This is a genomic window from Janthinobacterium algoris (assembly GCF_051380935.1).
Taxonomy (GTDB): Bacteria; Pseudomonadota; Gammaproteobacteria; order Burkholderiales; family Burkholderiaceae_D; genus Janthinobacterium.
In genome coordinates this window covers 112,174-167,628 of record NZ_JBNYXZ010000007.1, presented here as the reverse complement: position 1 = coordinate 167,628, position 55,455 = coordinate 112,174, and the positions used below count along the sequence as shown (strand labels likewise).

General features: G+C 63.5%; 55 protein-coding genes (2 of these 55 cut by a window edge). 21 read left to right on the top strand and 34 right to left on the bottom strand.

All coding sequences use genetic code 11. The annotated features are described in order from the left end of the window. Positions 1 to 1,009: the 3' portion of an HAF repeat-containing protein gene (locus ACQ4W7_RS12705; protein WP_436530862.1), read on the top strand. The gene continues 131 nt to the left of window position 1, outside the view; the window shows 1,009 of its 1,140 coding nt (coding positions 132–1,140); its start codon lies off the left edge, out of view; the stop codon is at positions 1,007 to 1,009. A gap of 71 nt (positions 1,010 to 1,080) precedes the next feature. Here ACQ4W7_RS12705 and rpoD read toward each other — a convergent pair whose 3' ends face one another. Continuing rightward, positions 1,081 to 3,636, bottom strand: a complete 2,556-nt coding sequence (rpoD, locus tag ACQ4W7_RS12700) for an RNA polymerase sigma factor RpoD (protein WP_436530860.1) — start codon at positions 3,634 to 3,636, stop codon at positions 1,081 to 1,083. Positions 3,637 to 4,197: 561 nt separating this feature from the next. Between rpoD and ACQ4W7_RS12695 the strand changes: the two genes are divergently transcribed. Beyond that, complete coding sequence (locus ACQ4W7_RS12695; protein WP_426072396.1) at positions 4,198 to 4,698, top strand: ProQ/FINO family protein; 501 nt, start codon at positions 4,198 to 4,200, stop codon at positions 4,696 to 4,698. A 9-nt stretch (positions 4,699 to 4,707) separates the two neighbouring features. Continuing rightward, on the top strand, positions 4,708 to 5,349 hold the full coding sequence (locus ACQ4W7_RS12690; protein WP_426072397.1) for a 3'-5' exonuclease: 642 nt from the start codon (positions 4,708 to 4,710) through the stop codon (positions 5,347 to 5,349). A gap of 167 nt (positions 5,350 to 5,516) precedes the next feature. Here the strand turns inward: ACQ4W7_RS12690 and ACQ4W7_RS12685 are convergent, their stop codons facing one another. Next, complete coding sequence (locus tag ACQ4W7_RS12685; RefSeq protein ID WP_426072398.1) at positions 5,517 to 5,864, bottom strand: DUF4870 domain-containing protein; 348 nt, start codon at positions 5,862 to 5,864, stop codon at positions 5,517 to 5,519. Between the two features lie 251 nt (positions 5,865 to 6,115). Then, on the bottom strand, positions 6,116 to 7,537 hold the full coding sequence (locus ACQ4W7_RS12680; protein WP_426072399.1) for an aminotransferase-like domain-containing protein: 1,422 nt from the start codon (positions 7,535 to 7,537) through the stop codon (positions 6,116 to 6,118). 140 nt (positions 7,538 to 7,677) lie between these two features. On the opposite strand from ACQ4W7_RS12680, the gene ACQ4W7_RS12675 reads away from it, so the two are divergent. Both ACQ4W7_RS12675 and ACQ4W7_RS12670 read left to right on the top strand, forming a co-directional pair. Continuing rightward, a complete protein-coding gene (locus tag ACQ4W7_RS12675; RefSeq protein WP_426072400.1) occupies positions 7,678 to 8,418 on the top strand; it encodes a c-type cytochrome in 741 nt (246 codons plus the stop codon). After that, the gene (locus tag ACQ4W7_RS12670) at positions 8,415 to 9,689 is read left to right on the top strand and encodes a c-type cytochrome (protein ID WP_436530857.1); all 1,275 of its coding nucleotides are present in this window, start codon (positions 8,415 to 8,417) and stop codon (positions 9,687 to 9,689) included. The genes ACQ4W7_RS12675 and ACQ4W7_RS12670 overlap by 4 nt, the downstream gene beginning before the upstream one ends. Positions 9,690 to 9,748: 59 nt before the next feature. On the opposite strand, the gene ACQ4W7_RS12665 is transcribed toward ACQ4W7_RS12670, so the two are convergent. Next, positions 9,749 to 10,384: a class I SAM-dependent rRNA methyltransferase gene (locus ACQ4W7_RS12665; RefSeq protein ID WP_102122529.1), complete on the bottom strand. Its 636-nt coding sequence runs from the start codon at positions 10,382 to 10,384 to the stop codon at positions 9,749 to 9,751. Positions 10,385 to 10,570: 186 nt separating this feature from the next. On the opposite strand from ACQ4W7_RS12665, the gene ACQ4W7_RS12660 reads away from it, so the two are divergent. Then, positions 10,571 to 11,365: a head GIN domain-containing protein gene (locus tag ACQ4W7_RS12660; protein WP_436530855.1), complete on the top strand. Its 795-nt coding sequence runs from the start codon at positions 10,571 to 10,573 to the stop codon at positions 11,363 to 11,365. A gap of 60 nt (positions 11,366 to 11,425) precedes the next feature. On the opposite strand, the gene ACQ4W7_RS12655 is transcribed toward ACQ4W7_RS12660, so the two are convergent. Next, complete coding sequence (locus ACQ4W7_RS12655) at positions 11,426 to 11,968, bottom strand: YaeQ family protein (protein WP_034786185.1); 543 nt, start codon at positions 11,966 to 11,968, stop codon at positions 11,426 to 11,428. 50 nt (positions 11,969 to 12,018) lie between these two features. Next, the gene (purU, locus tag ACQ4W7_RS12650; protein ID WP_436530853.1) at positions 12,019 to 12,900 is read right to left on the bottom strand and encodes a formyltetrahydrofolate deformylase; all 882 of its coding nucleotides are present in this window, start codon (positions 12,898 to 12,900) and stop codon (positions 12,019 to 12,021) included. 346 nt (positions 12,901 to 13,246) lie between these two features. On the opposite strand from purU, the gene ACQ4W7_RS12645 reads away from it, so the two are divergent. The 3 genes from ACQ4W7_RS12645 (at position 13,247) to ACQ4W7_RS12635 (ending at position 14,871) form a co-directional block, all read left to right on the top strand. Then, positions 13,247 to 13,759 (top strand): phasin family protein, encoded by a 513-nt coding sequence (locus ACQ4W7_RS12645; RefSeq protein WP_426072403.1) that lies wholly within the window; start codon positions 13,247 to 13,249, stop codon positions 13,757 to 13,759. 35 nt (positions 13,760 to 13,794) lie between these two features. Continuing rightward, positions 13,795 to 14,196 (top strand): KGG domain-containing protein, encoded by a 402-nt coding sequence (locus ACQ4W7_RS12640; RefSeq protein ID WP_436530851.1) that lies wholly within the window; start codon positions 13,795 to 13,797, stop codon positions 14,194 to 14,196. Positions 14,197 to 14,358: 162 nt separating this feature from the next. Beyond that, the gene (locus tag ACQ4W7_RS12635) at positions 14,359 to 14,871 is read left to right on the top strand and encodes a YgjP-like metallopeptidase domain-containing protein (protein WP_426072405.1); all 513 of its coding nucleotides are present in this window, start codon (positions 14,359 to 14,361) and stop codon (positions 14,869 to 14,871) included. Between the two features lie 162 nt (positions 14,872 to 15,033). Here the strand turns inward: ACQ4W7_RS12635 and ACQ4W7_RS12630 are convergent, their stop codons facing one another. The 12 genes from ACQ4W7_RS12630 to ACQ4W7_RS12575 form a co-directional block, all read right to left on the bottom strand. Beyond that, positions 15,034 to 15,627 (bottom strand): PEP-CTERM sorting domain-containing protein, encoded by a 594-nt coding sequence (locus tag ACQ4W7_RS12630; RefSeq protein ID WP_426072554.1) that lies wholly within the window; start codon positions 15,625 to 15,627, stop codon positions 15,034 to 15,036. Between the two features lie 325 nt (positions 15,628 to 15,952). After that, positions 15,953 to 16,498, bottom strand: a complete 546-nt coding sequence (locus ACQ4W7_RS12625; RefSeq protein ID WP_426072555.1) for an LOG family protein — start codon at positions 16,496 to 16,498, stop codon at positions 15,953 to 15,955. Positions 16,499 to 16,509: 11 nt separating this feature from the next. Beyond that, positions 16,510 to 17,283: a tetratricopeptide repeat protein gene (locus ACQ4W7_RS12620; RefSeq protein ID WP_426072406.1), complete on the bottom strand. Its 774-nt coding sequence runs from the start codon at positions 17,281 to 17,283 to the stop codon at positions 16,510 to 16,512. Positions 17,284 to 17,324: 41 nt separating this feature from the next. Beyond that, entirely contained in the window at positions 17,325 to 17,996 is a 672-nt protein-coding gene (locus ACQ4W7_RS12615) for a TetR/AcrR family transcriptional regulator (RefSeq protein WP_034758777.1), read from the bottom strand. Positions 17,997 to 18,135: 139 nt separating this feature from the next. After that, the gene (locus tag ACQ4W7_RS12610) at positions 18,136 to 18,741 is read right to left on the bottom strand and encodes a phasin family protein (protein WP_436530848.1); all 606 of its coding nucleotides are present in this window, start codon (positions 18,739 to 18,741) and stop codon (positions 18,136 to 18,138) included. Between the two features lie 135 nt (positions 18,742 to 18,876). Beyond that, positions 18,877 to 22,515, bottom strand: a complete 3,639-nt coding sequence (locus tag ACQ4W7_RS12605) for an EAL domain-containing protein (protein ID WP_436530846.1) — start codon at positions 22,513 to 22,515, stop codon at positions 18,877 to 18,879. Between the two features lie 301 nt (positions 22,516 to 22,816). Next, positions 22,817 to 23,773 carry an esterase/lipase family protein gene (locus ACQ4W7_RS12600; RefSeq protein WP_436530844.1) on the bottom strand — a complete coding sequence of 319 codons (957 nt, stop codon included), beginning with the start codon at positions 23,771 to 23,773 and terminating at the stop codon, positions 22,817 to 22,819. Next, entirely contained in the window at positions 23,770 to 25,416 is a 1,647-nt protein-coding gene (locus tag ACQ4W7_RS12595; protein ID WP_436530842.1) for a GMC family oxidoreductase N-terminal domain-containing protein, read from the bottom strand. The genes ACQ4W7_RS12600 and ACQ4W7_RS12595 overlap by 4 nt, the downstream gene beginning before the upstream one ends. A gap of 7 nt (positions 25,417 to 25,423) precedes the next feature. Continuing rightward, complete coding sequence (locus ACQ4W7_RS12590; protein ID WP_436530840.1) at positions 25,424 to 25,951, bottom strand: hypothetical protein; 528 nt, start codon at positions 25,949 to 25,951, stop codon at positions 25,424 to 25,426. Positions 25,952 to 26,037: 86 nt separating this feature from the next. Beyond that, the gene (locus ACQ4W7_RS12585) at positions 26,038 to 27,246 is read right to left on the bottom strand and encodes an MFS transporter (protein WP_436530838.1); all 1,209 of its coding nucleotides are present in this window, start codon (positions 27,244 to 27,246) and stop codon (positions 26,038 to 26,040) included. 104 nt (positions 27,247 to 27,350) lie between these two features. After that, positions 27,351 to 28,253, bottom strand: a complete 903-nt coding sequence (locus ACQ4W7_RS12580) for a LysR substrate-binding domain-containing protein (RefSeq protein WP_436530836.1) — start codon at positions 28,251 to 28,253, stop codon at positions 27,351 to 27,353. Further along, positions 28,250 to 29,014: an RNA methyltransferase gene (locus ACQ4W7_RS12575; protein WP_436530834.1), complete on the bottom strand. Its 765-nt coding sequence runs from the start codon at positions 29,012 to 29,014 to the stop codon at positions 28,250 to 28,252. Before ACQ4W7_RS12575 ends, ACQ4W7_RS12580 begins: the two co-directional genes overlap by 4 nt. Positions 29,015 to 29,209: 195 nt before the next feature. Here ACQ4W7_RS12575 and ACQ4W7_RS12570 point away from each other — a divergent pair, with 195 nt between their 5' ends. Continuing rightward, positions 29,210 to 29,992: an inositol monophosphatase family protein gene (locus ACQ4W7_RS12570; RefSeq protein ID WP_102122498.1), complete on the top strand. Its 783-nt coding sequence runs from the start codon at positions 29,210 to 29,212 to the stop codon at positions 29,990 to 29,992. Positions 29,993 to 30,059: 67 nt separating this feature from the next. Here ACQ4W7_RS12570 and ACQ4W7_RS12565 read toward each other — a convergent pair whose 3' ends face one another. The 10 genes from ACQ4W7_RS12565 to ACQ4W7_RS12520 all read right to left on the bottom strand — a co-directional run bounded on the left by ACQ4W7_RS12565 (position 30,060) and on the right by ACQ4W7_RS12520 (position 39,078). Further along, positions 30,060 to 30,992: a type II secretion system F family protein gene (locus ACQ4W7_RS12565; RefSeq protein ID WP_436531017.1), complete on the bottom strand. Its 933-nt coding sequence runs from the start codon at positions 30,990 to 30,992 to the stop codon at positions 30,060 to 30,062. Between the two features lie 27 nt (positions 30,993 to 31,019). Beyond that, complete coding sequence (locus ACQ4W7_RS12560) at positions 31,020 to 31,988, bottom strand: type II secretion system F family protein (protein WP_436530832.1); 969 nt, start codon at positions 31,986 to 31,988, stop codon at positions 31,020 to 31,022. Between the two features lie 6 nt (positions 31,989 to 31,994). Then, entirely contained in the window at positions 31,995 to 33,341 is a 1,347-nt protein-coding gene (locus tag ACQ4W7_RS12555) for a TadA family conjugal transfer-associated ATPase (protein WP_436531015.1), read from the bottom strand. Between the two features lie 63 nt (positions 33,342 to 33,404). Next, positions 33,405 to 34,565 (bottom strand): CpaE/TadZ family protein, encoded by a 1,161-nt coding sequence (locus tag ACQ4W7_RS12550; protein ID WP_436530830.1) that lies wholly within the window; start codon positions 34,563 to 34,565, stop codon positions 33,405 to 33,407. A 37-nt stretch (positions 34,566 to 34,602) separates the two neighbouring features. Beyond that, on the bottom strand, positions 34,603 to 34,875 hold the full coding sequence (locus ACQ4W7_RS12545) for a hypothetical protein (RefSeq protein ID WP_436530828.1): 273 nt from the start codon (positions 34,873 to 34,875) through the stop codon (positions 34,603 to 34,605). Positions 34,876 to 34,884: 9 nt separating this feature from the next. Beyond that, the gene (locus tag ACQ4W7_RS12540) at positions 34,885 to 36,396 is read right to left on the bottom strand and encodes a type II and III secretion system protein family protein (RefSeq protein WP_436530826.1); all 1,512 of its coding nucleotides are present in this window, start codon (positions 36,394 to 36,396) and stop codon (positions 34,885 to 34,887) included. 31 nt (positions 36,397 to 36,427) lie between these two features. Next, positions 36,428 to 37,255, bottom strand: coding sequence for a Flp pilus assembly protein CpaB (gene cpaB, locus ACQ4W7_RS12535; protein WP_426072420.1), 828 nt, complete (start codon positions 37,253 to 37,255; stop codon positions 36,428 to 36,430). A 78-nt stretch (positions 37,256 to 37,333) separates the two neighbouring features. Further along, positions 37,334 to 37,894: an A24 family peptidase gene (locus tag ACQ4W7_RS12530; RefSeq protein WP_436530824.1), complete on the bottom strand. Its 561-nt coding sequence runs from the start codon at positions 37,892 to 37,894 to the stop codon at positions 37,334 to 37,336. A 116-nt stretch (positions 37,895 to 38,010) separates the two neighbouring features. Then, complete coding sequence (locus ACQ4W7_RS12525) at positions 38,011 to 38,184, bottom strand: Flp family type IVb pilin (protein WP_071650303.1); 174 nt, start codon at positions 38,182 to 38,184, stop codon at positions 38,011 to 38,013. A 204-nt stretch (positions 38,185 to 38,388) separates the two neighbouring features. Continuing rightward, positions 38,389 to 39,078: a LuxR C-terminal-related transcriptional regulator gene (locus tag ACQ4W7_RS12520; protein ID WP_436530822.1), complete on the bottom strand. Its 690-nt coding sequence runs from the start codon at positions 39,076 to 39,078 to the stop codon at positions 38,389 to 38,391. Positions 39,079 to 39,637: 559 nt separating this feature from the next. Here ACQ4W7_RS12520 and ACQ4W7_RS12515 point away from each other — a divergent pair. Genes ACQ4W7_RS12515 through ACQ4W7_RS12505 form a run of 3 tightly spaced genes read left to right on the top strand, consistent with a single transcriptional unit; the run spans position 39,638 to position 42,107 of the window. Beyond that, the gene (locus ACQ4W7_RS12515; protein ID WP_436530820.1) at positions 39,638 to 40,126 is read left to right on the top strand and encodes a TadE/TadG family type IV pilus assembly protein; all 489 of its coding nucleotides are present in this window, start codon (positions 39,638 to 39,640) and stop codon (positions 40,124 to 40,126) included. Beyond that, complete coding sequence (locus ACQ4W7_RS12510; RefSeq protein ID WP_436530818.1) at positions 40,126 to 40,740, top strand: TadE/TadG family type IV pilus assembly protein; 615 nt, start codon at positions 40,126 to 40,128, stop codon at positions 40,738 to 40,740. Before ACQ4W7_RS12515 ends, ACQ4W7_RS12510 begins: the two co-directional genes overlap by 1 nt. Beyond that, positions 40,740 to 42,107 carry a vWA domain-containing protein gene (locus ACQ4W7_RS12505; RefSeq protein WP_436530816.1) on the top strand — a complete coding sequence of 456 codons (1,368 nt, stop codon included), beginning with the start codon at positions 40,740 to 40,742 and terminating at the stop codon, positions 42,105 to 42,107. The genes ACQ4W7_RS12510 and ACQ4W7_RS12505 overlap by 1 nt, the downstream gene beginning before the upstream one ends. Positions 42,108 to 42,121: 14 nt before the next feature. On the opposite strand, the gene ACQ4W7_RS12500 is transcribed toward ACQ4W7_RS12505, so the two are convergent. After that, positions 42,122 to 43,972, bottom strand: coding sequence for an amidohydrolase (locus tag ACQ4W7_RS12500; protein WP_436530814.1), 1,851 nt, complete (start codon positions 43,970 to 43,972; stop codon positions 42,122 to 42,124). A gap of 69 nt (positions 43,973 to 44,041) precedes the next feature. Further along, entirely contained in the window at positions 44,042 to 44,695 is a 654-nt protein-coding gene (locus ACQ4W7_RS12495; protein ID WP_436530812.1) for a hydrolase, read from the bottom strand. Positions 44,696 to 44,913: 218 nt separating this feature from the next. Here ACQ4W7_RS12495 and ACQ4W7_RS12490 point away from each other — a divergent pair, with 218 nt between their 5' ends. Then, a complete protein-coding gene (locus ACQ4W7_RS12490) occupies positions 44,914 to 45,168 on the top strand; it encodes a hypothetical protein (RefSeq protein WP_436530810.1) in 255 nt (84 codons plus the stop codon). A gap of 9 nt (positions 45,169 to 45,177) precedes the next feature. Here the strand turns inward: ACQ4W7_RS12490 and ACQ4W7_RS12485 are convergent, their stop codons facing one another. The 3 genes from ACQ4W7_RS12485 to ACQ4W7_RS12475 form a co-directional block, all read right to left on the bottom strand. Further along, positions 45,178 to 47,322 (bottom strand): TonB-dependent receptor plug domain-containing protein, encoded by a 2,145-nt coding sequence (locus ACQ4W7_RS12485; protein WP_436530808.1) that lies wholly within the window; start codon positions 47,320 to 47,322, stop codon positions 45,178 to 45,180. A 76-nt stretch (positions 47,323 to 47,398) separates the two neighbouring features. Continuing rightward, on the bottom strand, positions 47,399 to 48,898 hold the full coding sequence (locus ACQ4W7_RS12480; protein WP_436530806.1) for a M56 family metallopeptidase: 1,500 nt from the start codon (positions 48,896 to 48,898) through the stop codon (positions 47,399 to 47,401). Between the two features lie 3 nt (positions 48,899 to 48,901). Continuing rightward, the gene (locus tag ACQ4W7_RS12475) at positions 48,902 to 49,279 is read right to left on the bottom strand and encodes a BlaI/MecI/CopY family transcriptional regulator (RefSeq protein WP_426072433.1); all 378 of its coding nucleotides are present in this window, start codon (positions 49,277 to 49,279) and stop codon (positions 48,902 to 48,904) included. A gap of 269 nt (positions 49,280 to 49,548) precedes the next feature. Here ACQ4W7_RS12475 and ACQ4W7_RS12470 point away from each other — a divergent pair, with 269 nt between their 5' ends. From ACQ4W7_RS12470 to ACQ4W7_RS12445, 6 genes are all read left to right on the top strand, one after another. Further along, positions 49,549 to 50,919, top strand: a complete 1,371-nt coding sequence (locus ACQ4W7_RS12470; RefSeq protein WP_426072434.1) for a DEAD/DEAH box helicase — start codon at positions 49,549 to 49,551, stop codon at positions 50,917 to 50,919. A gap of 242 nt (positions 50,920 to 51,161) precedes the next feature. After that, complete coding sequence (gene otnI / locus ACQ4W7_RS12465) at positions 51,162 to 51,980, top strand: 2-oxo-tetronate isomerase (protein WP_436530804.1); 819 nt, start codon at positions 51,162 to 51,164, stop codon at positions 51,978 to 51,980. Positions 51,981 to 52,068: 88 nt separating this feature from the next. Beyond that, entirely contained in the window at positions 52,069 to 52,875 is an 807-nt protein-coding gene (locus ACQ4W7_RS12460) for a hypothetical protein (RefSeq protein ID WP_436530802.1), read from the top strand. Continuing rightward, on the top strand, positions 52,860 to 53,330 hold the full coding sequence (locus tag ACQ4W7_RS12455; protein ID WP_426072437.1) for a hypothetical protein: 471 nt from the start codon (positions 52,860 to 52,862) through the stop codon (positions 53,328 to 53,330). The genes ACQ4W7_RS12460 and ACQ4W7_RS12455 overlap by 16 nt, the downstream gene beginning before the upstream one ends. A gap of 83 nt (positions 53,331 to 53,413) precedes the next feature. Then, on the top strand, positions 53,414 to 53,833 hold the full coding sequence (locus ACQ4W7_RS12450) for a VOC family protein (RefSeq protein ID WP_426072438.1): 420 nt from the start codon (positions 53,414 to 53,416) through the stop codon (positions 53,831 to 53,833). Positions 53,834 to 53,941: 108 nt separating this feature from the next. Continuing rightward, a complete protein-coding gene (locus ACQ4W7_RS12445; protein WP_426072439.1) occupies positions 53,942 to 54,313 on the top strand; it encodes a TraR/DksA family transcriptional regulator in 372 nt (123 codons plus the stop codon). Between the two features lie 158 nt (positions 54,314 to 54,471). Here the strand turns inward: ACQ4W7_RS12445 and phbB are convergent, their stop codons facing one another. Next, entirely contained in the window at positions 54,472 to 55,218 is a 747-nt protein-coding gene (gene phbB, locus ACQ4W7_RS12440; RefSeq protein ID WP_426072440.1) for an acetoacetyl-CoA reductase, read from the bottom strand. Positions 55,219 to 55,387: 169 nt separating this feature from the next. On the opposite strand from phbB, the gene ACQ4W7_RS12435 reads away from it, so the two are divergent. After that, positions 55,388 to 55,455, top strand: the beginning of a protein-coding gene (locus ACQ4W7_RS12435; RefSeq protein ID WP_436530799.1) for a universal stress protein. Its footprint extends 799 nt past the window's final position; only the first 68 of its 867 coding nucleotides appear in the window; its start codon is at positions 55,388 to 55,390; its stop codon lies off the right edge, out of view.

The window sequence follows — 55,455 nt, the reverse complement described above, 5'->3', positions numbered from 1 at the left end:
GTCCGACCTGAACCCGGCCGGCCTGGTGGCCGGCATCATCATGGAGGAAGAAGGACGGCGCCGCGCCGTGACCTATCAGCATGGCCGCATCCGCGAACTGGGCACCCTGGGTGGCAATGAAGGTTTCACCAAGGCCATCAATACCCATGGCGTGGTGGTGGGCTCGGCGCAGACGCCCAGTGGCGCCTGGCATGCATTCCGCTTTGAAGCAGCGGGCGGCATGCGCGACCTGGGCACCCTGGGCGGCACCAGCAGCTATGCCACGGCCATCACGCGCGGCGGCTCGATTGCCGGCTATGCCGATACCAGCGGCGGCGATTTCCACGCCTTTGTCACGAAAGCCGACCACAGCCTGCAGGACCTGGGCACCCTGGGCGGCGCCAGCAGCTATGCCAGCGGCCTGAACAACCATGGCGTGGTGGTGGGCACGGCGCAGCGCGGCGACGGCTACCGCCGCGCCTTCGTCTACCGCCCCGGCACGGGCATGCAGGAAATCGGCACTCTGCCCGGCGGACGCATCAGTTCAGCCACCGCCATCAATGACGCTGGCCTGATCGTGGGCGCTTCGGAAACGGCGAAGCGCCGCTGGCACGCCTTTGCCTGGGACGGCAAGCGCATGCTCGACCTGGGCGCCCTGATCGGTCAGGGCGACAGCTACGCCACGGCCGTCAACGCGGCCGGACATGTCGTCGGCAGCGTCAATATCAACGGCTTTGAACCGATGACCTTTGTCTACAAGGAAGGCGTGATGACGGTGCGCCGGCGCGACGACGGCCTGTACCTGACCAACAAGATCACCGATGCGGGCCTGGTGGTCGGCGCCATCTATACGGGACATAAATTCCAGGCCTTCGCCGTACCGTCGCAAGCGGCTCCCGCACCGCACCGCAGCAATCCATTGGACTGGCTGGTGATCACCATCCTCATCTCCGCCAGCGGCGTGGTGCTGTACAAATTGCAGCGCAACTATCGCATGGGCCTGCTGGGAGCGCGTACCCGTTCTATGTAGGCAAGGCACGCGACGGACGTAAAAAAAGAGGCTTGCGCCTCTTTTTTCTTGCCAAATGCTTAGTCGCGCACTTAGTTTTGCGTCAGGAACGTCTTCAACTTGTCCGAACGCGAAGGCTGGCGCAGCTTGCTCATGGCTTTCGCTTCGATCTGGCGGATACGCTCGCGCGTCACGTCGAACTGCTTGCCCACTTCTTCCAGCGTGTGGTCGTTCGACATTTCCACGCCGTAACGCATGCGCAGCACTTTCGCTTCGCGCGGCGTCAGCGAATCCAGCACTTCCTTGATCACGTTGCGCATCGACGCGTGCAATGCGGCGTCCAGCGGTGCCAGGGTGGTGTTGTCTTCGATGAAGTCGCCCAGTTGCGAATCGCCATCTTCGCCCATCGGCGTTTCCATGGAAATCGGCTCTTTGGCGATCTTCATGATCTCGCGCACCTTGTTTTCCGGCATTTCCATCTTGACGGCCAAGGTCGCCAAGTCCGGCTCGCTGCCCGTTTCCTGCATGATCTGGCGCGAGATGCGGTTCATCTTGTTGATCGTTTCGATCATGTGCACCGGCACGCGGATGGTGCGGGCCATGTCGGCGATCGAACGCGTGATGGCCTGACGGATCCACCAGGTGGCGTAGGTCGAGAATTTGTAGCCGCGGCGGTATTCGAATTTATCGACTGCCTTCAGCAAGCCGATGTTGCCTTCCTGGATCAAGTCGAGGAATTGCAAGCCGCGGTTGATGTATTTCTTGGCGATCGAGATGACCAGACGCAAGTTGGCGACCGTCATTTCGCGTTTCGCATGACGCGCACGCTTTTCGCCGGCCGCCATCTGCTTGTTGATCTTGCGCAAGTCAGCCAGCGGCAGTGCCACGCGCGCTTGCAGGTCGATCATCTTTTTTTGCAGTTCCTTGACGGCAGGCACGTTGCGGCTGAGGATGGCGCTGTACGGATACTTGCAATCGACTTCGCGGTCGACCCATTCCAGGTCGCATTCATTACCCGGGAACACCTTGATGAAGTGGGCGCGCGGCATGCCGCATTTGTTCACGCACAGCTCCAGCACGGCGCGCTCGATGTGGCGCACTTCTTCCATCTGGCCACGCAGCGTGTCGCACAACTTTTCCACGACCTTGGCCGTGAAGCGGATGCCCAGCAATTCCTGCGAGATGGCTTCCTGCGCCTTGATGTAGGCTTTCGAGTTGTAACCCTCGGGCGCCTTGCGCATCTTGTCGTACTGCGTCGAAATGACGTTGAATTTCTCCAACGCATTCTTTTTCAGTTGCGCCAATTGCTCGCTGGAGAAACCGGCCGCGCCGCCATTGGCGTCGCCGTCTTCTTCCTCGGCTTCTTCTTCCTCTTCCTCGTCGTCACCGCTGGCGGCGACGGGCGCTGGGGCAGCGGCTGGTGCCGGGGCATTGCTTTCGTTCAAGTCAACAAAGCCATCGACCACTTCATCGACCTTGATTTCGTCGCGCGCGATTTTTTGCGACAGGGCAACGATTTCGCCGATGGTGGTGGGGCAGGCGGAAATCGCCTGGATCATGTCTTTCAAGCCGCCTTCGATGCGCTTGGCGATCTCGATCTCGCCTTCGCGCGTCAGCAGCGCCACGGCGCCCATTTCACGCATGTACATGCGCACGGGGTCGGTGGTGCGGCCGAAGTCGGAGTCGACGGTCGACAGGGCGGTAGCGGCAGCCGCTTCCACTTCATCGTCGCTGGTGACGGTGGCGACGTTGTCGGTCAACAACAAGCTTTCCGCGTCAGGGGCGCGCTCGTAGACAGCGATGCCCATGTCGTTGAAGGTGGCGATGATGCCTTCGATGGCTTCCGGATCGATGATGTTTTCCGGCAATTGGTCATTGATCTCGGCATAGGTCAGGAAACCGCGTTCCTTGCCCATATTGATCAAGCCCGTGATCTGCTTGCGGCGGCGTTCCAGGTCCGCTGCCGAGGCTTCCGGATCACCGAGCGCATCCGCCAGGCCGCCCTTGGCCTTGCGGTCGCGCGCTTTCGACACGGCCTTCAGTTCGGCGCGCTCGACGGCGTTGAGTGCAGCCACTTCATCGTTTTCCGGCGTAAATTCGCTTGGTTTGCGGCCACGGCGGCCCGGCACCTTGACGGTCGGCAAGAAGTAATTCGAGGTATCGATGGCGGCCAGGGCATCGGCGTCCGTGGTCTTGCTGACCACTTGCGCGCCGGTGATGATGGTCACGGGCGCCGCTTCGGGCTTGGCGCGCACGACTTTCGAACGGGCAGCCGTCACCACTTTATTCGTGGCGGCGCTTTCGCTAACCTTGCGTGGCGCGGCCGGGGCCTTGGCGCCAGGGGCGATCTTCACGCTTGGGGCCTTCGCCGATGCGGCGTCGGCGTCGGCGACCTCGGCAACGGCCTCCGCGTCTGGCGCGCTGACGGCCGCTTCCGCAGCCGACTCGGCCGGTGGCACGGCAGCCAGGCGCGAACGGCTTTTCTTTACCACGGTGACGACGGTGGGCGCCGTCGTGACGGTGGCTTCCGGATTCGCTTGCGCATTATCGATGAAGTAAGATAAAGTCGTTTTGGGTACGGCAAGTGGTGCCGCGGCTGGGCGTGGCGCCTTGGCGGACAACGTTAAAGTTTTTGGCGTATTCTTCATGAGATATCTCTTAATGCGAGACCAGATAGTGTCGGCGCGAAGTGAATGATTCCACCTAAGCCTGCGAAACCGGACTCGATGGAGCGTGTTGTTGCGGCTGCCGTCAAAGGCAGCGGCGCCTGTCTATCGGGACGTTCAAAGCCCGCGCATCCAGCGGCGGCGGGGCCGAAGCCGGGTCAGATAAATAAGCGATGTACATTGCGGAATGAAAAAAAGCCCGTACCAGAACGGGCTTGAATCTATTGTTGTTCAGTGAAGACACAGCGGAGAGCAAGATTATGCACGAAGGCCAGTTATCTGGATAATTGATAAGTAAAATATCTGATATCAAAAATATCAATAATGATGGCCCTGCACCGCACTGCTCCTATCCCCTGCACACCTGAGCCAGACCGTCAAATACTGAGTCCAGTCATCAGCGCAAGCCGACATTATACACATTTCCAGCATTTCGCGCTGCACGCACTGTAGTACGGCCCCGCTTATCTCAGCGCAAGTTGCCAAAAAAGACAATGCACTTGCCTGTGGCGCGTGCTATGCTCCCCTTTTATAGCCCAACCAATGATGTCGATGACCAGCTCCACGCCAGACCAGCAAGCCACCACTCCTGACACGCCAGTCGATGCAGCCCCAGCGGCCGCAGCGACCACGCCGGCACCTGCCGGCCTGACCGCGCGCGCCCTGCTGAAGCAGTTCCAGGAGCAATTCCCGCCATTCCGCGATTGCCTGCCCTTGTCGATCGGTATCGACAAGCAGATCCTGGCGCGCCTGCCGGATCTGGACCGCAAGCTGATGCGCACGGCACTGGGCATCCACACGGGTTCGCTGCGCTACCTGCGCATGATGGAAAAAGCCAAGGTACGCTACGACCTCGACGGCACGGCCGGCGCGGAAGTGACGCAAACGCACCGCGACCACGCCACGCAAGTATTGCAGCAGCGCTTCAAGAAAGAAGCCGAGCGCAAGAAAGCCGAGCGCGACGCGGCTGCCGCCGAAGAAGCGAGCCGTTTACGCCTGGAAAAACTGAATCAGCTGACCGCGAAATTCTCGCGCAAAGGCTGATCCGGTTTCATGGACACAGCTGCCGCATCGCCACTGCCCCCCTATCAAGGCATTGCACTCGACCACGTTAAGCTGGTACGCACCAGTGACGAAGCCAGGGCAGCCATGGCCGCCCTGCTGGCAGCGGACGCCATCGGCTTCGATACGGAATCGAAGCCGACGTTCGTCAAGGGAGAGTCCTCCACGGGGCCGCACCTGATCCAGCTGGCCACCGACGACATCGCCTACCTGTTCCAGGTGGGCGCCACGCCGCCCCTGGCTGAACTGAAAGCCATCCTTGAATCGACCACCACGCTGAAGGTGGGCTTTGGCCTGTCCGACGATGTCAAGCGCCTGCGCAACAAGCTGGGCATTGTTCCAGCTCAAGTGCTCGACCTGTCCGTGGCCCTGCGCGGCGGCCAGCGCAACGACCTGGGCGCCAAGACGGCCGTGGCCAAGTTCTTCGGCCTGCACTTGCAGAAGTCGAAAAAGATTTCCACCACCAACTGGGCGACGTCGCGCCTGACGGAAAAGCAGATCCTGTACGCGGCGGACGATGCGCAAGTCGCCCTGCGCGTGTACCGCCGCTGGATCGCCGACGGCGGCAAGGTAGCGCCGCAAAAAGCGTCGCGCGCCAGCACGCTGCCGGCCACGCCGCCCTCACCCGCCTGAGCCGGCGCGCCTTCCTGCAGCATCAGCAAGAGCAAGTCCATCGGTACCCACCGGCGGTCGTGCAGTGGTCGCACGAAACTGGCGCCACCACCACTGTGGCGCCCAACTTTGCCGCATTCCTGGCACTGCCGGGCCGCCTGGGATGAAACCCGGCAGCCGGCGCTGCCTTATTTGACGAGGCGCAAGGTCAAGGGATAGCGGTAGGTGATGCCATTGCTGGCCTTGACGGCCGCGACGATCGAGCACACCAGGTTGGCCAGCGCCACCACCCAGAACAGGAACAGGCCGATCAGCACGAACGACAGGATGAAGCAGGCGAAATACCAGATGATCAGGGTGATCTGGAAATTCAGCGCTTCGCGGGCGTTCTCGGCCGAGAATTTATCCGCATCATCTTTCTTGATCAAATAAATGATCAGCGGCGCCACCCAGCTGGTGAACAGGCCGCCAACATGGGACAGGATGGCGATCGTCGTATCTTGCGTACGAGCCACTTCCGGCTGCGTGTTATCCATTATCATTCCCATCATTAGTTATAGATACTTCAATATAACAGCAATATTTCTTTTTGAAATGAAACACTTGCTGGCGCAAGGAACTTTTTTTGCCTATGTCACCGTCAGATGTAGGAATTCTCACAATGTGGGCTTCCATTCGGCTGGCCGCATGATTCGCTCCCGCGTGGTGAGTATGCAGAGTCAGACAGCTGCGCAGCGGGAAGATTCCGGCATTTTCCCTATTTGCCGGGGGCAGAGCCGACTTTTTTTCATGCGCCGCTTGCCGCCGCCAGCGCCAGCCGCCCCAGCGTGGCGATGGCGTCTTCCAGCTGCGGACTCCACGGATGGCCGTAATTGAGGCGGATGCAGTGGCGAAACGCGCGCGTGGCGGAAAAGATGGGGCCGGGCGCGATGCTGATGCCGGCCGCCAGCGCGCTACGGTGCAAGGCCAGCGCATCGACGCCGGCAGGCATTTCCACCCAGACAAAATAACCGCCCTGCGGCCGCGTGACCCGCGTGCCAGGCGGAAAATGCACGGCGATGGCTTGCAGCATGGTGTTTTGCTGTGCCGCCAGGGTCAGCCGGAGCTGGCGCAAATGCCGGTCATAGCCGCCCTGCGCCAGGTAATCGGCCAGCGCCATCTGTAGCGGTATCGGCGCCGACAGGCTGGTGGTCAGTTTCAAGCGCTCGACCTGGCGCGCGTAGCGGCCCGCCACGGCCCAGCCCAGCCGGAAACCGGGCGCCAGGGTCTTGGAAAACGAACTGCAATGCATCACCAGCCCCGCGCTGTCATGACTTTTCGTCAGGCCGGGGCGCTGCTTGCCAAAATACAGCTCGCCATACACATCATCCTCGATCAGCGGCACGCCATGGCGCGCCAGCAATTCCACCAGTGCGCGTTTCTTTTCAGGCGGCATCAGGCTGCCCAGGGGATTCTGGAAACTCGTCATCAGCCAGCACGCCTTGGGCTGGTGACGCTGCAGCAACTCTTCCAGCGCCGCCAGGTCGACGCCGTCGCGCGGGCTGGTGGCGATCTCGACGGCCTTGAGCTCCAGCCGCTCCAGCGCCTGCAAACAGGCATAGAAGCTGGGCGACTCGATCAGCACCGTGTCGCCAGGCCGCGTGACGGCTTGCAGGCACAGGTTCAGCGCTTCCAGCGCGCCATTCGTGATGACGATATCATCGCTGGAGACGAGCACGCCATCGAGCTGGTAACGCAAGGCGATCTGGCGGCGCAATTCCGCATTACCCAGCGATAAATCCGTGACGGTGCTCCACGGATCGAGGCGGCGCATGCTGGCCGACACGGCCCGCGCCAACCGTTCCATCGGAAACAGATGCGGACTGGGAAAGGCCGAGCCGAAGGGCACGATATCGCGCGCGCCCACAGCGCCCAGCACCTCGAAGACGAGGTCGCTGACATCGACGGTGGTGCTGGCGTCGAGCGGGCGCGAGCTGTCCGGCTCGGGCGCCAGCGCGGCGCGCTGCGGCGCCACGTAATAGCCGGAGCGGGGGCGCGAGACGATCATGCCGCGCGCTTCGAGCAAATAATACGCCTGGAACACCGTCGACGGGCTCACGCCCCTGCGCGCATGCTGCTGGCGCACGGAGGGCAATTTATCACCAGGCAACAACAGCTGCGTGCTGATCATGGCGGCGACTTCTTCCGCCAATTCTTCATATCGTTTCAACCCTGCTCCTCAAACTGATCCGTAGTTTTATTGCACAACTGATCCGGCCACAATGACAGTACCCGGTATATGCTAGGGTAACAACATCCGGGCAGCAACACCGGCACGCCATATTGACCGACGAGACAGCTTATTTTCCCATGCGAATTTCCGTGCAACTGCATTCCTTCTCCATACTGGCCCTGACCCTGGCCGTCGCCTTGCCCGGCATGGCGCTGGCCGCACCGGCCGTACTGCCGGCGCGCCACGACAGCCTGGAACAGCGCATCAAGGCGTGCACGGCCTGCCATGCGCAAAAGGAACGCCACGACGCCTTCTTTCCCCGCATCGCCGGCAAGCCGGCCGGCTACCTGTATAACCAGCTGCTCAATTTTCGAGAGGGAAGGCGCCAGTATCCGATGATGAACTACATGGTCGAGCACTTGCCGGACGACTACCTGCGCGAAATCGCCGACTATTTTGCGGCGCAGCACCCTGCCCCGCCGCCGGCCCAGCCCAGCAGCGCCGGCACGACGGCCCTGGCGCGGGGCAAGCAACTGGTGCTGCAAGGCGATAGCGCGAAAAAAATCCCGGCCTGTATCGCTTGCCATGGCCAGCAGCTGGCCGGCGTGGCGCCCGCCATTCCCGGCTTGCTGGGCTTGCCGCGCGACTATATCAACGCCCAGCTGGGCGCCTGGAAGAATGGCATCCGCCGCGCCCATGCCCCCGATTGTATGGCGCAAGTGGCGCAGCGCCTGTCGGACGCAGACGTGGGCGCCGTCTCGGCCTGGCTGGGCACGCAAGTGGCCAGCGCCGACGCGCGTCCCGCCAGCAGCATCGCCCTGCCCTTGCCGCTGCACTGCGGCGGCGTGCCGGGTTCCAGCGCGCAGGTGGCGCCATGAAAAAATGGATGATCGTGGCCGCCATCGCGGCCATCGGCGCGGCCGGCGCCAAGTTCGTGCTGTACCCAAGCGACGACCCGGGCCCGCCTGCCGTTGCAAGCACCCTGAGCCAGGAACAGCTGGTCGCGCGCGGCGCCTACCTGGCCAAGGCGGGCGACTGCATGGCGTGCCACACGACTCGCGGCGGCGTGCCGTACGCGGGCGGACGGGCCTTGCAAACGCCGTTCGGCAAGGTGCTCTCGCCCAACATCACCGCCGACAAGGAAACGGGCATCGGCAGCTGGACGGCCGACGATTTCTGGCGCGCCATCCACAACGGCAAGTCGAAAGATGGCCGGCTGCTGTATCCGGCCTTTCCATACACCAGCTACACCAAGGTGCAGCGAGAAGACAGCGATGCCCTGTATGCGTATTTCCAGAGCCTGTCGCCGCACAGGCAGGCAAACGCGCCGCACGCGCTGCGCTTCCCCTATAACCAGCAAATCGCGCTGGCTGCCTGGCGCGCGCTGTACTTCAAGCCGGGCGTGTACCAGCCACTCACGACGCAAAGCCTGGAATGGAACCGCGGCGCCTACCTGGTGCAGGGCCTGGGCCACTGCAGCGCCTGCCATAGCAGCCGCAGCACCCTGGGCGGCAGCGACGACGGCCTGTCGGGCGGCCTGATCCCCGTGCTGGGCTGGTACGCGCCTTCGCTGACGTCGGACGCGGAAGCGGGCCTAGGCGACTGGGACACGGCGCATATCGTGGAATTGCTGCAAACGGGCGTCTCGCCGCGCGCCACCGTCTTCGGCCCCATGGCCGAGGTGGTGCGGCAAAGCTTGCAGCACATGGGTACCTCCGACGTACAGGCGATGGCCGTGTACCTGAAAAGCTTGCCCGGCCCGGCGCAGCCCGCACAACGCGCACCGCGCGACACGTCGGAGCAAGCCAGGCAGCAACTGGCGCTGGGCGCGAAACTGTATGAAGCGCACTGCGCGAGCTGCCACCAGGCCGACGGCAAGGGCCTGCCACCCGGCTACCCGCCGCTGGCCGGCAATCGCGCGCTGACGACTGACTCGGCCGTCAATGCCATCCGCCTGGTGCTCAACGGCGGCTTTGCGCCGGGAACCAGCGGCAACCCGCGCCCCTATGGCATGCCACCGTTCGGCCCCGTCATGGATGACGCCGAGGTGGCCGCCGTGGTGACGTATCTGCGCGCCTCGTGGGGCAATGATGCGCCGGCCGTGTCGGCGCTGGAGGTCAACAAGTATCGCAGCGTGCCCCTGGAGTAGCGCGCATACGAAAATAAAAAAACCGGCAGCGCCGGTTTTTTTATGTCAGGCAGCCGTTCTCAACGGAACTTGCTTTTATGTCCCGTTTTCAAATCCAGCGCATAGCGCACGCCGTTGTCTGTCAGCATGACTTCATCGGGCGGCTCTTCGCCCGCCAGGGCGCCGTCAATCAGGGGCAAGCCTTCGCCCTTGCGCATCAGATCATCGCAGCGCTCGTACACGTTGGCGCAGCCGGTGGACGCCATCAGCGATTGCACGATGGCCACTTTCCATGCGTCGACGCCGCCCGCGTTGAATTCGCAGATCAGGTAGCCTTGCACGCCGCCAAACAGCTGCACCACCAGGCCCGGCAAGCCCTCGTCTTCGCCCTTGATCAGGGTCAACAGCTGGTTCTCGCCCGCCTTCTTGATGGCTGGCAATTTTTTCTCGATGGCGGCCTTGACCCGGCGCTTGATCAGCGCGTGGTCGACAGGTTCGTCTTCCTTGAAGCTCCAGATGCGCGCGCGGATCTGCGACTTCGAATTGTAGGCGGCGCGGGCGATGAACTGCTTCGCCGAGCTTTGCACAATGGCCGTCGAGCCGGGCTTCATTTTTTCCTGCGGCTTGCCTTCGACTTTTTCAATCGCGGAGGCGTAAATCCACGATTGGCCCAGCAAGCTCTTTTCCTTGCCCTGTTTAATGGTGATGATCAGCATGTAATTCCAGTAGTGTGAGCGGCGCGTGCCGGTCGTCGTATATCCCAGCGACATGATACCTCATGCCATCCTGTCGCATCTTCCTGCATTCTGTCCCGCCAGCATTGCCGTCTGTCGCAGCGCGGTACGCAGGCGTGGCCGGCTGGCATACCATGCATGCAGTCCAATTCAAAACAGGGAGCAAGAATGACACACGCAATTTTCCAACTCCGCCACCGCCGCCACGCTGGCGCCGCCACGGCCCTGCTGCTGGCCGCCTGCGCCCTGGCCATGCCGGCCGCGCCGGCGCTGGCGTCGCCGCTGGACTGGATTTCCGGCAACAGCATCCAGGGCAGCGGCAAGCTGCAAAAGCAGACGCGCGAGGTCGGCAATTTCCATGCCGTGGCGCTGAATGTGCCGGGCACGGTCGAACTGCGTATCGGCAACACGGATAGCGTCACCATCGAGGCCGATGACAATATCCTGCCGCTGATCGAGACGGCGGTGGAAAACGGCACCTTGCGCATCCGCCCCGCCAAGCGCAACGCCAACTTCCGCCAAAGCAGCCTGACCATCGTGATCCAGGCGCGCCAGGTGGAGCGCATCAGCGTGGGCGGCTCGGGCAACATCACCGCAACGGGCTTGCGCGCCGAGAAGCTGCGCTTCGACGTGGGCGGCTCCGGCTCCATCAACGCGCGCGAACTCGACAGCCGCATGGTGTCCGTGGCCATCGGCGGCAGCGGCAACTTCAAGGCCAGCGGCAAGACGGAGCAGCTGACAGCATCGATCGGCGGCTCGGGCAATATCCAGGCGGGCCGCCTGACCGCGCGCGAGGTGCAGGTCAGCATCGGCGGCTCGGGCGAGGCGGAAGTGTGGGCCAAGGATGACTTGAGCATCAGCATCGGCGGCTCGGGCGAAGTGAGCTATTACGGCGATCCGCGCATCAGCCGCAGCATGCAGCGTTCGAGCAGCATCAAGCGCCTGGGCAGCGCGCCCAATTAAATGCCTGCAATGACAAAAGCCCGGAGCGCTCCGGGCTTTTTGCGTTTCAAACGCTCAAAATCAGCGTGCCGGCTTCACCGGTTCGCGGTCGATCAAGACCGTGTTGACGCTGTCGGTCAGCCAGATCTGGCCATCCTGGATCGTGCATTGCAGCTGCATGCTGCGCTGCGCCAGCTTGCTCATGTCTTGCGCCGCCTCGGATGGCAGGTTGATCACGGTCAAGTTCTTCGCCCGCTCCAGCTTGTTCGCTATCTGCTTCCACCAGATGTGGCTGGTTGCACCATAGCTGTAGACGATCACCTGTTCTGAACGGCCGCAGGCCTTCAGGATGCGTTTTTCGTCGGGCTGGCCCACTTCGATCCATAGCTGGATGGCGCCAGTCAAGTCTTTCTGCCACAGGTCGGGCTCTTCCGTGTCGAACAAGCCCTTGGTAAACGTCAGCGCTTCGTCGGCGTGGATGGCGAACGCCAGCAGGCGCACCATCATGCGCTCGTCTGTTTCGGACGGGTGGCGCGCCAGGGTCAGCGCGTGATCCTGGTAGTAGTTGCGGTCCATGTCGGCGATCTGCAGATCGGCTTTGAAAATTGTTGCTTTAAGGGCCATCGTGTTTCTGTCTCGGTAAAGTGGATGTCAATATTGTACGGGCGACGGGATCAGCGGAATACCACGGTCTTATCGCCATTTTTCAGGATGCGGTGCTCGACGAACCATTTCACGGCGCGTGCCAGCACCACGCACTCGACGTCGCGGCCGATGGCCGTCAGGGTTTCGGTATCCATCGCATGGTCGACGCGCTCGACATCCTGCTCGATGATGGGGCCTTCATCGAGGTCGCCCGTGACGAAATGGGCCGTCGCGCCGATCAGCTTGACGCCGCGGTGGTGCGCCTGCGCGTACGGCTTGGCGCCCTTGAAGCTGGGCAGGAAGGAGTGATGGATATTGATGGCGCGGCCGTCGAGCGCCTGGCACAGGCCGGGCGACAGGATTTGCATGTAGCGCGCCAGCACCACCAGGTCGATCTTGTGCGTGTCCATCAACTCGATGATCTTCGCTTCCTGCGCCAGCTTGGCCGCTTCCGGCGCACCGGCCGCCAGCGGCAGGTGGTGGAAGGGAATATTGTAGCTGGCCGCCAGCTGGTAGAACTCCATGTGGTTCGAAACAATGGCGGGAATTTCCACGTTCAGCAAGCCGCTCTTGTAGCGGAACAGCAAATCGTTCAGGCAATGGCCGATCTTCGACACCATCAGCATCACGCGCGGCTTGACGCGCGCATCGTGCAATTGGCCATGGAATTGGCCATTGAGCTGCATGACTTGCGACAAGTCGGCGAAGTCGCTGCGCAGCTGGGCGTCGCTGACGGCGCCGTCTTCCAGCGCGAAATGCACACGCATGAAGAACAGCTGCGATTCCTGGTCGCCGAACTGGGCGGAATCGAGGATGTTGCAGCCGTGTTCGGCCAGGAAGCCGGACACGCGGTGCACGATGCCGCGCTGGTCCAGGCAAGACAGGGTCAGGATATATTCGGGATGCGTCATGGTCGCGGAATAAGGCAAAAAAAGGTGGGCTATGCTCGGCTCAGCCACGCGCGCCGGCCATCGGCTGCGCTGCCGCGAGCCGGCTATTGTCGCACGGCCGGGCCTGTAAGCCGGCATTTTCCACACAAGCTGCATGGCTGCCAGCGACGGCAAGCCGATTCCGGTTCATTTGATCTGGCGCAAAGTCATCGCGATTTCCCGCCTGCCAAGCGCCATTCTCGCGCCAAACCGGCATCCGGCGTGGAACCTGGCACGCCATCTGGCGTCTATCTCTTTGCTTGTTTCAGCACACGTCGCATCCGGTACACCGGGTGTTTCTCGGACCAGATTTTCATTGAGGTAGAACATGTTCACCAACAGTATCCCCCAAAGTCTCAGCCCCGCCCTGAAGTCCCACCTGGAGACCCAGTGCAATTTCGCCACAGAACTATCGCGCAAACTGTTCGATACGACGCAGCAATTGGGCGAGCTGCATCTGCGGCTGGCGCAAGACCTGCTACAGGAATGGAACAGCGCCAGCCAGCAACTGCTGTGCGCGCGCGACGCGGGCGAGTTCATGTCGCTGGCCGCTGCCCAGGTGCAGCCGGGCAGCAACAAGCTACGCCAGTACCAGCAGCAACTCGGCAACCTCGTCGCCAGCGCCCATGTCGAGATGAACCGCACGGCAGAGAACCACCTGCCCGAAGCCAGCCGTACAGCCGTGGCTTTCGCCGATGAAGTGGTACGCAAGACGGCCGAAGAAACGGAAAAAGCCACACAGCGCCAGCGTGAAATCATCGAAAAAATGCACGCCACGGGACGCCACGATGGTGCAGGCCGCAGCCACGAGACCGGCAAGCAATCCGATCAGGCGCATTGAGCATCTGATTCCCACTCGACAGCAAGGAGAGCGACATGGCTAACAGTAATGAGCAGGGCAAAGGCGCTGGCAACACCCAGAAAGCCAGCGAATCGGGCAACGCCAAAGGCACAAGCAAACGCGGTTTCGCCGCCATGAACGAAGAGCAGCAACGCGAAATTGCCAGCAAGGGCGGTCAGGCAGCCCATCAAAAGGGCACGGCGCATGAATTCGACTCGGAAGAGGCACGCCGGGCCGGGCAAAAAGGTGGTGAAGCCGTCAGCCGCAACCGCGAACACATGGCGGAAATCGGCAGAAAAGGTGGCGAAAGCCGACAATCGGCCCAGCGCGCCAATGAAAGCCGCAACAGTAGCACGGCACGCAGCGGCAGCGCCGAGCAGCAAGCCAGGGCGAGCCGGCAAGGCAGCAAGGACGAGGACGAGGACGACAGGGGCTAGGGCTAGGGCTAGGACTGACCAGGCTGACCTGCGCGCGCCGCTTGACGGTGGCACGGGGCGCGCGCAGGCGGCCCCGTGAAGGGTTGGCACAGCGCGGGGCGCAGCGGTATGGTACATTCTCGCCTTACTGACACCTCCGCGCCCCACCCCGCCCGCCCCCGCATGCAGCCATCCCTGAAATACCTGAGCGCCTATTCCGAACAAACGCAAGCGCAAGTGCAACAACTGATCGCGCAAGACAAGCTGGGCGAAGTCCTGTTAAAACGCTACCCGAACGCGCACGATGTGCGCAACGACAAAGCGCTGTACCAGTACGTGCAAGACTTGAAGAATGAATTCCTGCGCAATGCCGAGCCCATCAACAAGGTGGCATTCGACAGCAAGATCCATGTGATCCAGCATGCGTTGGGCTTGCATACCTCGATCTCGCGCGTGCAAGGCGGCAAGCTCAAGGCCAAGCATGAAATCCGCGTGGCCACCATGTTCAAGGAAGTGCCGCTTGAATTCCTGCGCATGATCGCCGTACACGAACTGGCGCATGTGAAAGAAAAGCAACATGACAAGGCGTTCTACAAGCTGTGCACGTATATGGAACCGCAATACCACCAGTACGAATTCGACGTGCGCCTGTACCTGACGCAGCTCGACCTGTCGGGCCAGCGCCTGTGGTCGTGATGCGCTCCTAACAGAAGCCCCCAGCAGTTGCACCGGGGGCTCTGTTTGCGTGCGCCAGCCTGTCAGCATAGCAACCTGGTAACACTGGCGGCTTATACGTATGCGCATAGGCGCGTAGGCGCGTAGGCGCCGGCGTGGCCGGCACCCTGCTCAAGTTCAGGTTCAGGCGGCGTTCTTGCGGCGGCGCAGGAAGGCCAGCAGACCCAGTCCGCCCAGCAGCATGCCGTACGTGGCCGGTTCCGGCACGGCGCTCACACTGGCGGCGATATTATCGACCTGGAAGGTGTGCAAGGCGCCTTCCTTCCACGATGCCGACAACAGATTGTTGAAGCCCGTAAACGTGTAATCGCTGAAAGTATGGCTGCCATCGAGACTGAAGGTCTGGGTCACCGTGCCGCCGCCTACCTGACGGCCGATGAACGTCACGTCGTAGGAGCCAGGCAAGCTCACGAAGTCCGCCAGGCTGATCGAGCTCAGCGAGAAGGCTGCGCCGTCGGTGCGGCTCATGGTTGTTCTCGACAAGAATGTGGCACCAAGGCCCGCCGAACCCGCATAGGCAAAATTGCTTTGATGCGCAGAACTCAACAGGCCCAAGAAGCTGCTGTCGAAATCGTAGCCGCCTTCGGAATAGGAGTTGAAGACGGAACCGAAGATGCCGGGGTGTTCCAGCGCATCGAAGCCGATGGTGGTGGTTTGTGCGTGGGCGCCGCCAGCGGCGAGAAGGGCGGCGACAGCGGTCGCCCGCAAGAGGGTCATAGGTTTCAAAATAGCATCCTTTCGAGATGATGAAGTAGCGTGGCTGTGGCAACTTGAAGCAGATCGGCACCTTTTTTTGGGAGTCTGTACAACACTCGTCGGTGTCCGATATTCCTAACTTTTGAACAATGCCAGTAGACCACACTCATGCATAAAATGCATTTTCATTTTCAAAAAAACATGCCAAATAAAAAATATTGTAGCTATATTTTTATTAATTGATTTGTTGAGCTTAATCAATTTTCCCGTGCAGAAATAAAAAAGCCATGCACTTTCCAGGGCATGGCTGTATTGCATTGCATTGCATTACATTGCATTGACGACGCTAGGGCGCGCACTCCTTCAGGCGCTGCACCAGCGCCGCAGGATCGGCTTCGGCGTTCAGGAAAGCCGCGTGCTGCGGGCGGATGAAGCCCTGCTCCCTGCCATTTTCCACGAAGGCCAGCAAGCCATCATAAAAACGGTCCACATTGAGCAAGCCGATGGGCTTGGCGTGCAAGCCCAGCTGGGCCCACGTGAGCATCTCGAACAACTCTTCCAGGGTGCCATAGCCGCCGGGCATGGCGATGAAGGCATCGGACAGGCTGGCCATCATCGCCTTGCGCTCATGCATGTCCTTCACGATGAACTGGCGCGTCAAGCCCGTGTGGCCCACTTCGCGTTCGACCAGCTGGGTGGGGATCACACCCGTTACCTCGCCGCCCAGGCGCAGCACTTCATCGGCGATCACGCCCATCAGGCCAACCTTGCCGCCGCCATACACCAGTGAAATATTTTCTGCCACCAGCACACGCGCCAATTCACGCGCCGCCACGGCATAGTCCGGCGAGACGCCCGCGTTGGCGCCACAGTACACACATAAAGCCTTGATCACAGTAATCCTTATCCTTTCAATTCATCGATCGCCGCCTCGACCTCGAGGCGTTCCTTGGCGTCCAATGCCACGCAGTCGGCCGCCTTTTCATACAGGGCCAGCGCTTCCGCCAGCTTTTTCTTTCCGTCGAGCATGTTCAAAGCGCGCGCATATTCGCTGTGCGCCAGCGCCGAATAGGGCGTCAGGGCCAGCGCCGTCTTGAAATGCTGGTAGCCGTCTTCCTTGTTGGCGCCGTAGGTCAGGCTGCCGATCATGGCGCCGACCTTGTCGATAATTTCCGTATGATAAATCCCAAACGCGATATGCGCTTCCGCATGCATGGGCGCCACCGTCATCGTGCGGTCCAGGCTGTTGCGCACGCGCGCGCCCATGCCCTGCGCCAGTGCCTTGACGACGGACGTGCCCAGCGCGTAGCGGCCCAGGCTGTAGGCATGCCAGTAGTAGCCGGCCGGGTTGTCCGGCTGCTCGCTCTGCTGACGCTCGCAGCGCTCCGCCACTTCTTCGTACATGTCGAGTTTCTGGCTGTCGTTCACTTCCAGGTGCGTGGCGTAAATGCAGGTCGCCTTGTGCGCCACCGCATAGCCGGGCACGCCAACGGCCAGACCCAGCTTCGCGGCGCGCTCGAAGTCGCCCGCATGGAAGGCCAGCCAGGCCTGCACCAATGCAGAGTGCGTAGGCAAAGGCTCCACATCGCCCGCATGCAGGCGCGCCCAGGCCGCCTCCAGAGTGTGCGGCGTGTAGACATATGCCGCGTCCGGATAGGGAAATTGTTTCCAAGCCATACATGTCTCCTGTAATTAACGACATGGCGCCAGCAGCCGCGTCAGTCATTCTTGAGTTTGGTCACATACTCTTCCGACAGTTTGCGAAACAGCAAATGCGTTTCATTGCGTAAATACGGTCCGATCAGGGACAGCACCTGGTAGCAGCCACGCGCCAGCGCATCGGACATCGATTGCTGCTCGCTGTACTTGCGCGGGTTGCGCACATATTCATACGACAGCCAGTAGGTGGCAACGACCACCATATTCGTCGCCATCGCAGCGACTTCCATGTCCGACGCTTCGAGCGACTGTTCGCTGCGCAAATCTTCGCACAGCTGCGTGGCCACCTTGATCTTGTGCGCCAGGATCAGCTTGAAGTGCAGTTCCAGCTTGCGGTTGCGCGACAGCAAATCATTGAGGTCGCGATAGAAAAAGCGGTAGCGCCAGATCAGTTCGAACATCAGGTGCAAATACAGCCAGACATCCTCGATATTCGAACGGCGCCCGTCAGGCACGGTCAGGATGCGTTCGATTTCCGCCTCGAACTGGACGAAGATCGAATTGACGATGTCGTCCTTGTTACGGAAGTGGTAATACAGATTTCCCGGCGAAATGTTCATCTCTTCCGCAATCACGGTCGTCGTGATATTCGGCTCACCAAACTCATTGAACAGGCGCAGCGACAACTCCAGGATGCGTTCGCGGGTACGGCGTGGTGCTTTTTGTAGCATGGCGGGCAATCTCTCTGTGTTCTGCCGCAAGCATACCACCTAAGATAGCCGTAATGAAACACTCGGCCCCACGGCGCCGGCGAAAAACGCAAGCAAAAAAAAAGCCTGCGCGAGCAGGCTGGAGGCATGCTGCACCAACTCAGGCCGGCGCCGCTTTTTTCTTCGCCGCCGCGCTCGCAGCAGGCTTGCTCACTGGCTTGCTCGCTGAATTGCTCACTGGCTTGGCTGCGGCGCGCGGCGCGGCCCTGGCTACCGGCTTGGCCGGTGACCTGGCGACGGCTGCTTTCGGCGCGGCTTTCGGCGCCGCCTTCACGGCGGGCTTAGCCACAGCCTTCGGTTTGGGCGCCGGCGCGGCCTTGGCCGACAGCGTCGCCACCTGCACGCTCAAGGCATCGATCTTGGCGTGCAGCGCGGCGATATCGTTTTGCATCGGCACGCCGATGGTGGCCAGGGCGCGCGCGACGCGCTCTTCAAACACTTGCTCGAGCTTGTCCCAGGAACCGCTGGCCTGCTTGCCCACGCCATCGGCCAGTTTGCCGACGCTATCGCTGACATCGGCCACCTTGTCTTCGGCGCGCTTCTGGAATTCCGTGCCTTCCTTCACCAGCTTGGAAAACACGCGCCCGCCCTCTTCCTGCGCCTTGGCGAAGGCACCCAGGCCCGCTTGCCAGATCTGCTGCGCGGACGAGCGCACGGCGCTCGCCAATTCCTTGTCTTCCGTCAACTCCTTCAATTTCTTCACCATCGCCCGCTCCCGTCATATGAAAGCCCATGCCACTTCATGGATGCTTTTTATTCTAGAGAGCAAAACTAGAGACGGGAGTCTAATTCGATAGAAAGCTGCTTCTAAACGTGCGCTGGCGCACGCAGTGGCAAGCACCTAGGCCGCCACTTTCACCGGGCCATGCAGCAGTTTGTGCAGGCGGAAGCCTTCGCGGATATTCTCGCGCAGCACGGCGCCTTTCCACGGCTTGGTATAGAAACGGTCGATGGCGCCACGATTGATGGCCGCCATGATGGGGGTCAGGTCGGCAAAGGCGGACAACATGATGCGGAAGGTGTCGGGGCACAGGTGCTTGACCCGCTCCATGAATTCGGTGCCGCTCATGAGCGGCATGCACTGGTCGCACAGAATCACCTGCACCTTGTGGCGCGCCAGGATGTCGAAACCCTCGGCGGCCGTCTGCGCCGTGAGGATGCGGTAGCCGTCCTGCGCCAGGAAGTCGCTGAGTACGTCGAGCATGAAGACATCGTCGTCGACGATCAGCAAAGTCTGCTGCTCTTCGCCATCGGCCTCCTGGGGCGCTTGCAGCTGCTTGCCTTTCATCAGCATCTGCTCGAATTCGTCCTGCGGCACGGGGCGGCTGAAATAATAGCCCTGCATCTCGTCGCAGCCGTGGCGCCGCAGGTAGGCCAGTTGCGCATCGTTTTCCACGCCTTCGGCGATCACTTCCAGCTTCATGCTGTGCGCCATGCTGATGATGGCCAGCACGATGGCCGCGTCATCCGGATTGCTGGTCACTTCGCGCACGAAGGCGATGTCGATCTTCAGCTTGTCGATGGGGAAGCGCTTCAGATAGGCCAGGCTGGAATAGCCGGTGCCGAAATCGTCGATGGAAATCTGGATGCCCAGCGCCTTCAGGTTGCGCAGCACGGCGATGGTTTCCTCGGCGTTCGACATCAGCGAGCTTTCCGTCAGCTCCAGTTCCAGCAGGTCGGGCGCGATATCGTACTTGCTGATCGCCCTGAGCACCTCTTCTTCCAAGCCGCCGACGAAAAACTGGATGCCCGACACATTCACGGACAGGTGCACGGGACCGATGCTGCTGGCGCCCCACTCGCTGATCTTCTTGCAGGCCTCGTCAAGCACCCAGTTACCGACCCGTACGATCAGCCCCGTTTCTTCCAGCAGGGGGATGAACAGGGCCGGCGAAACCATGCCGAGGCCGGGGCGGCGCCAGCGTATCAGCGCCTCGGCGCCGCTGATGCGTCCCGAGATGATATTCACCTTGGGCTGGAAAAACAGCACGAATTCCTCGTTGTCGATGGCGCGCCGCAGGGCATTTTCCAGGTCCAGCCGCGCCATCGATTGCGCATTCATTTCCGCCGTGAAGAAGCGGAAGGCATCGCGCCCGGCCTCCTTGGCGCGGTACATGGCCGTGTCGGCGTATTGAATCAGCGTGTCCGCATCGACGCCGTCTTCGGGGAACACTGAAATGCCGATACTGACTGTCACCGTCACCTCGTGCCCCAGCAAGTCGAAGGGCTTGCGCATCGCTTCGCGGATCTTGTCGACCACGCCCACGGCATGCTGGGCACCCTCGGGCAGCACCAGGATGGTGGCAAACTCATCGCCGCCAAAGCGGCCGATGGTATCGCGCACGCGCAGGCAATCAACCAGGCGACTGGAAAACTGGCGCAGCAGGTCGTCGCCGAGGGTATGGCCCAGGGTGTCGTTGATATTCTTGAAGCGGTCGATGTCCATGAACAGCACGGCCACGGCCCATTGGTGTTCGGCCGCCTGGGCCAGCGAATGTGTCAGCGAGGCGTAAAACTGGCTGCGGTTCGGCAAGCCTGTCAAGGTGTCGAAATGGGCCAGCTTCATCAGGCGCTGCTCGGCATCCTTGCGCTCGGTGATGTCACGCGCCACGGCCACCAGAATCCAGCTCTCGCCCGAGCGCAAGGTGCGCCGTTGCACTTCCACCGACAGTGGCGAACCATCCTTGCGCTGCAGCTGCAATTCCGTTATCGGAGCGCCTTGATCGCCCGCCAGCAGCTTGTTGTACAGATCTTCCAGCTGGGTCTCGCCCTCGTTCGCGCGCCCCGGCCCCACGCGCAGGAAATCCTCGCGTTCAAAGCCCAGCATACGGCAGGCAGTCTGGTTGACATCGACGAAGCACATGCCGGCGCGGTCGACGAGGAAAATCGCGTCGGCCGTGGCATCCATCGCCAGGCGAAAGCGGCGCAAGTCTTCATCGAGGCGGATACGCTCCGCCATGTCCAGGGTCAGCTGCTCGTGGTGGCGCTTGATTTCGTCGTACAGCAGCAGGTTGTCGTAGGCGACGGCGATCTGCGCCGCCACCGTGGCGGCCACCCGCTCGTCGACTTCGGAAAACTCGTTCGCCCCCAGCTTGTCGACCAGGTACAACCAGCCGTGGCTGCGCTCGCGCGAGGCGATGGCGACGCCCAGGAAGGAGTGCACGGGTGGATGGGTGTCGGGCAGGCCCAGTGCACCGGGGTCACCTTTCAGGCCATTGACACGGTAGGGCTGGCGCTGCTCCAGCAAGCGGTTCAGGATGCCCGTGCGCGGCGCGCTGGCAATGCGCTCGAGGTTTTTCTCTGCACCGCAGGAGGAAAAATAACTAAGCTTTTCGGCGCCCGCTTCCAGCACGCCAATACAGGCGTACTTGGAGACGCAGATATTCTGCGCCACCTTGCAGCCTGCCTCGATCAAGGCGCGCGGATCGCGTTCTGCGCCCAGCTCGATGCCCAGCTCGATCAGGGCCGTCAGGCGCAGGCTCACCGCCTGCAGGCTCGACAGAGAGCGCGACAGGCGCTCCGTCATGATGGCCAGGTCTTCGGGGATGGCGGCCTGGCCCTCGCGCTGGCTGGCCAGTTGCGAAATCTGCTGGCTGCTGGACTCGAGTTCGTCGAGATAGCCGCTGACCTGGTGCTCGATGCCGGCCAGTTGGCCAGTGGCGGGAGGGGTCGTACTGCCGCCCGCGCCCGGCACGGCGGGCAACTGGGAGGCTGCCGGCATCAGTCCCAGCGCCTCGTTGACCGTGCGCACGATGACCTCGGGGTCGGACGGCTTGGGCAACACCCAGCGCACGCCGCACGCCTGCGCCAGCAAGATCGCTTCCTGCTCGCGGTAGGTGGCCGTATAAAAGATGATGGGCACGTTGGCCAGCGCAGGGTCGGCATGCACGCGCGTGACGAATTCGTAGCCGTCCATGTTCGGCATGAGGATGTCGGAGATGATCAGGTCCGGCCGCTCGGTACGCAACACTTCCAGCGCGTCTGCACCATTCGCCGCCTCGAGCAGGCGGTGGCCGCCGTAGCCCAGCAGTGCGGTCAGGAACTCGCGGTTCAGCACATGATCGTCAACGATCAATATGGTCGCTATGTCGTTTTTAACTGGCGTCGACGGCGCCCCGGGTAAAAAAGATTCCAGCTCCGCCACAAACAGGTCCGGCTCGATCGGCTTGCCGATATAGCCATTGAAACCCGCTTCGAGCAGGCGTTCGCGGTCGCCCACCATGGCCAGCGCCGTCACGGCCAGGGCCGGGATGTTGCGCAGCAGCGGGTCTTTCTTCAGCTCGGCCACTACGCCATAGCCATCGAGCTTGGGCAAATGCACGTCGCAGATGATCAGGTCCGGCAATTCGCTGCGCGCCATGCGCACGCCCTCTTCGCCGTCATAGGCGGCCAGCGGCGTGTACCCGAAGGCACGCAACAGATACACCATCAATTCCATATTGGTGGCGTTATCTTCAATAATCAGGATACGTGCGGACAATTAGCACCCCCAATGAAAACTGCATGGACTCATTTTCTGCCTGCACCCAACTCTCCGCTTGCGCGGCAACATGCTGATCCTACAACATTCTGCCATGCATCGCCGCAAATATCTCGCATGCGGATGCGCATGGCGCGGCACATACGGCCTCGGCAATCATTGCTGGCCGTCACCTTCATGATGCTAGCTTAATACAGGACGCCAGTGGAAAACAGCATTTTCTGAGCCTGTACCTGTTAAACCTGAGCAACAGCAGAGTCAAAAGAGACAGTCTTGCCATGCAGACAAAACACAACAGGATTCAGGAAAAATGGGGGCAAGACGGTGGCTGGACGGCTTCGACCTTGATAGTAATTTCCGCTACCAGCTGACGCAGCACGCGCGGATCGCTGGCCAGCGCCACGTGGCCGATACCGCCGAAGGCCAGATTGCGCGCGCCGGGCAAGTGGGCGGAAGTTTGCGGTGCGACAATATTATCGTGATGCGAATACATCGACGTGATCAGGGCGCGCGTTTCCGGCGTCTCGCTGGCGGCCAACTGCGCCAGCCAGGCGCTTGGTGCGCCATTGATACGGCTCATCTGGCGCGCATTGGCGCCCGCCGCCAGGTTGGCCAACACCGTACCGTGGTGCGGCGTGCCGATAGTGAAGATGCGCGCCACGCGGGCTGCGCCGTAATGGCGCAGCCAGGCGCGCGCTACCAGGCCGCCCATGCTGTGGGCAACGATGATGGCTTGCGGCTTGCCCGTGAGCGTGCACAGCACGTCCAGCGCCCGCTCCACTTGCGTCACGTAGCTATCGATATCGGCATCGAGCGGCTCCAGGTCAATCGCCTTGTGCACGATACCCGCCTGCGCCAGCTGCCGGCTCAGCTTTGTCCAGTAGCCGCCGTTGCACACATAGCCGTGCACCAGCAGCACCGGCAGACTCTGGCCGGTGCTGGTGTCGGCCGCATGCAAACGCGGTCGCAGCATGCCCCACGACGAGGTCCACAGGGTGGCGCGCAACTCGCCCAGGAACAGGCGCGCGGCGCCCCCGATACCCAACTGATATTCCTGTGGCACGACGCTGCCCAAACTCCGGCTCTGCCAGAAATTGCGCGCCACGATCAGCGCGCGCATCGCCAGCAGCATGACGACCGCCAACAGCAGGGCCATGACGGGCGAAGCGACGCCCCACGCCTGCATGGCCAGGTAGGCAAACCCCAGCACGGCCAGCACCTGCAGCAGCAGCAACCACTTGAGGATGCGCGCGATCATGCGGCGGCTGGGGCGGCGGCTGGCATGGGCACGGGGGCTGGCTTGCCCGTCACCGCTTGCGCCAGGCCGCTGGCCAGGCGCGCGGCCAGCGCATAAATCGTCAGTTGCGGATTGGCGCCGATCGAGGTAGGGAACAGCGAGCCGTCGTGCACCGACAGGTTGCGCACGCCGTGGTAGCGGCCATCGGCACCCGTCACGCCCAGGCGCGCATCGTCCGACATGGCGCAGCCGCCCATCACGTGGGCCGACACCACGCGCGCCAGCAAGGCCTTCATCGGCAAATCGCCGATGGCCTGCTTCGCCTGCGCCCAGCTCGTATAGTGGCTGGCCAGCTCGTGCACGGGATACACGCTCTTGGCGCCGGCTGCAAACTGTATTTCCGCCATCGACAGCAGCGCGCGCCGCACGCCGTCCCAGATGAAGGGCGTGAGCGGATAGTCGAGCACGGGCGCGCCGAAACTGTCGAGAGATACGCTGCCGCCCGCCGAATCGTGGTGAAAGCCGTCGCGCAACAGCGCCAGCAAGCCGTGCGCATGGGGGAATTCGCGCATGGTGCGCGCATGCTCATCACCGAAGCCTCCCATGGTGGTGGCCATCAGCAGCGGATGCAGGGGCGGCGCTTCGAGCTTGTAGCCGATAGGGCCATCGATGGGCGCCGTGTGCAGGAAATGGTCGGAATAGATCGTCTGCGGCGCGCCCGCGTAGGCGTCGACGCGCTGCTTGAACAGGCCCGCCGAGATCACCGTCGGATGCAAAAAGGTGCGCCGGCCCAGCAAGCCGTGCGGATCGGGCGCCTGCGAGCGCAGCAACAGGGCCGGCGAGTTGATAGCGCCGCCTGCCAGCACAAAATGTTTGGCGCGCAGCGTGAGGCGCACGCCCGTGGGCGCCTGCCCGGCGGCGTCGAGCGCCGTCACCTGCAGGCTGTCGATGCGCTCGCCCTTGAAGAGGAAACGCTGGGCGCGCGCATGCACGAGCAGGCCCGCACCCAGCGCCAGCGCCGCAGGAATCGTCGTTACCAGCATCGACTGCTTGGCGTTCGTCGGACAGCCCATGCCGCAGTAGCCGAGGTTCCAGCAGCCGTTCACATTGCGCCGGATGGCGGCGGTGGGTATGCCCAGCGCCGTGGCGCCGCGGCGCAGCAAATCGTTGTTTTCGTTCGGCGGCGCGGCCCAGTCGCTCACGTGCAGGCGTTTTTCCATCATGGCGAACCACGGCGCCATGGCGTCCACGGAGTAGCCGGACAAACCAAAATGCTGGCGCCAGTAGTCCAGGGTGCCCGGCGGCGTGCGAAAACTCGAGGTCCAGTTGACGGTGGTCGAACCGCCCACCGTGCGCCCCTGCAAAATATTGATCGCCTTGTCGCGCGTCTTGCGCGCGGCCGATTCCTGGTACAGCGCGGGATAGGCGTCCGCTTCGCGCATCTTGAAGTCTTTCGAGGACTTCAAGCCGCCCTCTTCGACGATCAGCACCTTCAGGCCGGCCAGCGCAAGGATTTCCGCCGTCACGCCGCCGCCGGCGCCGCTGCCGATGACAACGACATCCGCTTCGAAGCTGCGGTCGGCGGTCAGGGTGCTGGCGTCGGTGACGTTCCAGCCTCCGGCCACGCCGATGGCGATGGGGTCGGGTATGGGGGATGTGCTCATGGATGCCTTATGCGCTCAGTTCGGGCAGCGGTCCCGGATAGCCGATGGCGGCCCAGTGGGCGGCATCGGCATACCAGGCGCCGAGGATCAAATCATGCAGGGCCAGATAGGCCGTCTGCAATGTCGCCAGGCGGTGCGTACGCCACGACTGCAAAAAGGCGGCCACCTGGGCGGGATCGGCTTCGCGCCAGCCGCCATGCACGCCGGCGACAAAGCGCCGCGCGGGCGCCAGCGCCAGCAGGCCAAACAGGTCCTGCACTTCCTGCTGCGCCGCCAGTGGCAAGCCACGGATGGCCGTGTCCACGCCGGCGATGGCGCCATCGAGCGCCTCGCTGCGCGCATCGCCCCCCTGTGGCAAGGCCTCGCCCAGCATGGCCGGCACGATGGCCGACAGCGCCGCGCGCGCCGCGCCATCGAGCACGAAGCGGCCAGGCGCCGCCGGTCCGCGCACCAGGCGGTACGCGGCGCCGCCGGCCGCCAGCGCGCAGGCGCCCAGCAAGCCCAGTTTCAGAAACGATCTGCGTCGCATCAGCATGTCTCCATTGCCATGTCTCCCCTTGTTTTGTACGGCCTTTTGTAAGCCAGTGTACGCCAAAGGAAGCGGCGCTCCGCGCGCAAAAACTAGAGCGGCGCGTCTAGTTTTTGCGACTGAAACCACAGCAGCAGCATGGCCAGCAGCGCCGCCAGCGCGCCGCCGATGGCGATACTGGGCAAGCCGATGGCGACGATGAGCACGCCGCCCAGCGCACCGCCGGCGGCCGTGCCCGCATTGAAGGCGGCGATACTGAGCCCCGCCGCCACTGCGTCGCTGCCCGGGCAATGCTGCTGCGCCAGGCTTAGCAAACGCATGGTCGACAGTGTGACAAGAGCAAAGAACAGCAAGCCCAAAGTGCCGCACAGGGCCAGCATGGCCAGGGGCTGGGCGCGCAGCATATAAAACCCCAGCAGATTGAGCCCCAGCGCGGCCAGGGCCAGCATGGCCGAACGGTCTGCGCGTGCGCCATCGGCACAATGCCCGCCCAGCAAGTTGCCGCCGATGGCGCACGCGCCAAAACACAGCATGGCGGCGCCCAGCCAGCCCGCATCGAGTCCGCTCAGTTGCAGCAGGAAGGGAGAGAGATATGTGAAAAAGCTGAAGGTGGCCACGCTGACCAGCGCCGCCACGCCGGCCGCCAGCAACAGGGGCGGCTGCACGATGGCGCGCAGGCTGGCCAGGGCCGATACGGCGGCGCCCTGCTGGCGCACGGTCGGCATGGCGAAGCGCAAGCCGGCGCCGCCGCACAGGGCCAGCACGCCGATGGCGGCGAATACCCAGCGCCACGACGAGACGGCGCCCAGCCAGGTCCCCAGCGGCACGCCGCCGGCCAGCGCCAGGGTCAGGCCCAGCCAGACGATGGACAGGGCGCGGCCCGCGCGGGAAGGGTCGACCAGGCTGGTGGCCGCATGCGAGGCCACGGCCATGAACACGCCATGCGCGAGGCCGACGACAAAGCGCACGCCCAGCAGCGCGCCCAAGGCTGGCGCCGCCGCCATCGCCACGCTGCCCGCCGCCAGCACGGCCATCGTCGCCAGCAGCACTTGGCGCGTAGGCCGGCGCGCCAGCATGGCCGTCAGCACGGGCGCGCCGATGGCCGCCCCCAGCGCATACGCGGCGATGGCGCCACCGGCGGCGGCCACGCTGGCGTGCAAGTCGCGCGCCATGGGGGACAACAGGCCGGCGGCGATGAATTCGCACAGGCCGAAGGCAAAGCTGCACAGGGAGAGCAGATAAATGGCAGGCGGCAGCGCGGTGGCGGCGCGCGGTGCGGCAGAAGTAGAAGCTAAGGACATGGCGATTCCAGGACAGGCAAAACGCCATGCTGGCCCCTGGGCCGCCATCTGTAAAATATCTTATTTATCTTAAAACGAGACGCTTGACGTCTCAATCTAAGGTCTCACTGAGGGCCGAAGTGCCGCAGCTGCGCCAGCAGGCGCTCGCGCACGGCAGAATGGCGCTGCGGGTCCCACGCCATGTACAGGTCGAGCTGGCGCAAGGCCTCGGGCGCATCACTTTGCAGCGGGAGCATGACGACACCGGCGGGCATGCACACGGCCAGGCTGGCCGGCAGCAGGGCCACGCCGAAACCGGCCGTCACCAGGCCCAGCACCGTTTGCAGGCGGCGCGCCTGCTGCACCACGTGCGGCACGAAGCCCGCATGCAGGCACAGGCTGGCCAGCTGGTCATGGAAACCCTGACCCAAGTCGCGCGGCGAGGCGACGAAATCATCAAAGGCCAGGTCCGCCAGGTCCACGCTTACCTGCGCCGCACAGCGGTGGTCGGACGGCAGTGCCACCACAATGTCTTCGCCGGACAGGCGCTCGAAATGCAAGCCTGGCGTGCTGCGCCCCGGCGCGCGCAGCAGGGCGATATCGACCTCGCCCTGCTCCAGCCACTCGGCCTGTTGCTGCGTCGACGCTTCGCGCAAGGTGAATTGCACGGCGGGCGAGGCGGCGCGGAAAGCGCGCAAGGCTTGCAATACGTGGGCATACGGCGTGATGTGGATGAAACTCAGGCGCAAGTGCCCCTCGATGCCCTGCGCCACGCGGCGCGTGGCCGCCACGCCCTCTTCCAGGCTGGCCAGCACTTGGCGCGCCGTAGTCAGAAAAGTGCTGCCGGCCGGCGTCAGACTGACCTTGCGGTTGGTGCGCTCGAAAACAGGGTAGCCGAGCGCCTCCTCCAGCCGCAGGATCGCCTGCGACAACGGCGGCTGCGCCATGTGCAGCCGTTCGGCCGCGCGGCGAAAATTGAGTTCCTCGGCGACGGCGATGAACTGGCGCAGCAGCCGGGTCTCTATCATGGGCCTTTTTTCGCCACCGCCAGGATATGCCGGGCGATGCCGCGCAAGATATTGACCTCTTCCGTTTCCAACCCCGTGCGCGAAAACAGGCGCTTCAGGCGCGGCATGAGCTTTTTCGGATTGTCGGCATCGAGGAAATCGATGGCCACCAGCGCCTGCTCAAGATGCGCATACATGCCGTCGACCTGCGTCAGGCTGGCCGCGTCGCCGTGGAAACCGACGGGACTGGCCGCCTGCGCATCGCCGAGGGCCGCCACGCGGCATTCATAAGCGACGACCTGCGCCGCCTGCGACAGGTTCAGTGAGGAATACGCGGGATTGGCGGGGATGTTGATCAGCACATTGCACTGCTCGACGATCTCGTTGGGCAAGCCAAAGCGCTCGTTGCCGAAGATGACGGCCGCGTGCAAGTCTGCGCTGGCGGCCAGCTGGCTGGCGATGGCGCGCGGGGCGGTAACGGGCGGCGAAAATTCGCGCAATCTGGCCGACACGGCCGCCGCGTAATTGCAGCCTTCGAGCGCCTCGGCAATCGAGCCGACGATGCGCGCGCCAGACAGAATATCCTGCGCGCCGCTGGCAAAGGCCACCGCTTCCGCGTCCGTCAAGGCATCGGGGAAACGAGGGTTGACCAGCACCAGATCGGAAAAACCCATCGTTTTCATGGCGCGCGCGACGCCGCCAATGTTGCCAGGACGACTAGTTTCGACAAGAATAAATCGCAGGCGTTTGAAAAGAGACGTGTTGATTTCGGGCAGATTCATTTAAAATAGCGCTATTGCGCGGTATCGATACAGGAAATTTCGGGAAACGGAGTCACAAAACGCTGACTCCAGGCCGGGATTTTAACCACTTCGGCACCGCTCCGCTCTTTAATTCATTCTTGCACTCTATCGTACCGGCGCCGCAAGGCGACCTTGGGCGGTCGCGTGCTTTTAACGGAAGCTCACATGCACCCAATGCTCAACACGGCGATCAAAGCCGCCCGCCGCGGCGCCGCCGTCATCAATCGCGCCTCTTTTGACCTCGACCGCGTCGTCGTCACGGAAAAACAACATAACGATTTCGTCACCGACGTCGACCAAGCGGCCGAACAAGCCATCATCGAGGTGCTGTCCAAAGCCTACCCGGACCACGCGTTCCTGGCTGAGGAATCGGGAGCTTCCGCCAACTCGCACGACGAGAATGAATATCAGTGGATCATCGACCCGATCGATGGCACCACCAACTTTATCCACGGCTTCCCGCAATACTGCATCTCGATCGCCCTCGCGCATCGCGGCGTCGTCACGCAAGCGGTCATCTACGACCCGGTCCGCAACGACCTGTTCACGGCCACCAAGGGCGCCGGCGCCTACCTGAACGAAAAACGCATCCGCGTCACCAAGCTGGACCGCATCTCGAACGCCCTGCTGGGCACCGGCTACGTGGCCGGCAGCGCCCGCGCGCTGGACGAATACCTGAAAATGTACGCGATCATGGGCGAACGCAGCCAGGGCGTACGCTGCGCCGGCTCGGCCGCACTGGACCTGGCCTACGTCGCTTGCGGCCGCCTGGACGGCTTCTACGAAAAAGGCTTGAAGCCTTGGGATATCGCCGCAGGCGCCCTGATGATCACGGAATCGGGCGGTATCGTCGGTGAATTTTCCGGCGAATCGGACTACCTGTACAAGGGCGACGTCATCGCCGCCAGCCCGAAGATCTTTGGCCAGATGATTACCCTGCTGACGCCATTCGCCTGATTGCCAGGCGCGCTCTGAGGTAAAAAAAGCTGCCGGAGTTTCCTCCGGCAGCTTTTTTTTGGTCCCTTCAGTTGCCACGCATGGCCGGCAGCAGCACGCGGTAAATCTGCAGGAACGCCGGCCCCATCAGTACTACCATCAACGATGGAAAGATGAAAAAGATCAGCGGAAACAGCAGTTTGAGGGCGATCCTGGCCGCCGTTTCTTCGGCGCGCTGGCGCCGCTTGGTGCGCAGCTGGTCGGACTGCACGCGCAGCGACGCGGCTATACTCGTGCCGAAGCGCTCGGCCTGGATCAGCAGGGTCACCAGCGCATCCACATCCTCCACCCCGGTGCGCAGGGCCAGGTTGCGCAAGGCCTTGTCCTTGGCGCTGCCGGCGCGCAGCTCCAGCGTCACCAGTTGCAGCTCTTCGGCCAGGACCGCGCTTTTCAGCCCGATTTCCTGCGCCACGCGCGCCAGGGCCGCATCCATCGCCAACCCCGCTTCGACACACACCGTCATCAGGTCCAGCGCATCGGGAAAGGTCTCGAACACTTCGCGCTGACGCTGTTTCACGCAGCGCGACAGCCAGACATTGGGCAGGTAATAGCCGAGGGCGGCGGCCGCGACCAGCCACAACGGCAAATTGTGCCCGCCTTGGCGCAGCAGAAAGTACACCAGCAGCGGCAAGCCCACGAACAAGCCGGTCTTGGCCGCGTAAAACAGCGCGGGCGCGGCCTGGCTGCGCCAGCCGGCATGGACGAAGCGGCTGCGGATGGGCGAACTTTCCCAACCCTCGTCCGGCAGCGACAACCTGGCCAGCGGGCGCGTCAGGCTGACGGCGTGCACCAGCCAGCGCCGCCGGGCAAGGCGCTCCCTGTCGCCGGCGGCGCCGGCATCGCCCAGCGCCTGCAGCCGCTCCTGCACCGCATTGCCAGCAAGCAGGCGCAGCATCAGCAGGGCCAGCGCGAAAACAATCAGGAACAACAGGCCCAGCAAAGCCAACTGCGCCGCACTCATGTTACTCATCGTATCTTTTCTTTCATATCACACCCGGATATTGATAATTTTTCTGATGCCGAGCACGCCAACCATCAGCAAGCCCAACGCCACGCCGACCATCTTGCGCCCGCCCGCATCCGTGTACAGCACGGCAATAAACTGCGGATTCATCATGTGCATCATCAGCGCCGCGCCAAACGGCAGCAAACCCAGAATCCAGGCCGACATGCGCCCTTCGGCCGACAGCACGCGCACCTGACCCAGCAATTTCAGGCGATCGCGGATGATGGCGCTGATGCTGCTCAGCAATTCAGTCAGGTTGCCGCCCGTTTCGCGCTGGATCAGCACGGCGATGACGAAATAGCGCAAGTCCGTGCTGGGAACGCGCGCGGCCAGGTTGCCCAGCGCATCGGCCATCGCGACGCCGAAACTGACTTCGTCGAACACCGCGCGGAACTCTTCAGCCAGCTGCCCCGTCATTTCCTCGCCCACCATTTTCAGCGCCGTCGGAAAGGCATGGCCGGCACGCATGGCGCGGCCCATCAGGTCGAGCGCATCCGGCAGTTGCTGCTCGATGCGCACCAGCCGCTTGCTCCTGGCGCGGCGCACCAGCAGATACGGCAGCGCGGCGCCGCCCACGCTCATGCCAAGGCGCACATACCATGGCAGCGGCAGCGCGCTGGCCACCAGCAGGCCCGCCGTCCAGCCCAGCGTGCAATAGCCCAGGAAGCCAGCCACGCGCCAGCGCATGCCCGCCTGCAGCAGTAGCTGATCGAGGCGCCGCGCGCCGGGCAAGCCTTCCAACATGCCTTGCAGCAGCGGATTGGTGCTCAGTGGGCGCTGCTTGGTGATCGACAGGGCTTGTTCGCCGCCGCTGGCCGTATACATGGCCTGCAGGCGCCGCGCCACTCGCGCCGCGCCCGCCCCGCGCGCCGCTTGCCACGCCAGCCAGGCGCCAGCCATCAGCAGCAGGACGGCCAGGAAGAGGAGCAGATAGACAAGGTAAGAAAGCATGGCGGGTCAGCGTCCCGCCGCGGCAGGTTCGAACAAGGCGCCCGATACGCCGATGCCAAAGCTATTCAGCCGCTCGAGAAAGCGCGGGCGGATGCCGCTGGCCGAGAAATACCCGACCACCGCGCCGCCCTCGGCCACGCCGGTCTGCCTGAAACTGAAAATTTCCTGCATCGTGATGACCTCCCCTTCCATGCCCGTGATTTCCTGGATCGACGTGACCTTGCGCTTGCCATCGATCAGGCGCGACACTTGCACCACCACCGACACGGCCGAGCTGATCTGCTGGCGGATGGCCTTGCTGGGCAGGTTGGCCGCCGCCATGCTGATCATGTTTTCCAGCCGCGTGATGGCGTCGCGCGGCGTGTTGGCGTGGATGGTCGCCATCGAGCCTTCATGGCCCGTGTTCATCGCGCCCAGCATGTCAAGCGCCTCGGCGCCGCGCACCTCGCCCAGGATGATGCGGTCCGGGCGCATGCGCAGCGCATTGCGCACCAGCGCGCGTTGGCTCACCTCCCCCTTGCCTTCGATATTGGCGGGGCGCGTTTCCAGGCGTACCACGTGCGGCTGCTGCAATTGCAGCTCGGCCGCGTCTTCCACCGTCACGATGCGTTCGGTCTGGCCGATAAAGCCGGACAGCACGTTGAGCATGGTGGTCTTGCCGCTGCCCGTGCCGCCGGAAATGAGGATGTTCATCTTCGCCTTGCCGAGGCCCTGCAGCACCTCGGCCATCTCGGCCGTCATGCTCTGGTAGGCGACCAGGTCGGCCAGGCGCAGCGGGTCGACGGAGAAGCGCCGGATCGACATCACCGGGCCGTCGATCGCCAGCGGCGGAATGATGGCGTTGACGCGCGAACCATCGGGCAGGCGCGCATCGACCATGGGGCTCGATTCATCGATGCGGCGGCCCACGCGCGAGACGATCTTGTCGATGATTTTCATCAGGTGGGCGTCATCGTCGAAGCTGACGTCGGTCAGCTCCAGGCGGCCGGCGCGCTCCACATAGACCTGCTTGTGGCCATTGACCAGAATGTCCGACACGCTGGCATCCGAGAGCAGCGTTTCGAGCGGCCCGAAGCCCAGCATCTCGTGCTGGATGTCGCGCGTCAGGCTCTTGCGCTCGGCGTCGTTGATGACCACCGCCTCTTCCTCCAGCAAGCGCTCGACCAGGCCGCGCAATTCTTCGCGGATGCGCTCCTGCGACAGGCGCTGCATGCTTTCCAGGTCGACCCGTTCGAGCAGCAGCCCATGGATGCGCAGCTTGAGGTCACGGTAGCCGTGGTTGTCGATGACCGCCATGCGTTGCGGCGCGAGCGCGGCGATCTTGGCGCTGCCTAGCCGTTCGCGGATGGACAAGACGGCGATGGGGGAACTAGCCATGAAATGCTCCTGTTCTAGGATGTGGATCGAGCGCGTGGATCAGGCGCGCCGCAAAACGCGGCCGAGCCAGCCCTGGCGCGCCGTGCTGGCCGCGCCGCCGGCCAGGCTGGCGGCGAATTCCTGCAGCGAGCGGGTAATCGGGCTGGCTTTGTCGAGCTGTAAAATCGGCACGCCCTGGTTGACCGAGGCGGCCGCCGAGGCGTAGTGATTCGGCACGGTGCGGTAGACCGTCGTGCCATACGCCGCCTCCAGATCGCGCAGGCGGATTTCGCCGCCCTTGTCGTGACGGTTGACGATGATATGCACCTTGTCCTTGGCGTATTCGAGCGAGCGGAACATGCCCAGCAGGCGCTTGCCGTCGCGGATGTAGGGCAAGGTCGCCTGCAGGACAGGAAAAATCATGTCGGCGTGGTCCAGCGCGCGCACGCTGACGGCGTCAAGGTTGCGGCCCACGTCGAGCACGATGAAATCGTACTGGCGCCTGGCCTGCTTGATGATGGCGTCGATGTGTTCGGGCGCCACTTCGCTGGCGTGGGCCGGGTCCTCGGGCGCGGCCAGCACGCTGTAGTTGGGCAGGATGTGCAGCATGCTCGATCCCAGGAACGAAGAGTCGAGCCGGTGGATGTCGCGCGTGACGTCGGACAGCGTGGCCAGCGGCTTGTTCTCGGAAACGAAGAGCGAGGCATCGCCAAAATGCAAATTCATGTCGATCAGGGCAACGCGCTGCTGGCCGCCGGCGGCCAGCGCATAACCGAGGTTGCTGGCAATGAAGGTGGCGCCGCTGCCGCCCTTGCAGGAGATGAAGGCCAGCACCTTGCCGTTGCCTTGCTCGCGCCGCTCCAGCTTTTCCTCGATGCGTTCGAGCGCCGCATACAGGCAGGCCGGCGCGGCGGGAAACGGCAACACGTCGCGCACGCCTGCACGCATGGCCTGCAGCAGGAATTCAGGCGCCTGATGGTGGCACAGCACGATGAAGGCCATGCGCGGATGCAGGTTGCTGAGGCGCTCGATGGCGGCCAGGTCGGCGCCGTCGTTCGATGGACGGTCGAAGATCAGCACGTCGGGCAGGGACTGCGCCGCCTGCAGCGGTTCGAGCGTTTCGCCGCCTGTGTTGATCTCGTCGAGCCGATTGCGGCTGCGCAGCAGCCGCCCCAGTTCGGACAGCGTTTTTTCATCCCTGGAATTGATGGCGATTTTCACGATATGCCTTGCTTGTTCTGTGATGACGATGCCAGGTTCACTGGCGCGCCCCGACGCCGATGGTAAAAGCGGCCGCTTGCGGCGCGGGCGCGGCAAAGCTTTTCTGATATGCCGTGTAGGCGGCATGGGCGGCCTTGCCGTCCATGCCGGCCACGGGGTCGCGGTTCGCGCCCGCCTGCGGCGACAGCACTTGCCGCAAGCGCAGTTGCTCGACGCTGTGGCCAAACTGGCGGTCCAGGTTCGGGGTGGCGGCGCAGCCGCTGACGGCCAGGGCGGCCAGCAGCACGGGGAGAAAAAGGGAATGCTGCATGATGTGCTCCTATTGAATGTCCGGGCCGGCCGGCGCTGTCTGCGTGGCCGCTTCCTGGCGTGGCCGTGGCGCGGCGGCGCCTTCCATTTTTCCTTGCAAGAAGAACTCGCCGCGACTGGGCGCCACATAGGCGTCAGTCGGCAACACGATGTCGCCATCGAGCGCTCTGTCGAGTGGCTTGACCAGGTGCGGCGTGATGATGAACACCAGCTCGGTACGGTCGGTCTGGAAATCGCTGCTGCGGAACAGCGCGCCCAGCACGGGAATCTCGCCCAGGAAGGGCAAGGCCTTGATATTGGTCGTCACATTGTTCTTGATCAAGCCGCCAACGGCAAAGCTCTGGCCGTCGAACAGCTGCACCGTGGTGGTGGTGCGCCGCGTGGTAAATGCCGGCAACACCGCATTGGCGGCGGCGCCCCCGCCGGTGGTGATGCCGATGCCTTCGCGGTTCAGCTCCGACACTTCCGGCGCCACCTTCAGATTGATGCGTCCGCCTTCCAGCACGGTGGGCGTGAACTTGACGGCAATGCCGAATTCCTTTTCCTCCAGCGTGATCTTGTTGGTGGTGCTGTCTTGTGCGACCGGAATGAAAATCTTGCCGCCCGCCAGGAAACTGGCTTCCTGTCCACTGATGGCCATGATGTTCGGTTCGGCCAGCACCTTGACCAGGCCGTCGCGCTTTTGCGCATCCAGCGTCAGCCCGTTGCCATTCTTGCCGTGCACGGCGCCCAGCTGGCTCGGGTTGCCGCTGAGCAGGTTCGACAGCAGGCCGTAGGTCCAGTTGCCACGCGTGCCGCTGATCCCCACGCTGGCGCCCAGCTGGTCGACCAGGGTCTTCGACACTTCGGCGATTTTCACTTCCAGCATGACCTGTTGCGGCGCCGCGATCGATAGCATATTGATGACCTTGACGCCACCGGCCGCACTGGCGGCGCCGTCGGCCGGCGCGGCCGCTTCGCCGGCGCCGCGCTGCGCATAGGCCTGCGCCATCTCCAGTATCTGGCTGGCCTTGACGCTGTCGCTCACCTGCCCCGACAGCACGATGCTGCCGCCGGCCGCGCCAGCCTTGACGGCGCGCTCGCCAGGGAAGACATAAGCCAGCTGCGCTTGCAAGCCCTCGACATCGATCTCGACTTCAATATCGACGATCACGGGGCGCTGCTGCCGGTCCCACAGGATCAGGTTGGTGCTGCCGGGGGCCAGGCCCCAGACGAACAGCTGGCTGGACGAGCCCAGCATCCTGGCGCCGGCCACCCGCGGATCATTGACGGCGATCTGCGACACCGGCAGGCTCAGGCTGCGCAAGGTGGACTTGCCCACGGCGATGCGCACGGGCGCGCCCAGGCGGGCAATATCGGCGCCCAGCGACATGGCCGGCGCCGCGACTGGCGACATGACGGCCTGCCTGGCCGGCGCCGCCGCGATGGCGCTGCCCGGCAAAGCCAGGCCTGCCGCCACGCCGCCCAGCGCCAGGCTCAGGCGCATGCCCGCACTCGAGGCGTGCTTACGAAATTTGTTCATCGATCATCCTTGCTCGCTTGCCTGCTGATTTTTAAAATTGCTGGACGCTGGTATCCATGCCCTTGATGACGGTGATGCTGTCGCGCGCGGCAGCGCGTGCCGGGGCCGTTTGGCGCCGCGCCGCGCGCACCGGCGCGGCCGCCGGCGCCTTCAGTTCCAGCAACGATTCCTTGGTAGCGCCGCCCGTGTTGACGGGCGCCGGATCGACCTGGTTGCGCAGCACCAGCGACAGACTGCCCACGCTGCGCGCCAGGTCCAGCTTTTCCACCTGCTCCGGCGTCAGCTCCAGGGTCACGGCATTGACCACCTTGGGCTTGTTGTCATCGCGGCCGGACTCCTGCGCCACGGCCAGCACCAGGATGCGTTCCAGCACGATCTTGGAAATGGCCAGCGGCCCGCCGCCCGCCGGCCTGGCGCGGTCATCCTGCGTATGCACGAGAATGTCGACGAAATTGCCCGGCAAGGCGAAACCGGCCACGCCCACCACGTCATTCACGCGCACGGTCATGGCACGCTTGCCGGCAGCCACGATGGCCGACAGGCCACCGGTGGCGCCGGGCGGCGCGAGCTTGCTTTCCAGGACAGGCTCGCCCCTGCTGACGGCGGTGCGCGTGATACGCCCGTCCAGCGCGCCAGTCTCGCCAAACGCCCCCGGCGGCATGGCGCCCGCCGGCCAGTCCATGCCGCGCAGCATGGCCGGCGTCACCTTCGCGCCCACACCGATATCGACTAGCGCGACCATCACCGTCTGGCTGGCCGGCACGCCTTGTCCTGCCATCCAGCGCGCCGCCGCCAGCACGGCGCCTCCCGCCATCAGCAATGCCAGCAGCAGCACGATCACAACGCGGCTATTTCTCATTACTTATCCTCTCGATGTTGATCCTGCCGATGACGCAGGGTTTTCCGGGCGTACGCGGCCATCTCGGTGCCGGGCGCGTCATGCATATCCGCCGGCAGCCAGGGCCAGCCAGATGGCGGTGCCGACGGCAATGGCGATCGCGTACGGCAAGTTGCCGCTCGGCGCGGCGGACGCGCCGACCTGCGGCAGCTCGCCTGCCGCGGCACGCAGCCAGCCTTGCAGCAGCAATTGCCAGGCATTGCTCATCGCCTGGCGCAGCGTGCCCCGGCACAGGGCGACGGCCAGCGCCAACACGCCGCCAGCAAGCAGACTGCACAGCACCGCAAACACGGCGGGGCGTGGGCCAAGAAAGGCCCCCACCATCGCCATCAGCTTGACGTCGCCCGCGCCCAGCGCCTTCATCGCATACATGGGCAGCAGCAAGCCCAGGCCGACCGCCAGGCCGACCAGCGCCAGCCACGGCCCGGCCGGCGTCACTCCGGGCAGCGCCAGGCTGTTGAGCAGCACGCCAAGCAAGGCGCCGGAAAACACCAAGCGGTTGGGAATGCGCCGGCGGCGCACGTCATGCCAGACAGCTGCGGCAAGCAGCCACCACAAGACAATGGCGGGGCTGAACGTCCAGAAAGAATGAGGGTCCATCGTGTACCTGATGCAAGCCGAGCACATGACAGCATGCGCATCGTTGGGCGGGAAGTCGACAGGCCGGTCCGCATGGGCAGCCGGCCTGCCGGGGTGATGCGCGGTGGGCAGGCGCCTTAGATCGCCGCGCCCGTCAGCTTGGTGCCGATCGCCTTGAAGGCGCCATCGAGGCCGGTGGTGAAATAGCCGACGGCCGTTACCAGCGCAGCAGCCACCAGCGCAGCGATCAGCGCATATTCGATGGCAGTCACGCCATCTTCTTCGGCGATAAAGTTTTTAATGAAATTCATATTATTCCCTTTCATGTCAAATTTTAAAAATTATAAAAACTGAAAATACAGTCTGAAAATAAAAACATTATCTTTGTTTTTATTTGCCAATTTCTGATGCGTGTATTTTATATAAACAAACATTAAATCGAATCAGAGAAAAGTCATTTTATGCGCAGTACAAACCATCTTAATTTTTTGTTCATAAACAGGACATATGTACTGTCATTCCGCAGGCATGGGCTCGGCCAGCCGGTTGCGGGTGGCGTACACATATAATTCCAGGCGGTTGGTGACATCGAGCTTGCTGTAGATCGATGTCAAATGATTACGCAAGGTTTGCTCCGAGATAAAAGCGCGCTGGGCTATCGCGCGGTTCAGCGCGCCATTTCCTTCCACCATCATGGCAACGATCTTGCGCTCCTTCAGCGTCAGCCTAGCGATCCGCTGCTCTTCCGGATCAGGCGCCGCCTCCGGCTTGTTCAGCACTCCCAGCATGCTGTCGAGCAGCGCCGGATCGAGGCACAATTCGCCTTGATGCAGGCGGGCGATGGCGTCGACCATTTGCTTGACCGGCGTTTCCTTGCCCATCACCGCGCGCGCGCCACTGCGCACAGCGCGCCCGCATGCGGCCTGGTCCTGCGTGCCGCTGAACAGCAAGGCCCGCGACACGCCATTGCCGAGCAGCTCCGGCAGATAATCGATGGCGCAGGCGCCGCCGCAGCCAAGATCGGCGTCGAGCACGATGACATCGGGACACAGGGTCCGGGCCAGCAGCAGCGCGCTATCGATCTCGGTGGAGCTGGCCACCACCTGCATCGCCGGCTGGGCGCCGGCGAGCAACTGCTCCAAGCCCCACAGCCAGGTCTTGTGATCCGACACCAGCATGACGCGTATGACATTTTTTGTTGACATGCTTTACCTCTTTACTTGAAGCACACTCCCATCGGGGGCATGTTGTTGATCCGAATCGGCTTGCCTGCCTCGTCCGCGCGCCTTCTGCCGCCGCGTGCAGGGGAAAGAAGTCATGGGGGCACAAAGGAAGAGGCCTTGGTCCGGCACGCGCAAACGCGGTGCGTGCCCCAGGCCGGCGGTCGCCGCATGCCGGGCGTGTGCCGATGGATGGGCAGCGTGGCCAGTACGGGCGCGCCGCGGGCGCGCCATCGCTGCTGCCACCGCTGCTGTTGCTTACGTTGCAGCATTTTTGTTGAATCACCTTGCAAAACAAGTCCTTGCCTGCACGCAGGACAATCCTGACACCAGGCTTGTTTTCATACCCGCGCATATTACTCCCGGCCCTGTAAGGACGGGGCCGGCACACTTGAAATAACGCAGTTAATTACGATTATCTTGACCTGTAATAATTTAAATGACGGCCACGCCCTTGAAAATCGATATAGAATAATCGCCAGTCAAATGGCCCAATGCCAGCCGCCCGACATTCGTCATCGCGGAACTTAACCGGATTATTCCAATGCGTTTAAAACAGGTCGATTCCCGCATATTCCGCAAGCAAAGCGGACAGGGCGGCACCACGCTGGTTGAATTGGCCCTGATAGCACCGGTCTTTCTCATGCTGATAATCGGCATCATTGAATTGAGCATGGCCTATTTTGCCAATATGACCATGCAGCATGCCGTACGCGAAGGCGCGCGCTATGCCGTCACGGGGGCCAAAGACCTCGATCCTGACAGCGCCAACCAGCAGCGCTACCAGGCCGTGATGCAAAAAATACGCGACAGTTCCATGGGCATGTATGACAAGGTCAGCCCCGTGATCTCCGTCAACGGCAGCGCTGCGGTCGGCGCCGCCATGTTCGGCCAGGCCGGCGATATCGTCGTCATCTCCGTCGATTGCCGCTGGGCATTTGCCACGCCCATGATCAGGGCCCTGTTCCACGACGGTCAGGCGCATTTCGTGGTGGCCGCCACCATGCGCAATGAAAGCTTTGGCGGCCTGTGATGCGCTGCAGCCTACCTGCGCGGCGCGGTGCGCGCGGCATCGCCGCCGTGGAATTTGCCATCGTGCTGCCGCTGCTGGCACTGCTGCTGTTCATGGTGGTCGACATGTCGCGCGCCATCCAGGCCAAGATCATCCTGCTCAACATCAGCCGCGAAGGCGCCAACTTGTCCGCGCGCGCCACGTCCGACCTGAGCGGCTCCAGCCAGAGCATCATGAATGCGCTGGCCGCCACCACCCCGCCGCTGGACATGTCGGCGCGCGGCATGATCTACATCACCAAGATCATGGGCTACGCCGCCGGCCCGAATGGCAGCGTGCGCAATATCGTGCTGGAGCAGTACCGCTGGAACGCGGGCGCGCAGCGCAACGCCTACCAGCCGGACAGCCAGGTATGGCAGTGCGCCAGTTGGGCTGCGAACGGCGCCTGCGACAATATCGGCAAGAACGACACGGCGACGGGCGTGGACCTGATGCAGGGCCAGCTAGCCGATGGCGAACTGATCTATGCAGTGGAGACGTTCTACCATTTCGACATGCTGTTCGGCACGATCGATACGCGTGCCGGCAAGGCGCCGCTGCTCGGCCCCGACCTGTATTCAATGACGGTATTCTGATGCGCGCACCAGACAAAAAACAGGCGGGACAGGTATTGGTGATGGTGGCGCTGTCGGCCGTCGTGCTGATCGGCTCGGTAGGACTGGCGCTCGATTCCGCGCTCGGCTACCTGGTCAAGGCCAAGCTGAATGCGGCTGTCGATGCCGCCAGCCTGGCGGCGGCGCGCGGCGTGAGCACCGGCGACAGCCGCGACGCGCAGGAGGCCAATGCGCGGCTGTCGGCACAGAAGTTCTTCAACATCAACTACCCCGACAAATTCCTGCTCTCCACACCGACGCTCGATCAGGTCGGCGTGCATTTCGACGGCGGCACCGTGACGGTCGACGTGGCGGCCAGGGCCTCGCTGCCCGTCTCGCTGATGGGCGTGCTCGGTTTCAAGACGCTGGAAGTGTCGGCACGCGCGCAAACCGTCCGCAAGGACCTCGACATGGTGCTGGTGATGGATACCTCCGGCTCCCTCCGGCTCAATGCCGAAGCGGTGAAGGCGGCGGGCATCGCTTTCCTCGACAAATTCAATGCCAGCGTGGACCGGGTCGGCCTGCTGCATTTCGCCAGCGGCGCGCAGATCGATTTGCCGATCCGCACCGTCGACCGCGGCTTCGACCGCTTCGCCGCCAGCGCCGCCATCGGCCAATACCATTTCGACGGCGGCACCAATTCGGCCGAAGGCATGTGGCATGCCCGTAACCAGCTCGGCAAGATAGATGCTTCCCGGCGCTCCAGCCTGCGCGTGATCGTATTTTTTTCCGATGGCTCGCCGGCCGCGTTTTCTTCCCACTTTTTCCCGGCCGACAGCGGCAACTGCCGCAAGGCGGGGTCGATCGCCACCCCGACCGACCTGCCCCAGGGTTCGGCCACGGGCGTGGACGGCCTGTACCGGATCGATGCGGCCAGCGACAAGCTCAGGCCGTTCAATGACTGCAAGGCCGGCGACGTGACCAGCCTGCCTGACTGGTACAACGCCAGCCACGACGGCGACACGGCCGGCCAGGCGGCCTTGCGGGAATTTCCCATCGTGACCAATGCGCCGCGCGTCGTCACCAGTTCACTGTCGACGCCGCAACGCGGATGGACCAATGTGCACCGCGCCTCGCGCAACCTGGTCGAAGCGATGGCGGCCAAGGCGCGCCAGGAAGACATCTTCATCTTTACCCTGGGCATGGGCGGCTCGCTGACCAAGCCCGAGGGCCCTGACAAGGAAAAGGGCGAAGACTTGCTGCGCTGCCTGGCCAATGCGCCCGATGCGAAAGCGACTTGCCGCAAACCGGCGGAACCCATGGGCCTGTATTGCTACGCGGCCACCGAAAGCGAGCTGAGCCCCTGCTTTACCCGGCTCGCCTCGGCCATCCTGCGCATTTCCAAATAAGGCCCGGCCGCTTGCTAGAAAGCGAAGCAGCTGCAGCCCAGCGTGCCCCAGAAACCGGAAAAATCGCTGATCGGCACGGCCGACTTGCGCGCCCGGTCGTGGGCATGCGCATGCACGCCGCAGGCGCCCGCGCACTGGTGCGGCAGCAAGGCTTGCGTTTGCGCAACCACGGGACGGTAATGACCGGGCACCGTGCGCACGGGCGACCACTCGGGCAGCACGGGAATCAAAGGCGGCGCCAGGGTCGCAAATTCCGCCTGGCCGTATACGATTTTCCCACCCACCATGGTCAGCACGGATTCGATGGACTTGATCGCTTCTTCCGGCAGCGTAAAATAATCGGCCGACAGTACACTCAGGTCGGCCAGCATGCCTGCACGGATGCGGCCCTTCTTGCCTTGCTCACTGGAAAACCAGGCGCTGCCCGCCGTCCACAGTTCCAGCGCCGTGTCGCGCGACAATCTGCCCGCCGCATCCGTCAGGGCCAGGCCGCCCACGGTGCGCCCGGAGACCAGCCAGTACAGCGCCGTCCACGGGTTGTAGCTGGCCACCCGCGTGGCATCCGTGCCGCCGCCCACGGGCACGCCCGCGTCCAGCATGCGCTGCACGGGCGGCATGGCCTTGGCTGCGTCGGCGCCATAGCGCTCGACAAAATACTCGCCCTGGAAAGCCATGCGGTGCTGGATGGCCAGGCCGCCGCCCAGCGCCTTGACGCGGTCGATATTTTTAGGGCTGATGGTTTCCGCATGGTCGAACAGCCAGTGCAAGCCGCCGAACGGCGTGTCGCGGTTGACCTTTTCAAACACGTCGAGCATGCGGCTGATCGATTCGTCATAGGTGGCGTGCAGCCGGAAGGGCCAGCGCTGTTCGACCAGATGGCGCACGACTTTTTCCAGTTCATCTTCCATGCCGGCCGCCAGCTCCGGGCGCGGCTCGAGGAAATCCTCGAAGTCGGCGGCGGAAAAGACCAGCATTTCGCCGGCGCCGTTATGGCGATAGAAATCCGTGCCGTCGCCCGGTTTCACCATGCCCGTCCACTTCTGGAAGTCCTGCAATTCCGCGCCCTTGTTTTGCGTGAACAGGTTGTAGGCGATGCGGATGGTCAACTGCTCTTTTTGCGCCAGTTCGTCGACGACGGCGTAATCCTCGGGATAATTCTGGAAGCCGCCGCCCGCGTCGATGGCGCTGGTGATGCCAAGGCGGTTCAATTCGCGCATGAACTGGCGCGTGGAATTAACCTGCAATTCCAGCGGCAGCTTCGGGCCTCTGGCCAGGGTCGCATACAAGATCATGGCGTTCGGCCGGGCGATCAGCAGGCCGGTCGGGTTGCCCGCCGCGTCGCGCACGATTTCGCCGCCCGGCGGGTTTGGCGTATTTTTATCGTAGCCGACGGCGCGCAGGGCGGCGCGGTTCAGCAAGGCGCGGTCGTACAGGTGCAGGATGAAGACGGGCGTGTCCGGCGCGGCCGCGTTGATTTCATCCAGCGTCGGCATGCGTTTTTCCGCGAACTGAAATTCCGTCCAGCCGCCCACCACGCGCACCCATTGCGGATTCGGCGTGCGCAAGGCTTGCTCCTTGAGCATGCGCAAGGCGTCGGCCAGCGAGGGCACGCCTTCCCAGCGCAATTCCAGGTTGTAGTTCAAGCCGCCGCGGATCAGGTGCAGATGCGAGTCATTCAGGCCGGGAATCACCGTGCGGCCATCGAGATCGATTATCTGCGTGGCGGGGCCGCGATGACGCATCACGTCGTCAACGTCGCCCACGGCGAGGAATTTTCCATCGGCGATGGCAACGGCGGACGCCAGCGGCTGCGTCCTGTCGACCGTGTGGAAACGGCCATTCAACAAGATCGTGTTTGCGTGCATGGGAACTCCCGAATCAGGTGAAAAAACGGCCCTGCCGGCGGGCGGCGGGGCCTGGGCATCAGTGAAAAATCAATGGCCTTCGCTAGCATTGAACATGGATTTGGCGTAGATCAGACCCAGGCCATAGCCGCCGCCGTGCGCCACGGCCGTCGCCACCGTTTCATTGTAGGTCTCGCCACGGGCCCAGTCGCGCTGCAGTTCCAGCAAGTATTGCACGGACGTCATCGGCTGCGCCCCCGCCTGCAGCATGCGTTGCATCGCCATCGCATGCGCTTCGTCGGAGACGTCGCCGCTGGCGTCGGCGATCACATACACTTCAAAACCCTGCTCCAGCGCCGACAGCGCGGGGCCGACGATGCAGACGGACGTCCACAGACCGGCCAGCACGATCTTGCCCTTGCCGTAGCCATTCACCTTGTCGGCGATGCGCGCATCTTCCCAAGTGTTCATCGTGGTGCGGTCGACCGGCGCCTGCTCGGGGAAGACGGACTGGATTTCATCGAAGATGGGGCCGGAGAACGATTCCGCTGCCACCGTCGTCAGGATCGTCGGCACCTTGAATTCAAACGCCGCCTTGGCCACCAGGGCCGCGTTGTTGCGCAGCAGGGCCAGGTCGATGGAGCGGGTGGCGAACGCCATCTGCGACTGGTGGTCGATCATGATCAGGGTATGATCGTTCGGGGTCAGCAGTTTTTGTGCGGCTTGGGCGGTAGCGATAGGCATGATGTTTTCCTTAGTGAAAATAATTGAATATGAAAAAAGGATGTCGTTATACGGTGTTTCTGCTCCTGCCCTTGCGTCACACTGTGTATTCCGGGCCAGTGCTATGCAGTATGAACGAGATACTTTGAAAACAAAAACGGAAAGAATGCCAAGCTATATGCGATTTTTTCGATGATACAGAATAGCCGCTACAGCACCCCGCTCATCAAGGAGAAAACATGGGATTTGAATTCAGGATCACGGCCAGCCTGACGCAGGAACAGCGCCAGCACCTCGCGCAGCTGCCAGAGTTGGCGGCGCCGGCGCCGCGCCCGGCCGGCGCCGCCATGCCCGACACCGACGCCAGGCTGACGGACGCCGGCCTGTATATATGTCAGTACCTGCGCCCGGATCCCTGGCACGGCCTGGCCACCGTGCGCGCCTACCTCGATGCGCAGGGCGTGGACTACGCCGTCGGGGAGATCGACGACTAGCTACAAAGCCTACAAGGGGCCTTCAAGCATGACGCGCAGCGTGCGGTAGCTGCCCGTATCGACCGTGCGCAGCAGGCTGCCCGCACCATCCGCATACAGGCTGCGCGTGCGGATGGCCTGGGCCAGCAGGTTGGCGCCCGACACGCGCACGCGCAGCTTGTCACCGAGTTTCCACAATGCGTGCACATCGAGCTCGCGCCTGGCGCCCTGGTAGGCCAGCAGTTGGCTGGACTCGCGTGAACGCCCGCCCGCCTGGTAGTTCATGTTAGCGCCTACACTCAAGGGCAAGCTGGCCAGCTGGTAGTCCGCCCCCAGGTTGGCACTCCACGGCAGCTGGCTGTCGAGCCGGTTATCGGGGCCGGCGACGGCATCGACCCTCGACCAGTTGCGCGCCACATTGGCGCGCAGATCCAACGCGGGAGCGCCCGCCAACAGCACTTTCAACGGCAGTTTCGCTTCCAGCGCGATGCCACGCACCTCCGCCTTGCCCTTGTTGACGGGGGTGGACACCCAGCGCCCGTTCTCCTGGTACAGCCGGTCCAGCATCACGTCGCTGATGCGCCGCAGCGAGGCGCTGGCACCCAGCATGGCGCCATCTCCCCCGCCTCCCAGGTAATATTCATAGGCCGCATCCAAGCCCCACGCCAGTTCCGGACGCAGCGCCGGGTTGCCCTGGTTGTCGGGATTCGTGGGGCTGTTGCCGTTATCGACCGTGTACGGGCGCGGGATCAGCTCGAAAATCTGCGGCGCCTTGTAGGTGCGCGTGAGAGCCAGGCGCAACTGGTCGCTGGGGCCCAGCTTCCACAGGCTTTGCAGCAGCGGACTCCACACTTGCGAGCGCACGTCGGCGGGGGCGCTGGCCGTGCGCAAGACTTCCCAGCGCAAGCCCAGGTACAGCGACCAGCGCGCCGACAGCTGCCACTCATCCTGCGCGAAGAGCGCCAGGCGCCGCAGCGTGGCCGCATAGTCCTCGTCTGCAAGGACGGGCGGGCCGCCCGGCTCCAGCTGGCGTTCGCGGCGGAAATCCGCGCGCCGCCGGTGCCCGGCATCCCATCCCGCCGCCAGAACGTGGTGCTGCCCCAGCGCGCGGCGGTAGGTGCCACTCGCATGCACGTCCACCTCGTCCACGCCCGAATCGACCAGGCGCGTCGTGCCCTGCCCTGGGGCCGCGCCGCTGCCCAGGAACCGATAATCATTGACGCGGTGGTTGTAACTGACACCCAGCTTCACGTCGAGACTGGCGCCTTGCGCGAACTTGCGCAGCCAGTGCAGATCGCTGCGCACGGTGCTGCTGTCCTGCTTGAAATTCGCCTGATTTTCGGGATACGCCGTATTGGCGCCCAGGTAAGTCGTTTCCAGTGCATGGCGGCGGCTGGCCAGGCGGCGCAGATTGACCAGGCTTTGCCAGGCCAGGCTGTCCTCGCCCTCCAGCGCCCATTGCAAACGGGGTGCCAGCTCAATGCCGTCGCTCTTCACGCGTTCGGTGAGCGGTGTATGGCGCACCACCGTGGGAGTGCCGCCGCCATCAAATTCGCGGCTCCACTCGTCGAGCAGTGCCTCGCGGCCCGTGTGACTGAGCGTGCCGGCCAGCGCATACGACATTCGGCCATCCTTGTCCGACCATTGCACGGTGGCGCTGCCGGCGGGCATGCCATGGCTGCCGGACGCCCCCAGCTTGAACGTGCGTTCGCTCCGCCCGCCCGACTTTTTCAGCACGATGTTGATGGAACCGGCAATCGCCTGCGCGGAAAACTCCGCCGTGGCGGCGCGCATGATTTCCACGCGCTCGACCAGTTCCGGATCCAGAGAGTCGAGCGAAAAGCCGGGCGGCACAGGCACGCCATTGAGCATGATCAAGGTATAACCCTGGCCCAGCCCGCGCATCTGGATTTGCCCGCCCTGCCCCGCGCCGGGCGCGCCGCCGATGGAAATGCCGGGCAGGCGCTTCAGGGCGTCGGACAAGCTGCGGTCGCCCTGGCGTATCAATTCCGCATGGCCGACGACGATGCTCGACACGGTATCGTTGCGGCGCTGGTCCGCCTTGCCCGCGCTGACGGTGACGGAAGGAAGCGTGCTGTCGGGGATGGCATCGTCGGCACTGACGTGCGCCGTCAACGGCAGCGCAAGGCTGCACAAAAATAGACTCAATCGCATGGAATATCCCGAAAAGGGTGAATGGTGGCCGGGGGATGCGCCGCACCCGCCCGACCTGCGGCACTGATGGCAGGCGTCAGCGTCCGAACTGCTCCTTGCGCATGCGCAGCGCGTGTTCGCTCGCGTTGGCGTCGAGGCCCGCGAGCCGCGTTTGCGGATCTTGCACGCGGCCATCCTGGCGCACCTGAAAGTGCAGGTGCGGCCCCGTCGCCCGGCCCGTGGCGCCGGCCGTGCCGAGGGTTTGCCCGGCTTTGACCACGGCGCCATCGACCAGCGCAACGCTGTCGAGGTGGGCGTACAGCGACTCGATGCCGCCGCCATGGTTGATACGCACGAACTTGCCCAGCCACTCGTCGTGCTTGACCGTCGCCATACCGTCCGCCACGGCAAACACAGGCGTGCCCCGGCTGGCGGCCAGGTCCAGTCCGCGCAAACCCTTGGGCGTGGCGGGGCGCACCACGCCAAAGAAACCCGTCACGCGCATGCTGGCCAGGGGATGACGCCAGTCTGTCGCCTTGGCCAGAAGCGCAGATTCGCCTGCCGTCCAGGCCAGGGCCGGCTGCAAGACCACGCTGGCCGCGCCCAGCGTGCACAGCGTCAGCGCCAAGCCAGCCTTGACGGACCAGTGCATGGCGCCCGTCTGCACATCGCGCATGCGGGCAACACGCTCGAGCATGCCGCCCGGCTTGCCGCCGAACGCCAGGCCAGCGGGAAAGCGGGTTTGCAGGCTCAGTTGGCGCACCAGGGCGGCCGCATACTGCTGACGCTGCTGTTGGGGACGGCCGGCCAGCACGTGGCGGTCACAAGCAAGCTCCTGCGCCCAAGCCAGTTGCCCGCCCAGCCAGCGCATTGCCGGGTTGAACCACAGCAGCAGGTAGGCCAACGCCGCCAGCCACTGGACGAGCGGATCACGGCGGCGCGCATGCGTCAATTCATGCTCAATCACCAGTTGCTGCTGCTCCGGCGTGAATTGCCGCAAATGCGCAGGCAACAGCAAACGGGGACGCCAGACGCCGACAAGCATGGCCGAGACAGGCGCGTCGATTTCCAGTACGCCCATGCCCTGCGTTTGCAATTGCTGCAATTGCGCAGGTGAAAAAGCGGCATGCATGGCCAGCGCCGCCGCATCCAAGGGCTGTGCCGCCTTGAGCAGGGCCCGCAAGGTGGCGCGACCGCGCCAGTAGCGCCACGCCACGCAGGCGATACCCAGCAGATAAATGCCCAGCCAGCCCGGTGCAAGCCAACTCAGCCAAGCCGTGGCGGCCGGGGCATCGGCCTGGGGCGCGCCAACGGCCATGGCTGGCGCAGCCTTCGCCACAGCAAACAATTGCGTCACCGGGGCCGGCGTGGCGATGGCGGCGGGCAGGTTGACGGCAGGCACCACGCTGACGTGCCGGCTGTCGGGCAGCAAGCTCAGCGCAAACACGCTCGCCAGCACCAGTTGCGCACCCAGCCATACGCTGCGCTGGGCGCGCAGCGCGGGCCAGCGCCGTTGCGCGAGAAACATCATTCCCTGCAACAACAGTCCGCTCAGCAGGCAGGCGGCGCTGGCCTGCAACAGGTTCAAGGCGCTCATCGCTTACTCCTTCGGCTCAAGCGGCCAGTCGTGCAGCAGTTGCTCCAGTTCGGCCAGTTCCTCACGGTCCACCAATTTGCTGCCGCTGAACATACTGACTGGCAGGGGGCTGTCGATTTCCATCACACGGCGGCCGAAATCGTGGGCAAACGCTGCCAGGGTCGCCACTTTATCGACGCTCGCTTCATACACGAGCACGCCGTGCACGCTGCGCTGCGCCAGCATGCCCTTGTCCAGCATGCGTTCGACCGTCTTGCGCGTGGAGGAAAAAGACCAGCCCAGCTCATCTTCTACCCTGGCATGCAGTTCGCGCGCGGACAGGGGCGGCTCTTTCCACAGGGCTTTCAATAACGATAATTCGGTAACGGATGGCGTGGCCATGGAATCCCCTCATGTGACGAATGCACCAATTGTGCGACAACTGTCACATCGTTGCAAGCAGAATTTGCGACATACGTCACATGATCAGCCTGCCACGCTCCCGGTCTTACAAACTTGAAACAATTGGAACGCTTTTTTGACATGCTGTTATACTTCGCGTGTGCGGCACATATGACCAGTCCCCTTGCCGCTGTCTTTCGACCCCTAATCTGATTGCCTGCGACTGGCGCCCCCCGATGGCGACAGGCCGATCTCACAATAAAGTTACCATGTCCTTTTCCTCCCTCGGATTGTCCGACGCTATCGTACGTGCCGTTACCGAACACGGCTACACCGTGCCGACCCCGATCCAGACGCAGGCGATTCCCGCCGTGCTGGCTGGCGGCGACTTGCTGGCCGGCGCACAAACCGGCACCGGCAAGACGGCCGGTTTCACCCTGCCCTTGCTGCACCGCCTGTCGACTGACGCGAATGGCGCAGCCATCACCAGCAACACTTCCACGCGCCCGATCCGCGCCCTGATCCTGGCACCGACGCGCGAACTCGCCGCGCAGGTCGAGGAAAGCGTGCGCACTTATGGCAAGTACACCAAGCTGAACTCCACCGTGATCTTCGGCGGCGTCGGCATCAACCCGCAAATCAAGCAGCTGAAGCACGGCGTCGACGTGCTCGTCGCCACACCGGGCCGTTTGCTGGACCACATGGGCCAGGGCACCGTTGATTTGTCGAAAGTGGAAATCCTGATCCTCGACGAAGCCGACCGCATGCTCGACATGGGTTTCATCCGCGACATCAAGAAAGTGCTGGCCGTGCTGCCGCCGAAACGCCAGAACCTGCTGTTCTCGGCCACGTTCTCGGAAGAGATCAAGGCCCTGGCCGACGGCTTGCTGAACAAGCCGGCCATGATCGAAGTGGCGCGCCGCAATTCGACCGTGGAAGTCATCCAGCAAAAAATCCATCCGGTCGACCGCGACAAGAAGCACCCGATGCTGTCTTACCTGATCAAGTCGAATAACTGGACGCAAGTACTGGTGTTTACACGCACCAAGCACGGCGCCAATAAACTGGTCGAGCAGCTGGGCGCGGACGGCATCGGCGCCCTGGCCATCCACGGCAACAAGAGCCAGTCGGCGCGCACGCGCGCGCTGTCCGAGTTCAAGGATGGCACGCTGCAAGTGCTGGTCGCCACCGACATCGCCGCGCGCGGTATCGATATCGACCAGTTGCCGCACGTCGTCAACTACGACTTGCCGAACATTCCGGAAGACTATGTGCACCGTATCGGCCGCACGGGCCGTGCCGGCGCCAAGGGCGAAGCCGTATCGCTGGTCTGCGTGGATGAGCACGAAATGTTGAAAGACATCGAAAAGCTGATCAAGCAAACTCTGCCGCGCGAAGTCATCGAAGGCTTCGAGCCAGACTTGAACGCCCGCGCCCAGCCTGTGCAATTGCGCAGCGGCACCGGCGGTCACCGCAACAACAGCCGCGCGCCAGCCGGCGCCGTGGTGCGCGTGAAAACCGGCGGCAGCGGCGCCAAGCCACGCAGCGCCGGTCCAGCGGGCGGCGGTGGCGGCGGCAACCGTTCGGGCAATGCGCCGCGTTCGGCAGCCAATCACCGTTCCGGCGGCCGCGGCCGTTAAAACGCGGCCTGAAAGCTACTGCGCGGGGCGCTTTGCGTTTGGGTTGCTCGCCGTACTCCTGTACGGCTGCGCTACTCGACGCAATATCACTCCCGCTCGCTACGCTTTCAGGCGACGTTTGTCTTTATAAAAAGACGACAAAAACCGTTCCAGAACTTGCTTCTGGAACGGTTTTTTTATGCACGCCACCAATGGCCGATTTGGGCTAGGATAGTATCCATCGTCCTCACTTGCGTGCTGCCATGCCGAACTTCGCTGCCAACCTCAGCATGATGTTTACCGAACTGCCCTTTCTGGACCGCTTTGCCGCCGCCAGGGAGGCGGGCTTCGATGCCGTCGAATTCCTGTTTCCCTATGCCGTCGAAGCGCGGCAAATCGCCATGCGGCTGGAACGCCACCATTTGCAGCTGGCCGTGTTCAACTTCCCGCCCGGCGACTGGGAACACGGCGAACGGGGCATCGCCTGCGATCCGCGCCGGAGCGAGGAATTTCGCAGCAACGTGCAACTGGCGCTCAACTACGCGCTGGCGCTCGGCGCGAAACAGCTGCACTGCATGGCCGGCATCGTGCCGCCCGGCATGAGCCTGGAGCGGGCGCGGCAAAGCTTGATCGGCAATCTGCAGTTTGCGGCAGACGCCTGCCGTCCGCATGGCATCAATGTGTTGATCGAGCCGATCAACCACTACGACATGCCCGCTTACTTTCTGCACCATAGCAGGCAGGCGGCCGACATCATCGCCGACTGCCAGCGCAGCAATATCTTCCTGCAATACGACATTTATCACATGCAACGCATGGAGGGCGAACTGAGCAACACCATCCGCGCCCTGCTGCCCCTGATCCGCCACATCCAGATCGCCGACACGCCGGGCCGCCACGAACCGGGCACGGGCGAGATCAATTACCGCCACATATTCAGACTGCTGGAGCAAGTCGGCTATGCAGGCTGGGTCGGCTGCGAGTACCGTCCCGTCAGCGACACCGTGGCGGGACTGGGCTGGCGCGAGCAATTGACAGCCGCAGCGGGCGCAGCGGGCACAGCGGCCACTATCGGCGCCTGATCGCAGCGCGCTTGCGCCCGCACAAGGCGGGCGGCGCAGGCCGGCACCACAATACCTTTCCATACAGCATTTCCTGTCGAGAGGTAACGTGTCCGCCCTGCCTACCCGCCATCGCCGCGCCCTTTGCCTGAACCTGTGCCTGACGATGGTGCTGTGCGGCTGCACCACCGCGCGCACCGACCTGGCGCAAGTGCGCGCCCTGGCCGCCGGCACCGATGCCCTGAGTGCCTTCAGCGAGCTGTCGCAGCGCCACGTGGACAGCTACCAGCGCGCCCGTCCCTATCTGTCGCCCGCCGAAGACGCGCGCGAACGCCTGCTCGATGCGCAGCGCCACGCCGCGCAAGCGGATGTCGCGCGCCTGGCGCAGGCCGTGCGCCTGTACCTGCAGGCGCTGGGCCGGCTGGCACAAGCCGATGCGTATGAGGTGCAGCCCGAACTGGCCAGCGCTGGCGCTGCCATCCGCGCCTGGCCAGGCAGCGGCATCGACGACCGCCACGTCAGCGCCTATACCCTGTTGCTGCAACAACTCGCGCGCCTGGGCGGTGCGGCCAACCAGCAGGCGCACCTGGCCCAGGTGCTGCACGATGGCGACGCGCCGCTGCAAGCCTTGCTGGCCGCGCTCGACAGCTTGCTGCTGCTGTACGACAAGAGCGGCGATAACGAGCGCGACATGGTGCTCGGCTTGCTCGACGTGGAAATCGCCTATGCCGACACGCCGCAGCAGCGCCTGCTGGCCGTGCTGGCGAAAAACATGCAACAAAGCAAAACCGAGGAATACCGCCTGCTTGGTCTGCGCCATACATTGACGCGCCGGCAACTGGCGGCACTGGGGCGCGAACACACCCACCTCGCTGCCACCCTCACCACCACGGAGGCAAGATGGACGGATCAGTAGGCAGGAGCAGCAGCGAACGCCGCGAAGCGGCGCTCAGCAGCGCCATGCGCGTCGAACAACTGGCTGACAGCTTGTCGCAGGCGGCCGTCACCCTGCATGGCGCCGTCATGCGCGCTATCCGCAAGCGCGCCAGCCAGGGAGCAAACGGCATCAGCCACAGCCAGGCACAGGCCGTCTTCGCCCTGGAAGTGGCCTTGCGCCAGCAAGCCAACCAGCTGTATGCCGATGCGGCCGGGCACACGGTGGACGGCCTGGAAACGGCGCAGCGCCAGCTCAGCGGCCTGCTTGACACGGTGCGCCTGCGCATTGCCCGCAACGACGACGTGCGGCACTGGATCAGCCTGGCAACGAGCTTGTTGCACCTGGGCAGCGCCGTCCTGGCAGGCAATCCCGAGCGCATCCTCGGCACCCTGGGCAAGGTGCGTGAGCGGCTGCAAGAGATGGCGCCGGACTGATTGAAATTGGCTAGCGAGCGCCTATACTGGGACAGCCCCGCATGGCAATCGTGCCGGCGGAGCGATGGCCAGAGGAGACCAACATGCGTATCGAACCGTATTTGCAATTCGATGGAAACTGCGCGCAAGCGCTGGAATACTACCGCCAGCACCTGCATGGCACAGACCTGTGCCTGATGCCGTATCGCGGCTCACCAGGCCAGGAGCAAGTCAAGGAAGACTGGTACGACAAGATCATGCATGGCTCCGTGCAGCTGGGGGCCACCATGCTGATGGGCTCGGACGGCGGCTGCACCGAGGATGGCGCCAAGGGCATGAGTGGCTGCTCGGTCTGCCTAACCCTCGACACGCCGGAGGAAGCGGAACGGGCTTTCGACGCACTCGCGCGTGACGGCAACATCCAGATGCCATTGGAGGAAACGTTCTGGGCCAAACGCTTCGGCATGCTGAAAGACCAGTTCGGCGTGGCCTGGATGGTCAACTGCTTGAAAGAACCAGCATAGAACAGCCCTTGCCTGCCTGCGCCGCATCAAACGCGGCGCGGGCATTAGCGCAAGCAGAGCGGCCAATCCTGGACTACCATGTAGGAGAGACTCCTATCGGGGACAGCCATGAATGGATTGCCGCAAGACCAGTTGCAGCGCCTGCAGGGCGTGCTGGAGCAACGCAAGCTGGCGTTGCTGGAACAGCTCGAGAACGAAGCTGCCGAGGCGGATGCGCGCGCCTCGCTGCTCAATGAAATAGAAGCCTCGCCTGCCGACAACGCCAGCGTGCGCACCTTGAACGCCCTCGTCAGCGAAGCGGCCGAGCACAACCTGGCGCAGCTGGCCATCATCAAGCACGCGCTGGCCAAATCTGCCAATGGCAGCTATGGCCTGTGCGACAACTGCGGCGAAGCCATCGGCCTGTCTCGCCTGAATGCGCGCCCCGAGGCGCGCCTGTGCATCGATTGCCAGACGCGGCTGGAAAAAAACCAGCGCTGACCTGGTGCTGCGGCAAGGGGGCAAGGCATCGCTGCCCCGCCCCCTGCTTTCCATCCGCGCTGCCATGCTGCTGTTCGTCTTCCCGTCAGCCTCTGTGTGCCGGCTGGGTGGACGGGTCTCCTCTACTGCCATTGCCCTACTGCAAGCTCTACGCTTGCTTAACTCATGTGCTGCCCGCCATTGATGGCGATATTCGCGCCCGTGACGAACGCCGCTTCGTCGGACGCCAGGTAGGCCACCAGGGCCGCCACCTCGTCCGGCTCGCCCAGGCGGCCCAGGGGAATCTGCGGCAGGATCTTCGTTTCCAGGATATTGGCCGGCACGGCTGTCACCATCTGCGTGCGCAGGTAACCGGGCGAGACGGTGTTGACGGTGATGCCGTGGCGCGCCACTTCCAGTGCCAGCGCCTTGCTGAAGCCATGCACGCCCGCCTTGGCGGCCGCGTAGTTGCACTGGCCAAACGCGCCCTTCTGGCCATTCACGGACGAGATGTTGATGATGCGGCCCCAGCGGTTGGCCAGCATCGGTTCGAGCACCTGCTTGCTCATGTTGAACAGGCTGTCGAGATTGGTGCGCATGACCTCGGCCCAGTGCGGCAATTCCATCTTGCGCATGCTCTGGTCGCGCGTGATACCGGCGTTATTGACCAACACATCGATGCGGCCGAACTGCCCAAGCACGCGTGCCACGGCTACGCTGCAGGCGTCGAAATCGCCCACGTCGATGGCCAGCGGATGAAAATAATACTGCTGCGCCTGCTGCTCGTCGAGCCAGCTTTCCACGCGCGCGTTGCCAGGCGTGTGCGCCGCCACGACGGCAAAGCCCGCCGCATGCAGGCGCCGGCACAAGGCCGTGCCCAGGCCACCCATGCCGCCCGTGACCAGCGCTACCTTTTGTTCCTTCATTGCTATCTCTCCCCCGCTTGTTATGGTTGTTCTGCGTGGGATCAAGTGTAGGAGCAGTTTTTATCGCCAGCTTTGCGCCAGATCAAGTGCTCAGCCTGATGCAGTCGTGCGCGGCCGACACCCCGGACTGTGCCAAAATGGCCGCTAGTGCACAGCGAGAGGCCAGGCCATGACGTATAAAACCGTATTGCTCCACATTGACGACAGCGCCGGGCGCGCCGCCCGCATCGAAGCGGC

Bases quoted from the DNA above. Each gene is read 5' to 3' on its own strand.
- rpoD (WP_436530860.1), bottom strand. From the start codon at position 3,636: ATGAAGAATACGCCAAAAACTTTAACGTTGTCCGCCAAGGCGCCACGC.
- ACQ4W7_RS12695 (WP_426072396.1), top strand. From the start codon at position 4,198: ATGATGTCGATGACCAGCTCCACGCCAGACCAGCAAGCCACCACTCCT.
- ACQ4W7_RS12690 (WP_426072397.1), top strand. From the start codon at position 4,708: ATGGACACAGCTGCCGCATCGCCACTGCCCCCCTATCAAGGCATTGCA.
- ACQ4W7_RS12685 (WP_426072398.1), bottom strand. From the start codon at position 5,864: ATGGATAACACGCAGCCGGAAGTGGCTCGTACGCAAGATACGACGATC.
- ACQ4W7_RS12675 (WP_426072400.1), top strand. From the start codon at position 7,678: ATGCGAATTTCCGTGCAACTGCATTCCTTCTCCATACTGGCCCTGACC.
- ACQ4W7_RS12670 (WP_436530857.1), top strand. From the start codon at position 8,415: ATGAAAAAATGGATGATCGTGGCCGCCATCGCGGCCATCGGCGCGGCC.
- ACQ4W7_RS12665 (WP_102122529.1), bottom strand. From the start codon at position 10,384: ATGCTGATCATCACCATTAAACAGGGCAAGGAAAAGAGCTTGCTGGGC.
- ACQ4W7_RS12660 (WP_436530855.1), top strand. From the start codon at position 10,571: ATGACACACGCAATTTTCCAACTCCGCCACCGCCGCCACGCTGGCGCC.
- ACQ4W7_RS12655 (WP_034786185.1), bottom strand. From the start codon at position 11,968: ATGGCCCTTAAAGCAACAATTTTCAAAGCCGATCTGCAGATCGCCGAC.
- purU (WP_436530853.1), bottom strand. From the start codon at position 12,900: ATGACGCATCCCGAATATATCCTGACCCTGTCTTGCCTGGACCAGCGC.
- ACQ4W7_RS12645 (WP_426072403.1), top strand. From the start codon at position 13,247: ATGTTCACCAACAGTATCCCCCAAAGTCTCAGCCCCGCCCTGAAGTCC.
- ACQ4W7_RS12640 (WP_436530851.1), top strand. From the start codon at position 13,795: ATGGCTAACAGTAATGAGCAGGGCAAAGGCGCTGGCAACACCCAGAAA.
- ACQ4W7_RS12635 (WP_426072405.1), top strand. From the start codon at position 14,359: ATGCAGCCATCCCTGAAATACCTGAGCGCCTATTCCGAACAAACGCAA.
- ACQ4W7_RS12630 (WP_426072554.1), bottom strand. From the start codon at position 15,627: ATGACCCTCTTGCGGGCGACCGCTGTCGCCGCCCTTCTCGCCGCTGGC.
- ACQ4W7_RS12620 (WP_426072406.1), bottom strand. From the start codon at position 17,283: ATGGCTTGGAAACAATTTCCCTATCCGGACGCGGCATATGTCTACACG.
- ACQ4W7_RS12615 (WP_034758777.1), bottom strand. From the start codon at position 17,996: ATGCTACAAAAAGCACCACGCCGTACCCGCGAACGCATCCTGGAGTTG.
- ACQ4W7_RS12610 (WP_436530848.1), bottom strand. From the start codon at position 18,741: ATGGTGAAGAAATTGAAGGAGTTGACGGAAGACAAGGAATTGGCGAGC.
- ACQ4W7_RS12600 (WP_436530844.1), bottom strand. From the start codon at position 23,773: ATGATCGCGCGCATCCTCAAGTGGTTGCTGCTGCTGCAGGTGCTGGCC.
- ACQ4W7_RS12595 (WP_436530842.1), bottom strand. From the start codon at position 25,416: ATGAGCACATCCCCCATACCCGACCCCATCGCCATCGGCGTGGCCGGA.
- ACQ4W7_RS12590 (WP_436530840.1), bottom strand. From the start codon at position 25,951: ATGCTGATGCGACGCAGATCGTTTCTGAAACTGGGCTTGCTGGGCGCC.
- ACQ4W7_RS12585 (WP_436530838.1), bottom strand. From the start codon at position 27,246: ATGTCCTTAGCTTCTACTTCTGCCGCACCGCGCGCCGCCACCGCGCTG.
- ACQ4W7_RS12580 (WP_436530836.1), bottom strand. From the start codon at position 28,253: ATGATAGAGACCCGGCTGCTGCGCCAGTTCATCGCCGTCGCCGAGGAA.
- ACQ4W7_RS12575 (WP_436530834.1), bottom strand. From the start codon at position 29,014: ATGAATCTGCCCGAAATCAACACGTCTCTTTTCAAACGCCTGCGATTT.
- ACQ4W7_RS12570 (WP_102122498.1), top strand. From the start codon at position 29,210: ATGCTCAACACGGCGATCAAAGCCGCCCGCCGCGGCGCCGCCGTCATC.
- ACQ4W7_RS12565 (WP_436531017.1), bottom strand. From the start codon at position 30,992: ATGAGTGCGGCGCAGTTGGCTTTGCTGGGCCTGTTGTTCCTGATTGTT.
- ACQ4W7_RS12560 (WP_436530832.1), bottom strand. From the start codon at position 31,988: ATGCTTTCTTACCTTGTCTATCTGCTCCTCTTCCTGGCCGTCCTGCTG.
- ACQ4W7_RS12545 (WP_436530828.1), bottom strand. From the start codon at position 34,875: ATGCAGCATTCCCTTTTTCTCCCCGTGCTGCTGGCCGCCCTGGCCGTC.
- ACQ4W7_RS12540 (WP_436530826.1), bottom strand. From the start codon at position 36,396: ATGAACAAATTTCGTAAGCACGCCTCGAGTGCGGGCATGCGCCTGAGC.
- cpaB (WP_426072420.1), bottom strand. From the start codon at position 37,255: ATGAGAAATAGCCGCGTTGTGATCGTGCTGCTGCTGGCATTGCTGATG.
- ACQ4W7_RS12530 (WP_436530824.1), bottom strand. From the start codon at position 37,894: ATGGACCCTCATTCTTTCTGGACGTTCAGCCCCGCCATTGTCTTGTGG.
- ACQ4W7_RS12525 (WP_071650303.1), bottom strand. From the start codon at position 38,184: ATGAATTTCATTAAAAACTTTATCGCCGAAGAAGATGGCGTGACTGCC.
- ACQ4W7_RS12520 (WP_436530822.1), bottom strand. From the start codon at position 39,078: ATGTCAACAAAAAATGTCATACGCGTCATGCTGGTGTCGGATCACAAG.
- ACQ4W7_RS12515 (WP_436530820.1), top strand. From the start codon at position 39,638: ATGCGTTTAAAACAGGTCGATTCCCGCATATTCCGCAAGCAAAGCGGA.
- ACQ4W7_RS12510 (WP_436530818.1), top strand. From the start codon at position 40,126: ATGCGCTGCAGCCTACCTGCGCGGCGCGGTGCGCGCGGCATCGCCGCC.
- ACQ4W7_RS12505 (WP_436530816.1), top strand. From the start codon at position 40,740: ATGCGCGCACCAGACAAAAAACAGGCGGGACAGGTATTGGTGATGGTG.
- ACQ4W7_RS12500 (WP_436530814.1), bottom strand. From the start codon at position 43,972: ATGCACGCAAACACGATCTTGTTGAATGGCCGTTTCCACACGGTCGAC.
- ACQ4W7_RS12495 (WP_436530812.1), bottom strand. From the start codon at position 44,695: ATGCCTATCGCTACCGCCCAAGCCGCACAAAAACTGCTGACCCCGAAC.
- ACQ4W7_RS12490 (WP_436530810.1), top strand. From the start codon at position 44,914: ATGGGATTTGAATTCAGGATCACGGCCAGCCTGACGCAGGAACAGCGC.
- ACQ4W7_RS12485 (WP_436530808.1), bottom strand. From the start codon at position 47,322: ATGCGATTGAGTCTATTTTTGTGCAGCCTTGCGCTGCCGTTGACGGCG.
- ACQ4W7_RS12480 (WP_436530806.1), bottom strand. From the start codon at position 48,898: ATGAGCGCCTTGAACCTGTTGCAGGCCAGCGCCGCCTGCCTGCTGAGC.
- ACQ4W7_RS12475 (WP_426072433.1), bottom strand. From the start codon at position 49,279: ATGGCCACGCCATCCGTTACCGAATTATCGTTATTGAAAGCCCTGTGG.
- ACQ4W7_RS12470 (WP_426072434.1), top strand. From the start codon at position 49,549: ATGTCCTTTTCCTCCCTCGGATTGTCCGACGCTATCGTACGTGCCGTT.
- otnI (WP_436530804.1), top strand. From the start codon at position 51,162: ATGCCGAACTTCGCTGCCAACCTCAGCATGATGTTTACCGAACTGCCC.
- ACQ4W7_RS12455 (WP_426072437.1), top strand. From the start codon at position 52,860: ATGGACGGATCAGTAGGCAGGAGCAGCAGCGAACGCCGCGAAGCGGCG.
- ACQ4W7_RS12450 (WP_426072438.1), top strand. From the start codon at position 53,414: ATGCGTATCGAACCGTATTTGCAATTCGATGGAAACTGCGCGCAAGCG.
- ACQ4W7_RS12445 (WP_426072439.1), top strand. From the start codon at position 53,942: ATGAATGGATTGCCGCAAGACCAGTTGCAGCGCCTGCAGGGCGTGCTG.
- phbB (WP_426072440.1), bottom strand. From the start codon at position 55,218: ATGAAGGAACAAAAGGTAGCGCTGGTCACGGGCGGCATGGGTGGCCTG.